Annotated in this window: 52 protein-coding genes, 1 tRNA gene and 1 riboswitch (1 of these 54 only partly in view); of the genes, 36 read left to right on the top strand and 17 right to left on the bottom strand. The window is 71.3% G+C overall.

All coding sequences use genetic code 11. From position 1 onward, the window contains the following. The 4 genes from ABUW04_RS28950 to ABUW04_RS28965 form a co-directional block, all read left to right on the top strand. The coding region (locus ABUW04_RS28950; RefSeq protein ID WP_380567344.1) for an SUKH-4 family immunity protein at positions 1-1278 on the top strand (1278 nt) is incomplete at its 5' end. A gap of 122 nt (positions 1279-1400) precedes the next feature. Beyond that, positions 1401-2459, top strand: a complete 1059-nt coding sequence (locus ABUW04_RS28955) for a hypothetical protein (RefSeq protein WP_380567346.1) — start codon at positions 1401-1403, stop codon at positions 2457-2459. A 109-nt stretch (positions 2460-2568) separates the two neighbouring features. Further along, positions 2569-6132 (top strand): transcription-repair coupling factor, encoded by a 3564-nt coding sequence (gene mfd / locus ABUW04_RS28960; RefSeq protein WP_380567348.1) that lies wholly within the window; start codon positions 2569-2571, stop codon positions 6130-6132. 71 nt (positions 6133-6203) lie between these two features. Continuing rightward, a complete protein-coding gene (locus tag ABUW04_RS28965) occupies positions 6204-7100 on the top strand; it encodes a hypothetical protein (RefSeq protein WP_380567350.1) in 897 nt (298 codons plus the stop codon). On the opposite strand, the gene ABUW04_RS28970 is transcribed toward ABUW04_RS28965, so the two are convergent. After that, on the bottom strand, positions 7093-7692 hold the full coding sequence (locus tag ABUW04_RS28970; RefSeq protein ID WP_380567351.1) for a DUF4352 domain-containing protein: 600 nt from the start codon (positions 7690-7692) through the stop codon (positions 7093-7095). The genes ABUW04_RS28965 and ABUW04_RS28970 overlap by 8 nt on opposite strands. 170 nt (positions 7693-7862) lie before the next feature. On the opposite strand from ABUW04_RS28970, the gene ABUW04_RS28975 reads away from it, so the two are divergent. The 7 genes from ABUW04_RS28975 to ABUW04_RS29005 all read left to right on the top strand — a co-directional run bounded on the left by ABUW04_RS28975 (position 7863) and on the right by ABUW04_RS29005 (position 15998). After that, the gene (locus ABUW04_RS28975; RefSeq protein ID WP_380567353.1) at positions 7863-9953 is read left to right on the top strand and encodes an N-6 DNA methylase; all 2091 of its coding nucleotides are present in this window, start codon (positions 7863-7865) and stop codon (positions 9951-9953) included. 100 nt (positions 9954-10053) lie between these two features. Continuing rightward, positions 10054-10617: a hypothetical protein gene (locus tag ABUW04_RS28980; protein WP_380567355.1), complete on the top strand. Its 564-nt coding sequence runs from the start codon at positions 10054-10056 to the stop codon at positions 10615-10617. Then, the gene (locus ABUW04_RS28985; protein WP_380567357.1) at positions 10614-12227 is read left to right on the top strand and encodes a serine/threonine-protein kinase; all 1614 of its coding nucleotides are present in this window, start codon (positions 10614-10616) and stop codon (positions 12225-12227) included. Before ABUW04_RS28980 ends, ABUW04_RS28985 begins: the two co-directional genes overlap by 4 nt. Before the next feature lie 167 nt (positions 12228-12394). Beyond that, a complete protein-coding gene (locus ABUW04_RS28990) occupies positions 12395-13012 on the top strand; it encodes a SurA N-terminal domain-containing protein (protein WP_037594313.1) in 618 nt (205 codons plus the stop codon). A 176-nt stretch (positions 13013-13188) separates the two neighbouring features. Further along, positions 13189-14187 (top strand): MazG family protein, encoded by a 999-nt coding sequence (locus ABUW04_RS28995; protein ID WP_380567359.1) that lies wholly within the window; start codon positions 13189-13191, stop codon positions 14185-14187. Then, the gene (locus tag ABUW04_RS29000) at positions 14187-14897 is read left to right on the top strand and encodes an endonuclease V (protein WP_380567360.1); all 711 of its coding nucleotides are present in this window, start codon (positions 14187-14189) and stop codon (positions 14895-14897) included. Before ABUW04_RS28995 ends, ABUW04_RS29000 begins: the two co-directional genes overlap by 1 nt. Before the next feature lie 27 nt (positions 14898-14924). Continuing rightward, positions 14925-15998, top strand: a complete 1074-nt coding sequence (locus ABUW04_RS29005; RefSeq protein WP_380567361.1) for an LLM class F420-dependent oxidoreductase — start codon at positions 14925-14927, stop codon at positions 15996-15998. Here ABUW04_RS29005 and ABUW04_RS29010 read toward each other — a convergent pair. Continuing rightward, positions 15985-16806, bottom strand: a complete 822-nt coding sequence (locus ABUW04_RS29010) for an SDR family oxidoreductase (RefSeq protein WP_380567362.1) — start codon at positions 16804-16806, stop codon at positions 15985-15987. The genes ABUW04_RS29005 and ABUW04_RS29010 overlap by 14 nt on opposite strands. Before the next feature lie 158 nt (positions 16807-16964). Between ABUW04_RS29010 and ABUW04_RS29015 the strand changes: the two genes are divergently transcribed. From ABUW04_RS29015 to ABUW04_RS29025, 3 genes are read left to right on the top strand one after another with little or no spacing between them, the layout of a single operon-like run. Beyond that, positions 16965-18191, top strand: coding sequence for a cytochrome P450 family protein (locus ABUW04_RS29015; RefSeq protein ID WP_380567630.1), 1227 nt, complete (start codon positions 16965-16967; stop codon positions 18189-18191). 28 nt (positions 18192-18219) lie between these two features. Beyond that, entirely contained in the window at positions 18220-19077 is an 858-nt protein-coding gene (locus tag ABUW04_RS29020) for a GntR family transcriptional regulator (protein WP_380567364.1), read from the top strand. Further along, complete coding sequence (locus ABUW04_RS29025) at positions 19074-19751, top strand: HAD family hydrolase (protein ID WP_380567365.1); 678 nt, start codon at positions 19074-19076, stop codon at positions 19749-19751. Before ABUW04_RS29020 ends, ABUW04_RS29025 begins: the two co-directional genes overlap by 4 nt. A 77-nt stretch (positions 19752-19828) precedes the next feature. Here the strand turns inward: ABUW04_RS29025 and ABUW04_RS29030 are convergent, their stop codons facing one another. Continuing rightward, positions 19829-20047 carry a hypothetical protein gene (locus ABUW04_RS29030; protein ID WP_380567367.1) on the bottom strand — a complete coding sequence of 73 codons (219 nt, stop codon included), beginning with the start codon at positions 20045-20047 and terminating at the stop codon, positions 19829-19831. 180 nt (positions 20048-20227) lie between these two features. Here ABUW04_RS29030 and ABUW04_RS29035 point away from each other — a divergent pair, with 180 nt between their 5' ends. From ABUW04_RS29035 to ABUW04_RS29075, 9 genes are all read left to right on the top strand, one after another. Continuing rightward, positions 20228-21136 (top strand): GntR family transcriptional regulator, encoded by a 909-nt coding sequence (locus tag ABUW04_RS29035; RefSeq protein WP_380567369.1) that lies wholly within the window; start codon positions 20228-20230, stop codon positions 21134-21136. Between the two features lie 41 nt (positions 21137-21177). After that, positions 21178-21960 carry an HAD family hydrolase gene (locus tag ABUW04_RS29040; RefSeq protein ID WP_380567371.1) on the top strand — a complete coding sequence of 261 codons (783 nt, stop codon included), beginning with the start codon at positions 21178-21180 and terminating at the stop codon, positions 21958-21960. A gap of 90 nt (positions 21961-22050) precedes the next feature. Then, on the top strand, positions 22051-23121 hold the full coding sequence (locus ABUW04_RS29045) for a phosphotransferase family protein (protein ID WP_380567373.1): 1071 nt from the start codon (positions 22051-22053) through the stop codon (positions 23119-23121). A 109-nt stretch (positions 23122-23230) separates the two neighbouring features. Next, a riboswitch (cyclic di-AMP (ydaO/yuaA leader) is annotated at positions 23231-23391 on the top strand. Positions 23392-23394: 3 nt separating this feature from the next. Continuing rightward, positions 23395-24171 carry a LysM peptidoglycan-binding domain-containing protein gene (locus tag ABUW04_RS29050; protein ID WP_380567374.1) on the top strand — a complete coding sequence of 259 codons (777 nt, stop codon included), beginning with the start codon at positions 23395-23397 and terminating at the stop codon, positions 24169-24171. Between the two features lie 181 nt (positions 24172-24352). After that, entirely contained in the window at positions 24353-25648 is a 1296-nt protein-coding gene (gene eno / locus ABUW04_RS29055; protein ID WP_198037282.1) for a phosphopyruvate hydratase, read from the top strand. Positions 25649-25770: 122 nt separating this feature from the next. Beyond that, positions 25771-26208: an FtsB family cell division protein gene (locus tag ABUW04_RS29060; protein ID WP_051724885.1), complete on the top strand. Its 438-nt coding sequence runs from the start codon at positions 25771-25773 to the stop codon at positions 26206-26208. A 22-nt stretch (positions 26209-26230) separates the two neighbouring features. Then, the gene (locus ABUW04_RS29065; RefSeq protein ID WP_380567376.1) at positions 26231-26809 is read left to right on the top strand and encodes a DUF501 domain-containing protein; all 579 of its coding nucleotides are present in this window, start codon (positions 26231-26233) and stop codon (positions 26807-26809) included. Beyond that, positions 26806-27753: a Ppx/GppA phosphatase family protein gene (locus ABUW04_RS29070; protein ID WP_030249944.1), complete on the top strand. Its 948-nt coding sequence runs from the start codon at positions 26806-26808 to the stop codon at positions 27751-27753. The genes ABUW04_RS29065 and ABUW04_RS29070 overlap by 4 nt, the downstream gene beginning before the upstream one ends. A 294-nt stretch (positions 27754-28047) precedes the next feature. Then, on the top strand, positions 28048-29421 hold the full coding sequence (locus tag ABUW04_RS29075) for an NAD(P)/FAD-dependent oxidoreductase (RefSeq protein ID WP_030249946.1): 1374 nt from the start codon (positions 28048-28050) through the stop codon (positions 29419-29421). Between the two features lie 286 nt (positions 29422-29707). Here the strand turns inward: ABUW04_RS29075 and ABUW04_RS29080 are convergent, their stop codons facing one another. Both ABUW04_RS29080 and ABUW04_RS29085 read right to left on the bottom strand, forming a co-directional pair. Then, entirely contained in the window at positions 29708-32260 is a 2553-nt protein-coding gene (locus ABUW04_RS29080; protein WP_380567378.1) for an ABC transporter permease, read from the bottom strand. Positions 32261-32273: 13 nt separating this feature from the next. After that, positions 32274-33068 carry an ABC transporter ATP-binding protein gene (locus ABUW04_RS29085; protein ID WP_380567379.1) on the bottom strand — a complete coding sequence of 265 codons (795 nt, stop codon included), beginning with the start codon at positions 33066-33068 and terminating at the stop codon, positions 32274-32276. Between the two features lie 242 nt (positions 33069-33310). On the opposite strand from ABUW04_RS29085, the gene ABUW04_RS29090 reads away from it, so the two are divergent. Further along, positions 33311-33392: transfer RNA gene (locus tag ABUW04_RS29090), tRNA-Leu, on the top strand. 12 nt (positions 33393-33404) lie between these two features. On the opposite strand, the gene ABUW04_RS29095 is transcribed toward ABUW04_RS29090, so the two are convergent. Beyond that, positions 33405-33629 (bottom strand): DUF4287 domain-containing protein, encoded by a 225-nt coding sequence (locus ABUW04_RS29095; RefSeq protein ID WP_370134298.1) that lies wholly within the window; start codon positions 33627-33629, stop codon positions 33405-33407. Positions 33630-33756: 127 nt separating this feature from the next. On the opposite strand from ABUW04_RS29095, the gene ABUW04_RS29100 reads away from it, so the two are divergent. Then, positions 33757-34095: a hypothetical protein gene (locus ABUW04_RS29100; protein WP_380567380.1), complete on the top strand. Its 339-nt coding sequence runs from the start codon at positions 33757-33759 to the stop codon at positions 34093-34095. Here ABUW04_RS29100 and ABUW04_RS29105 read toward each other — a convergent pair. The 3 genes from ABUW04_RS29105 to ABUW04_RS29115 all read right to left on the bottom strand — a co-directional run bounded on the left by ABUW04_RS29105 (position 34059) and on the right by ABUW04_RS29115 (position 37513). Then, the gene (locus ABUW04_RS29105; protein ID WP_380567381.1) at positions 34059-34886 is read right to left on the bottom strand and encodes a hypothetical protein; all 828 of its coding nucleotides are present in this window, start codon (positions 34884-34886) and stop codon (positions 34059-34061) included. The genes ABUW04_RS29100 and ABUW04_RS29105 overlap by 37 nt on opposite strands. 270 nt (positions 34887-35156) lie before the next feature. Further along, positions 35157-36380 (bottom strand): acetyl-CoA C-acetyltransferase, encoded by a 1224-nt coding sequence (locus tag ABUW04_RS29110; protein ID WP_380567383.1) that lies wholly within the window; start codon positions 36378-36380, stop codon positions 35157-35159. Positions 36381-36424: 44 nt separating this feature from the next. Then, entirely contained in the window at positions 36425-37513 is a 1089-nt protein-coding gene (locus tag ABUW04_RS29115) for an SGNH/GDSL hydrolase family protein (protein ID WP_084713531.1), read from the bottom strand. A gap of 115 nt (positions 37514-37628) precedes the next feature. On the opposite strand from ABUW04_RS29115, the gene ABUW04_RS29120 reads away from it, so the two are divergent. Beyond that, positions 37629-39065: a cystathionine beta-synthase gene (locus ABUW04_RS29120; RefSeq protein ID WP_030249969.1), complete on the top strand. Its 1437-nt coding sequence runs from the start codon at positions 37629-37631 to the stop codon at positions 39063-39065. A 388-nt stretch (positions 39066-39453) separates the two neighbouring features. On the opposite strand, the gene ABUW04_RS29125 is transcribed toward ABUW04_RS29120, so the two are convergent. Next, complete coding sequence (locus tag ABUW04_RS29125) at positions 39454-39723, bottom strand: LPXTG cell wall anchor domain-containing protein (RefSeq protein WP_030249971.1); 270 nt, start codon at positions 39721-39723, stop codon at positions 39454-39456. 73 nt (positions 39724-39796) lie between these two features. Between ABUW04_RS29125 and ABUW04_RS29130 the strand changes: the two genes are divergently transcribed. The 3 genes from ABUW04_RS29130 (at position 39797) to ABUW04_RS29140 (ending at position 42241) form a co-directional block, all read left to right on the top strand. Next, positions 39797-40126, top strand: a complete 330-nt coding sequence (locus ABUW04_RS29130) for a hypothetical protein (RefSeq protein ID WP_030249974.1) — start codon at positions 39797-39799, stop codon at positions 40124-40126. A 246-nt stretch (positions 40127-40372) separates the two neighbouring features. Next, positions 40373-41617: a L,D-transpeptidase gene (locus ABUW04_RS29135; RefSeq protein WP_030249976.1), complete on the top strand. Its 1245-nt coding sequence runs from the start codon at positions 40373-40375 to the stop codon at positions 41615-41617. A gap of 66 nt (positions 41618-41683) precedes the next feature. Next, positions 41684-42241 carry an FHA domain-containing protein gene (locus tag ABUW04_RS29140; RefSeq protein WP_380567385.1) on the top strand — a complete coding sequence of 186 codons (558 nt, stop codon included), beginning with the start codon at positions 41684-41686 and terminating at the stop codon, positions 42239-42241. 15 nt (positions 42242-42256) lie between these two features. Here ABUW04_RS29140 and ABUW04_RS29145 read toward each other — a convergent pair whose 3' ends face one another. Together ABUW04_RS29145 and ABUW04_RS29150 are read right to left on the bottom strand one after the other, a co-directional pair. After that, positions 42257-43732, bottom strand: coding sequence for a M48 family metallopeptidase (locus ABUW04_RS29145; RefSeq protein ID WP_380567386.1), 1476 nt, complete (start codon positions 43730-43732; stop codon positions 42257-42259). 108 nt (positions 43733-43840) lie between these two features. Then, entirely contained in the window at positions 43841-44653 is an 813-nt protein-coding gene (locus tag ABUW04_RS29150; RefSeq protein ID WP_380567387.1) for an aminoglycoside N(3)-acetyltransferase, read from the bottom strand. Between the two features lie 114 nt (positions 44654-44767). Between ABUW04_RS29150 and ABUW04_RS29155 the strand changes: the two genes are divergently transcribed. After that, the gene (locus tag ABUW04_RS29155) at positions 44768-45931 is read left to right on the top strand and encodes a cystathionine gamma-synthase (RefSeq protein ID WP_030249984.1); all 1164 of its coding nucleotides are present in this window, start codon (positions 44768-44770) and stop codon (positions 45929-45931) included. Between the two features lie 19 nt (positions 45932-45950). On the opposite strand, the gene ABUW04_RS29160 is transcribed toward ABUW04_RS29155, so the two are convergent. Continuing rightward, complete coding sequence (locus tag ABUW04_RS29160; protein WP_380567389.1) at positions 45951-46484, bottom strand: MarR family winged helix-turn-helix transcriptional regulator; 534 nt, start codon at positions 46482-46484, stop codon at positions 45951-45953. A gap of 81 nt (positions 46485-46565) precedes the next feature. Between ABUW04_RS29160 and ilvA the strand changes: the two genes are divergently transcribed. From ilvA to ABUW04_RS29175, 3 genes are all read left to right on the top strand, one after another. After that, the gene (gene ilvA, locus ABUW04_RS29165; protein WP_030249988.1) at positions 46566-47783 is read left to right on the top strand and encodes a threonine ammonia-lyase; all 1218 of its coding nucleotides are present in this window, start codon (positions 46566-46568) and stop codon (positions 47781-47783) included. A gap of 99 nt (positions 47784-47882) precedes the next feature. Further along, the gene (locus ABUW04_RS29170; RefSeq protein WP_380567391.1) at positions 47883-48920 is read left to right on the top strand and encodes an ATP-binding cassette domain-containing protein; all 1038 of its coding nucleotides are present in this window, start codon (positions 47883-47885) and stop codon (positions 48918-48920) included. Continuing rightward, positions 48920-49792 carry an ABC transporter permease gene (locus ABUW04_RS29175; RefSeq protein WP_030249994.1) on the top strand — a complete coding sequence of 291 codons (873 nt, stop codon included), beginning with the start codon at positions 48920-48922 and terminating at the stop codon, positions 49790-49792. The genes ABUW04_RS29170 and ABUW04_RS29175 overlap by 1 nt, the downstream gene beginning before the upstream one ends. Positions 49793-49861: 69 nt before the next feature. On the opposite strand, the gene greA is transcribed toward ABUW04_RS29175, so the two are convergent. The 3 genes from greA to ABUW04_RS29190 all read right to left on the bottom strand — a co-directional run bounded on the left by greA (position 49862) and on the right by ABUW04_RS29190 (position 52469). Then, complete coding sequence (gene greA, locus ABUW04_RS29180; RefSeq protein ID WP_030249995.1) at positions 49862-50359, bottom strand: transcription elongation factor GreA; 498 nt, start codon at positions 50357-50359, stop codon at positions 49862-49864. A 174-nt stretch (positions 50360-50533) separates the two neighbouring features. Continuing rightward, positions 50534-50941: a DUF4307 domain-containing protein gene (locus tag ABUW04_RS29185; RefSeq protein WP_030249998.1), complete on the bottom strand. Its 408-nt coding sequence runs from the start codon at positions 50939-50941 to the stop codon at positions 50534-50536. A 64-nt stretch (positions 50942-51005) separates the two neighbouring features. Continuing rightward, positions 51006-52469, bottom strand: a complete 1464-nt coding sequence (locus ABUW04_RS29190; protein ID WP_380567394.1) for an RNA-guided endonuclease InsQ/TnpB family protein — start codon at positions 52467-52469, stop codon at positions 51006-51008. Positions 52470-52550: 81 nt separating this feature from the next. Here ABUW04_RS29190 and mca point away from each other — a divergent pair, with 81 nt between their 5' ends. The 3 genes from mca (at position 52551) to ABUW04_RS29205 (ending at position 54921) form a co-directional block, all read left to right on the top strand. Further along, a complete protein-coding gene (gene mca, locus ABUW04_RS29195; RefSeq protein ID WP_030250000.1) occupies positions 52551-53435 on the top strand; it encodes a mycothiol conjugate amidase Mca in 885 nt (294 codons plus the stop codon). Positions 53436-53495: 60 nt separating this feature from the next. Next, entirely contained in the window at positions 53496-53717 is a 222-nt protein-coding gene (locus ABUW04_RS29200; RefSeq protein WP_037594321.1) for a hypothetical protein, read from the top strand. 142 nt (positions 53718-53859) lie between these two features. Further along, on the top strand, positions 53860-54921 hold the full coding sequence (locus tag ABUW04_RS29205; RefSeq protein ID WP_380567632.1) for a HoxN/HupN/NixA family nickel/cobalt transporter: 1062 nt from the start codon (positions 53860-53862) through the stop codon (positions 54919-54921). A gap of 213 nt (positions 54922-55134) precedes the next feature. Here the strand turns inward: ABUW04_RS29205 and ABUW04_RS29210 are convergent, their stop codons facing one another. After that, a protein-coding gene (locus ABUW04_RS29210; protein ID WP_380567395.1) for a S53 family peptidase crosses the window boundary here: on the bottom strand, positions 55135-56187 show its 3' portion. The gene runs 594 nt beyond the window's last position; the window shows 1053 of its 1647 coding nt (coding positions 595-1647); its start codon lies off the right edge, out of view — the gene reads right to left on this strand; it ends in the stop codon at positions 55135-55137.

Raw genomic sequence — 56187 nt, forward strand, 5'->3', positions numbered from 1 at the left:
GGCACGCCCGCGCCGCCGTCGGGCCCGCCCGCCGGCGGTCCCGGGATGCCTCCGCCCCCGCCCCCGGCGGGGCTGTACGGCGGCACTCCGCCCGGTGGCGTGCCGGCGCCGCCGGCCGGGGGTGGGGACAGCTACGTCCCGACCCAGCTCGCCCCGTCGCTGAACCTCCCGCCCCGGGGCCCCGGCGCCCCGGGCGGGCCCGCCGTGCCCCCGCCGCCGCCCGCACCCCAGCCGCAGGCCCCGCACCCGCAGCAGGTCCCGCCGCAGGCCGCCGCGCCCGGCGTGCCCACGGTCGGCCCCGGCTACATGGCCGTGCTCCGCTACCGCGGCCCGGACGGCTCGGAGCAGCAGATCATCCAGCGCTCCACGCTGGGCCTGCCGCACCCGGAGTGGCAGATCCTGCAGGAGGTCCGGCGCCTGAACGTGCCGCCGGAGCAGGTGCTGGAGCTGCACACCGAGCTGGAGAGCTGCGACCTGCCCGGCGGCTACTGCCAGCGGATGGTCAAGGAGGCCTGGCCCAACGTCAGGGTGAGCAGCATCGCCCCGTACGGCCGGGACCACGCGGCCCGGCAGCGCGGCGTCCAGCACCTGTTCGAGCACCACGGCGAGCTGCACACCCATGCCGCCGGACCGGCCCCGCAGCGCCCGTTCCGGGTGCCGCTGCCGGCCCCCGGCTCGGTGCAGCCCGCGCCGCCGGTGCCGCCGCAGGCGCTGGCGGACGAGCTGCAGCAGGCCTTCGGCCCGCAGAACGTGTTCCGCTACGAGCCGCAGGCGGTGTCCAGGCAGGGCATTCCCGAGGCCGTCTCGGCCTCGCTGACCTGGGCCGGGCTGCCGGTCGAGTTCGGTCCCTTCTTCTGGGCGCAGGCCCAGCCGGGCCGTCCGATGCCGACGCTGGCCGAGCTGGCCGCCGAGCGCGGTATCGCGGCCCAGCCGGATGCGGGGACCTACCTGGTGCTGGGCAACGACTACGGCCGCCAGCTGTGCGTGCAGTACGGGACGGCGGCGATCGTGGCCGTCGACCTGGGCACGGCCACGCAGCCGGCCGGGGTCGAGGCCCAGCAGCCGCGCTTCGTCAACAGCGGCCTGCCCGAGTTCCTGCGCTGCATGGCGCTGCTGGGCCGGATGTGGCGGTTCCGGTACGGGCTGACCCCGGAGCAGGCGGGCCACTGGACCACCGACTTCCAGGCCCAGCTGGCCGCACTGGACCCGCCGGCGCTGGGCTCGCCGGAGACCTGGTGGGCGGTGCTGCTCGAACAGCTGTGGGACGGACTGCTCTGACACGAAGGCGGCGTCGCCGGGTGTCGGTGTCTCCGTCCGGGTAGGGGACGTGTGCAAAATGGATCGAAATCTGATCATTTTGCTTGCATGGCATTCCACTATCCGGATGAGAGGACCAGCCGATGAGCGACGCCGTCTCTCCGCAGCACGGTTTCACCATGACCAGGCGCGGCTACGACCCGGACCAGGTCGAACGGGCGCTGGCCGAGCTCACCGAGGGCCGTGACCAGGCCTGGGAGCGGCTGTCCGGCCTCGGCAACCGGATGCGCGCGCTGGAGCAGCAGCTGATCGACGCCGCCAAGGCCGCCGAGGAGGCCGAGCCGCCGTCCTTCGCCCACCTCAGCGAACGGGCCGGGCGGCTGCTGGTGATCGCCGAGGAGGAGGCCTCGGCGATCCGGGCCGAGGCGGAGGACTGGATCGACGCCCTCGACGCCGGGGCCCGCGCCGACGGCCAGCAGCTCCGGGCCGAGGCCGACGACCAGGCGGTACGGCTGCGCGCCGCCGCCGACGAGGGCCACCGGCGCGAGCTGGAGCGGGCCCGCTCCCGGGCCGAGGCCGAGCGGGCCGACGCCGACCGTGAGGCCCGCACCCTGCGCGAGGAGGCGGCAGGCTACGCGGGCGGCGTGCGGGACCGGGCTCAGGAGATCGCCGAGACCACCCGCGTCCGGCTGGCGGCGCTGCAGCACCGGGCGGACCAGGAGCTGGCCGCCGCGGAGGCCGCCGCGGTGGCGCAGGAGGAGCAGCTGACCTCCGGCGCCGAGCGCAAGCAGGGCGAGGCCGAACGGCACCGCAAGGCCATGCAGGCCCTGGCCGAGGAGATCGAGGCGGAGGCCGCCACCAGGGTCGAGCGCATCGTCGAGGCCGCCCAGCGCGAGGCCGAGCGGATCGCCGCCGCGGCCCAGCGCGACCAGGCGGCCTTCGCCGAGCGCCGCGACGAGCTGCAGGCCCATCTCGACCACATCCGCACCACCCTGACCGCCCTCACCGGGGCGGTGGACGCCCCGGCCGACCCCGACGGCAGCGAGGGCGCGACCGCCGAGGTTCCGCTCCCGGCAGCGGTCGAGGCAGCTGACGGGGCAGCGGCCGAGGCGGAGGCAGAGACGGCGGTGCTGGAGGCGGTCCAGGTCGAGACGGCGGAGCTGCCGACCGAGGAACTCAGGGCCGCGGCGGACGAGAGCTGAGCGTGCTCCGGCCGGTGTCCGTCCGGGGGCGTACCCTGGGTACCCCCGGTGCGCAACGCGTTCCGGGTGCTTCGCGTTGCCCACGGCTGAGACCCGCTGAGAGAAGTCCATGAGCCTGACCGGCCTGCTTGACGTCGTCGTCGCCGACCCCGCCCTCGCGGAGGCGGCACGGTCCGCCCTCGCCGGGGACCGCCGCCACCTGGACCTGGTCGGTCCGCCCGCCGCCCGCCCGTTCGCGGTCGCGGCGCTCGCGCGCGCCCTGGCCGAGGAGGCCAGGGGCAGCCGAGGGCGGCCCGTCCTCGCCGTCACCGCCACCGGCCGGGAGGCCGAGGACCTGGCCGCGGCGCTGGGCTCGCTGCTGCCCCCGGACAGCGTCGCCGAGTTCCCGGCCTGGGAGACGCTGCCGCACGAGCGGCTCTCGCCGCGCTCGGACACCGTCGGCCGCCGGCTCGCGGTGCTGCGCCGGATCGTCCACCCCAGCGCCGACGACCCGTCCGCCGGACCGCTGCAGGTGATCGTCGCCCCGATCCGCAGCGTGCTGCAGCCGCAGGTCAAGGGGTTGGCCGAGCTGGAGCCGGTGAGCCTGAGGGTCCGTCAGGAGGTGGACCTGGAGGACCTCACCCGGCGGCTGGCCGCGGCCGCCTACCAGCGCGTCGAACTGGTGGAGAAGCGCGGCGAGTTCGCGGTCCGCGGCGGCATCCTGGACGTCTTCCCGCCCACCGAGGAGCACCCGCTGCGGGTGGAGTTCTGGGGCGACGAGGTCGAGGAGATTCGTTACTTCAAGGTCGCCGACCAGCGCTCGCTGGAGGTGGCCCAGCACGGCCTGTGGGCCCCGCCCTGCCGCGAGCTGCTGCTCACCGAGCCGGTCCGGGCCCGCGCCGCCGAGCTCGCCGCCGACCACCCGGAGCTGGCCGACATCCTGGACCGGATCGCCCAGGGCATCGCCGTGGAGGGCATGGAGTCGCTGGCCCCGGTGCTGGTCGACGACATGGAACTGCTGGTGGACGTGTTGCCGCAGGGCAGCGTCGCGGTGGTCTGCGACCCCGAGCGGGTCCGCACCAGGGCCGCCGACCTGGTCGCCACCAGCGAGGAGTTCCTGCACGCCTCCTGGGTGGCCGCCGCCTCCGGCGGGGACCGCCCGCTGGACGTGGGCGCCGCCTCGCTGTGGTCCATCGCCGACATCCGCGAGCACGCCGCCGAGATCGGGCTGCCCTGGTGGTCGGTCAGCCCCTTCGCCGCCGACGACGAGGTGCTGACCGGCCCCGACGTGCTGCACCTGGACCTGCACCCGGCCGAGGCCTACCGCGGCGACACCGCCCGCGCCATCGCCGACGCCAAGGGCCGGCTGGCCGACGGCTGGCGGGTGGTGCTGGTCACCGAGGGCAAGGGCCCGGCCTCCCGGATCGCCGAGATGCTGGCCGGCGAGGGCATCGGCGCCCGGCTCACCCCCGACCTGGTCGGTCTCCCTGACCCGGACGTGGTGCACGTGGCCTGCGGCTCGATCGAGTACGGCCTGTACTCCGAGGGCCTCAGACTGCACCTGGTCACCGAGACCGACCTGGCCGGGCAGAAGTCCTCCACCAAGGACATGCGCCGGATGCCCTCGGCCCGCCGCAACGGCATCGACCCGCTGGCCCTGCAGGCCGGCGACTACGTGGTGCACGAGGCCCACGGCGTCGGCCGCTACGTCGAGATGGTGCAGCGCACCGTCCAGGGCGCCACCCGCGAGTACCTGGTGCTGGAGTACGCCCCGGCCAAGAAGGGCCAGCCCGGCGACCGGCTGTTCGTCCCCACCGACCAGCTGGAGCAGGTCACCAAGTACGTCGGCGGCGAGGCCCCCTCGCTGCACCGGCTCGGCGGCGCCGACTGGACCAAGACCAAGTCCCGGGCCAAGAAGGCGGTCAAGGAGATCGCCGGTGACCTGATCCGGCTCTACTCGGCGCGGATGGCCGCCCCCGGGCACGCCTTCGGCCCGGACACCCCCTGGCAGCGCGAGCTGGAGGACGCCTTCCCCTACGCGGAGACCCCGGACCAGCTGAGCACCATCGCCGAGGTCAAGTCCGACATGGAGAAGACCGTCCCGATGGACCGTCTGATCTGCGGCGACGTCGGCTACGGCAAGACCGAGATCGCGGTCAGGGCCGCCTTCAAGGCGGTCCAGGACGGCAAGCAGGTCGCCGTCCTGGTGCCGACCACGCTGCTGGTGCAGCAGCACTTCTCCACCTTCTCCGAGCGCTACGCCAACTTCCCGGTGGTGGTGAAGGCCCTCTCCCGGTTCCAGAGCGACAGCGAGGCCAAGGCCGTGCTGGAGGGCCTGCGCGAGGGCAGCGTGGACATCGTCATCGGCACCCACCGGCTGTTCTCGGCCGAGACCAGGTTCAAGGACCTGGGCCTGGTCATCGTGGACGAGGAGCAGCGCTTCGGCGTCGAGCACAAGGAGCAGCTGAAGAAGCTGCGGGCCAACGTCGACGTGCTGACCATGTCGGCCACCCCGATCCCGCGCACCCTGGAGATGGCGGTCACCGGCATCCGCGAGATGTCCACCATCACCACCCCGCCCGAGGAGCGGCACCCGGTGCTGACCTTCGTCGGCGCCTACGACGAGAAGCAGATCTCCGCCGCGATCCGGCGCGAGCTGCTGCGCGAGGGCCAGGTCTTCTACATCCACAACCGGGTCGAGTCCATCGACAAGGCCGCGGCCAAGCTCAAGGAGCTGGTCCCGGAGGCCCGGATCGCCACCGCGCACGGGCAGATGGGGGAGACCGCGCTGGAGCAGGTGGTGGTCGACTTCTGGGAGAAGGAGTTCGACGTCCTGGTCTCCACCACCATCGTGGAGTCCGGTATCGACATCTCCAACGCCAACACCCTGATCGTGGAGCGCGGCGACACCTTCGGCCTGTCCCAGCTGCACCAGCTGCGCGGCCGGGTCGGCCGGGGCCGCGAGCGCGGCTACGCCTACATGCTCTACCCGCCGGAGAAGCCGCTCACCGAGACCGCGCACGAGCGGCTGGCCACCATCGCCCAGCACACCGAGATGGGCGCGGGCATGTACGTCGCGATGAAGGACCTGGAGATCCGCGGCGCGGGCAACCTGCTCGGCGGCGAGCAGTCCGGCCACATCGCCGGCGTCGGCTTCGACCTCTACATCCGCATGGTCGGCGAGGCCGTCGCCGAGTACCGCGAGAACGTGGACGGGTCGGGGGAGCCGGAGGAGGAGCCGCTGGACGTCAAGATCGAGCTCCCGGTCGACGCCCACGTCCCGCACGACTACGCCCCGGGAGAGCGGCTGCGGTTGCAGGCCTACCGGTCCATCGCCTCGGTCAACTCCGAGGACGACATCGCCGCGGTCCGCGCCGAACTCGTCGACCGCTACGGCAAGCTCCCCGAACCGGTGGAGAACCTGCTGCTGGTCGCCGGCCTGCGGCTGTTCGCCCGCCGCTGCGGGATCTCCGACATCACCCTGCAGGGCCAGAACATCCGCTTCGGCCCGGTCGAACTGCGCGAGTCGCAGGAGCTCAGGCTCCAGCGGATCTACCCGCGCAGCCAGGTCAAGGCCTCCACCAAGCTCCTCCTCGTCCCCCGCCCCAGCACCGGCAAGATCGGCGGCAAACCGGTCGTCGGCCGAGAACTCCTCACCTGGTGCACCGAATTCCTGACCACGGTGCTGCAGTAGGTTTTTAGGGGCGCGGGGAACTGCGCAAACCCCAGCCACCGCCGAGCCGCACCAACCCAAGGACCCGCACCATGCTCCTAGGCCTGATCATGGCCCTCACCGCCGCCGCCTGTTTCGGCGTGGCCATGGTGCTGCAAGCCCTCGGCGCCCAACGCCACCAGTCCACTCCGGGCGAGGGCCTCCTCGGCACGGCCAAGGCCATGCTCAACCTCCCCTTCGCCGCAGGCCTCCTGCTGGACTGCTTCGGCTTCGTCGCCCAGCTGATCGCGCTGCGCTCGCTCCCCCTGTACGTCGTGCAGGCGGCCCTCGCCGGAGCCCTCGCGGTCACCGCAGTGCTGGGTGCGGCGATGCTCAAGATCCGACTGGGCCGGGCCGAGTGGGCCGGTGTCGCCGGCGTCTGCGTCGGCCTCGCCGTTCTGGGTGCGACGGCTGGCGCCGAGGGGCACCGGCAGCCGTCCGAGGCCTTCCACTGGGCCCTCCTCGCCGCTGTGGCCGCCCTCGCGGCCGTCGGCGGACTCGCCTGGAAGCTGCGCGAGCCGCGCCGCGCCGCCGTCATGGGCACCCTCTGCGGGCTGGGCTTCGGCGTGGTCGGCCTGGCGGTCCGGGTCCTCCCCTCGGTGCACGGCCTGGACCTGGTCCCGCTGCTCAAGGAGCCGGCGACCTACGCCCTGCTGGCCGGCGGCGCCGTCTCCTTCGCCTACATGACCGAAGGCGTCCGTGGCGGCCGGGTCACCACCGCCACCGCGGCGATGGTGCTCGGCGAGACCGCACTGCCCGCCGTCCTCGGCGTGGTGCTGCTGGGCGACGGCACCCGGCACGGGCTGATGCCGCTCGCCGTCGCCGGGTTCGCCGTCGCCGTCGCCGGCGCCCTGGCGCTGGCCCGCTTCGGCGAGGTCGCCCCGGTGGAGGGGGCCGCCGATCCGGCGCACGCGGAGCAGCCCGCGGACCGGGCGACCCCGGTCAGCTGACGTTCCACTGGCCGGTCTGGTCGGCCATCCCGCTGTCCAGGCCGAACTGGATCTGGGTGATCTTCGCGCCGGTCGGCACCTGGAAGGTGATGAAGCCGAGGCCGCTGCTGCCGGAGGCGATGTTCACGGCGCTGGGGAAGCTCGCGCCGGCCTTGGTGTCGCTGAAGTCCGCCTCGTACGACTGGCCCGCGCTGTCCACCAGCTTGGCGCCGTTGGATGGGGAGTCGCTGTAGGCCTTGCTGCCGGTGTCCTTGATCCGGAACTGCACGGCGTAGAAGCGCTTGCCGCTCTCTGGAGCGGTGAACTCGTCGGCGCCCTTGGGGCGGTCGACCACCTTGACCACGGTGACGTCGGCCTTCTCCCCCTCGAAGCCGCTGAGCGCGATGGTGTCGCCGACCTTCGCGGCCGCCTTCGCCGCCGCCTTGGCGGTGGCGCCGCCGCCCGTGCTGCCGGTCGAGCCGGATCCGGTGGACTTCGCCGAGGTGGCGACGGTGCTGCTCGGCATCGAGCAGGCGGTGCCGGTGGCCAGGATCAGCCCGCCTGTGAACACGGCAATGGCCGTCCTGCGCTGCTTGCTGCTCTGAACTCGCATGGTGAACCCCCTGGTTGACGGTCCAGACCGGCACCCGCCGGGCTGTTGGCACAACTAAAGCAGGCGCTGTGTACGTCGTCAACCACTCATCTCGAAATGGCATTGTTCACAGCTCCGACCGGGGTTCGTTATGCTCACGTTCACAGCAGCAGGGGAAGCAGGAGGCACGGATGCCGGACCAGGAGCACCGCGCTCAGGTGAGCGCGGTGGAGATCGCCCGGCTGGCCGGCGTCGGACGCGCCGCCGTGAGCAACTGGCGCCGGCGCCACGCCGACTTCCCGCGCCCCGTCGGCGGCACCGAGAGCAGCCCGGCGTTCTCCCTGGCCGAGGTCGAGGGCTGGCTCCGCTCCCAGGGCAAGATCGTCGAACTCCCGCTGCGGGAACGTGTGCGCGGGCGCATCGAGCTGCTGCGCGACCCGGCCGGCTCGCCCGCGGCGCCGCTGGTCCCGGCCCTGGCCCTGCTGCTCCTGCTGCAGCGCGACCCGGCCGCCCGGCAGCTGCCGGCCCCCGGCGACGACCTCCGCGTCGCCGCCGAACTGCCTGCCGCACTGCAGGAACAGGCGGTGCGGACGCTGGGGACCGAGGGCGCGCGGCTGCTGCGGCTCCCCGCCCTGCTCGGCAGCACCCAGGTGGAGCTGTGCCGGCTGCTGGCCGAGCTCGCCGAGGAGCGCGGCATCGCGCACACCGCGTCCGAGCTGGTCGGCGCCCTGGGCGAGACCGCGGGCCGCCAGGGTGCCAACGTCCCCGCGCCGCTGGCCGGGTTGCTCGCCGAACTGGCCCGCGCGGCCGGCGGCGGGACCGGCGCCTACCTCGATCCGGCCTGCGGCAACGGAGCACTGCTGCTGGAGGCCGCACGGCGCGGTGCCACCGCGCTGCACGGGCAGGAGGCGGACCAGGACCTGGCGGCCGTGGCCCTGCTCCGGCTGGCGCTGGACGCACCCGCCGACCGGCCGGTCCCGCTGCCGTTCACCGTCGCGGCCGGCGACGCGCTGCGCGCCGACGCCGGTCCCGAACTGCGCGCGGACGCCGTGCTGAGCAGGCCGCCGTTCAACGAACGCAACTGGGGTGCGGAGGAGCTCGGCTACGACCCGCGCTGGGAGTACGGCCTCCCTGCCCGCGCCGAGTCCGAACTCGCCTGGGTGCAGCATGCGTTGGCCCGGGTCAGGGCGGGCGGCCCGGCCGTGCTGCTGCTCCCGGGGGCCGTCGCGGCCCGGCGTTCGGGCCGCAGGATCCGGGCCGAACTGCTGCGCAGGGGAGCGCTCAGGGCCGTCGCCGCGCTTCCGGTCGGCATCGCCGCACCGTATGCGGCCGCCCTGCACATCTGGGTGCTGCGCCGTCCGGTCCCGGGCGAGCCCCCGCCGGTCCGGGTGCTGCTGGTCGACGCCGGGGGCGGCTCCGCGAGCGGCTCCGGGGCCCTCGACGGGGTGCTGGAGGCCTGGACGGCCTTCGACGGCGCGGCCGACGCGGATCCCGTCGAACAGCCGGGGCGCTACCGGGCCGTCCCGATCGTCGACCTGCTGGACGACGAGACCGACCTGACCCCGGCCCGGCACCTCCCGCAGCGACCGGCCGACGCCCACCGCACCCTGACGGAGGCTCAGCAGCAACTCGACGGTCTGCTGGACGCGCTGACGCCGCTGCGGGGGAGTCTGCCCGGGCACCGCCCCGGCGCCGACGACGGCTCGCACCGCGCCGCGCCCACGATCGCCGAGCTGATCCGCGCGGGCGCGGTGGAACTGCCGCCCGAGGGCGAGCCGCCGCAGCCCGGGGACGTGGTCGTGCTGCTCGGGGCGGGGGGCCGGGTCGACGTCCAGGAGGAGCCGGTGGGGGAGTCGGCCGGGGGCCGGGCCATTGCGGAGGCCACCGCGCCGGCGCTGCTGCTGCGTCCGGACCCGACCGTGCTGGACCCGTGGTTCCTGGCCGGCTTCGTCGAGGCGACGGTCCGCTCCGAACGGGCCGGGGGCGGTACGGCCGTCTCCTCCTCGTTCACGGCCGGCGCCGGGTCGACGACCTCGTCCGCCGCGCTGCCGGCGGGCAGCTCCAGCACCCTCTCCGCCGCCGCCTCGGCCGCCACCCGCAGGGACGTCCGCAGGACCCGGGTGCCCCGGCTGCCGCTGGCCGAACAGGCAAGCTACGCCCGGCCGTTCCGGCAGCTGGCGGTGTTCCGGCGGAACCTGCTGGAGGCCGCTGACCTCGGCGACCGGCTGACCCTGGGCATCCTCTCCGGCCTGGTGGACGGGAGCCTGGCGCCGGAACAGTGACCACCCCGCGGTGACCAGGAACCGAGGAACCGGGCGGGCCGTCCGCCGTCGGCGGTAGCGTGTGCTCAGCATCGCCCACCCGCGGCATCCGGAGCACTACATGGCAGCGATACCTCCTGGTCAGGCACCACGCTGGCATGCCGGGACGGTGCTGCTCGCGCTGGTGCCCGTGGTCAGCTGCGGACTGCTGGCCTTCGCCCCGGCGGCCTACCTCGCGGTGCTGCGGCGCAATGCGGCCAGCTGGGTGGCGCTGGGAGTCATCGCGGCCATGAGCGGCTTCGAGATGTACCTGAGCGAGACCGCGCCCAAGAACGGTCCCAGCGCGGCCGCGGGGGCGTTCTTCCTGCTGACCATGACCGCCCCGGTCGGGCACTTCGTGCTCAGCCTGCGCCACTGGCAGCGGCAGACCGCCTGGGACGCCGCCGCGGTGGCACAGCCAGCGGCGTACCCGCCGGTCCCGCCGTCCTACGGCCCCAACCCGTACCAGCAGCAGCCGCAGCCCTACCAGCAGCCCTATCAGGTAGCCCAGCCCTACCAGGTGCAGCCGCCGGTTCCGGTGCAGCCGAACCCGCTGTCGTACGACCGTCCCGCGCCGGCCACCGAGGACGTCGGCGCCGAACTGCGCAAGCTCAGCGAGCGGCTCCGCGGGGAGCCCGGGCAGTGACCCCGGCGCAGCGCGTCGTCGCCGAGCGCTACCGGCTGGACAGCCTGATCGGCAAGGGCGGCATGGGCCAGGTCTGGGCCGGCACCGACCTGCGCCTGGGCCGCCGGGTCGCGGTCAAGCTGCTCCGCGACGACCTGGTCTCCTCCACCACCGGCGCCGCCGTGACCAGTTCGCTGGACCTGGCGGACCAGCAGGCCAGGTTCACCCGGGAGTGCCGGATCACCGCACGGCTCGACCACCCGGGCCTGGTCACGGTGTTCGACGCGGGCAGCGACGGCAGGCACCACTTCCTGGTGATGCAACTGCTGGACGGGATGACGCTGGCCGATCTGATCGCCGAGAACGACGACCTGCCCTACTCCTGGGCCGTCTCGGTGGCGGCCCAGCTCTGCGCGGCCCTGGCCACGGTCCACGCCGTGCCCGCGGTCCACCGCGACCTCAAGCCCGGCAATGTGATGGTCCGTCCGGACGGCCGGGTGGTGCTGCTGGACCTGGGCATCGCCTCCGCCTTCGAACCGGAGCTGAGCACCCTGACCCGGACCGGGCATCCGGTGGGGACGCCCAGCTACATGGCGCCGGAGCAGGCCCTCAGCGGACGGGCCGAGCCGCGCAGCGACCTGTACGCGCTCGGCTGCACCCTCTACGCCATGCTCACCGGGGACGCGCCGTTCCAGGGGCGCACCCCGCTGGCGGTGATGACCCAGCACGTGTCGCAGCCGCCCAGGCCGGTCCGCGAGCTGCGCCCGGACCTCCCCGACGCGCTGGAGCAGCTGGTCACCCGGCTGCTGGCCAAGGACCCCGCCGACCGGCCGGCCTCCGCCCAGGAGGTCTACCGGCTGCTGCTGCCGCTGCTCCCACGTTCCAGCACCGACTCCGCCGCCGCGCTGCGGGCCGGCGTCCAGCCGGATCCGTCCCGTCCGTTCCGGCACCCGGCGGCGCCCCCGCCGGGGCCGGGCGCGGGCCCGGGGGCGGGTTCGGCGCCGGAGGGTCCCGCACCGGCTGAGGCGGCCCGGCTGGCCTCCGGCCTCTACGAGGCGCGCCGCTACGGCGAGGCGGCCGCGCTGCTCGCCTCGGCCGTGCCCAGGGCCGCGGCCGAGCACGGCAGCACCGCCGCCCCGGTGCGCGACCTGCGCCGACTGCACGCCCGGGTGCTGATGGACGATCAGCAGTACCGCCGGGCCCACGAGGAGTACGACCTGCTGGCCCGGGCCTACGCGGCCGAGCGCGGCCCGGACGCGGTCGAGGCGCTGGAGTGCGCGGCGAGTGCGGCGGAGTGCCTGGCGCACTCCGGCAACGCGGTGGGCGCGCTCGCCGAGTGCCGCGCGGTGCTGGCCGGCTACGAGCGGCGCCGGATGCAGGGGCTCGCGGTCGAGCCGGAGCGGGTGTTCAGGATCCGGCAGCGGATCGGCGAACTGCTGCTCGCGGCCGATGATCCCGAGGCGGCGCAGGCCGCGCTGCTGCCGCTCTGGCACGAGCTGGAACGCTGCTACGGACCGCACCACGCCAGGGTGGCCGAGGTCGGCGGGCTGCTCGGCGCGGCCCGCTCGGCCGCCGAGGGGCGGGCCGCACGGATGCCCACCGGCTTCGGGCCGCCCCCACCGGCGTGGTGACGCCGCACGGCCGCGACATGCCCACGCCGACCCGGTGACGCCGACCTGGTGACATCGGCCTGGCGCGCTGCCTATCCTCGGTGCTCGGAGCAGTAGCAGACGTATCGTCAGACCCGTACGTGACATGCAGTCGCAGCGCGCCGTAGGCGCCACCGCCGGGAGGCCCCGTGAACCGCCGTCGCACCGCCGCCGCCGTCCTCGCCCTGTGCGCCGCCGGTGCCCTCACGGCCTGCTCCTCGGGGCCGGCCCACCCCGGGGCGGCGGCCGTGGTCGGGAACGACCGGATCACCGTCGCCACCCTGCAGTCGCACGTCTCCGCCTTCCAGAGCGCGGCCGTCGGCGACAGCGCCGCCCAGCAGCAGGCCGGGGTCTCCCAGAAGACGCTGGCCCTGCTGGTGTCGGAGCAGCTGGTGGACCAGGCGCTGGCCAAGGAGGGCAAGTCCGTCACCGAGGGGCAGGTGCAGCAGGTCGAGGCGGCCTACCTGCAGCAGGCCGGCAGCGCGCAGGCGCTGCGGCAGGCAGTGGTGGACAACCTGTTCCTGGCCCCCGCCGACCTGGAGATCTACGCCCACCTCCAGGCCGGGCAGGTGCTGCTGCTGCAGGCGGCCGGGGTGGACCCGAGCTCCAGCACCGCCGACAGCGCGCTGCAGCAGATCGTCGCCAAGGCGAGCGGCGAGATCGGGGTGACCGTCAACCCCCGCTACGGCAGCTGGGACGCCAAGGCCCTCACCCTGGCGGCGGCGGACCAGCCGTGGCTCAAGAAGACGGCGTCCACGACGGCGTAACAGGGTTTTCGGCTGCGGCGTCTGCCTGGCTTGTCGCGCAGTTCCCCGCGCCCCTGGCCAACTGCAACTGAACCACCGTGGGTGAGTTGCAGCCCCGTCAGGGGCGCGGGGAACTGCGCGCCCAGCCAGGCAGACGCCGCAGCCAACAAGAAACGCCCAACCGGTAAGTTCAGGTCGTGGCAGAAAGAGACTTCACCCCCGCCGGACGGCTCGTCCTCCTTTCCAGCACCCACCGCGTCGCCCCCGGCCTGCTCTCCTGGCCCGCCTGGGACACCCTGCGCAGCGCCGACCGGGTCCTGGTCGGCGACCCGGCGCACCCCCAGCTGCCCCCGGTGCGCGCCGCAGGCGTCGCCGTCGAGGTGCTGGACGTACCCGCGTACGCGCTGGCCCGGACCCTGACGGAGGCGGCCTCCGGCCGCACCGCGGTGTGGATCGGCGGTGTGGACGGCGACCCCGGGCTGACCGACGCGCTCGCGCGGATCGCCGTCGAGGGCGGCGGCCCGGCCGCCGGCACCGTCCCGGAGATCGAGCTGCTGCCCGGCTCCTACGACCTGCCCGGGGCCCGGCTGCTCGACCTGGTCGCGGTGATGGACCGGCTGCGGTCGCCCGGCGGCTGCCCCTGGGACGCCGAGCAGACCTCCGAGTCGCTGGTGAAGTACCTGGTGGAGGAGGCGTTCGAGCTGGTCGAGGCGATCGAGGAGGGCGACCGCGAGATGCTCCGCGAGGAGCTCGGGGACGTCCTGCTCCAGGTGATGTTCCACGCCAGGATCGCCGAGGAGGATCCGGAGCAGCCCTTCGGTATCGACGAGGTCGCCGGCGGCATCGTCGACAAGCTGATGTATCGCCATCCCCATGTGTTCGCGGACGTGCACGCCCCCACGGCCGAGCACGTCGAGGCCAACTGGGAGCAGTTGAAGGCCGCCGAGAAGCAGCGCGACTCCGTGGTGGACGGCGTGCCGCTGGCGCAGCCCGCACTCGCGCTGGCCGCCAAGCTGCACTCCCGCGCGGCCAAGGCCGGGCTGGAGCCCGCACGCGCCACGGGCCCGGACATCGGCGACCGGCTGCTCGACCTGGCCGTCCAGGCCCAGCAGCAGGGCCTGGACCCCGAGGCCGAACTGCGCGCCGCGGCCCGCCGCTACCGCGAGGCCATCCGGCAGGCGGAGCAGGGCAGCTGATGCGGCTTCAGCTCACCCCTGACTGGCCGTCGGACCAGGACGGGGCGCACCGGGTGCAGGAGCGGCTGCGTCCGCTGGTCCGCAACCGCCCGCTGCCTGCTCCGCCGCGCACCCTGGCCGGGCTGGACGTCGCCTACGAGGGCGGCCACGGCAGCGCGGAGGACCGGGTGGCGGCGGCCGTGGTCGTCCTGGACGCCCGGACGCTGGAGGTCGTGGACCGGGCCACCGCCGTCGGCACGGCCGGCTTCCCCTACGTCCCCGGGCTCTTCGCCTTCCGCGAGCTGCCGGTGCTGGTCGCCGCGCTGGAGCAGCTGGCGACCACCCCTGACCTGCTGCTCTGCGACGGACAGGGCCTCGCGCATCCGCGCCGCTTCGGCCTGGCCTGCCACCTCGGCGTGCTCACCGGCCTGCCCACCCTCGGCGTCGCCAAGACCCCGCTGCTCGGGAGCTGGGACGAGCCGGGCCCGTCCCGAGGCGACAGCGCCGAGGTCCGGGACGGCGGCGAGGTGGTGGCCCGGATGCTGCGCACCCAGGACGGCGTCAAACCGGTCACCGTCTCCACCGGCCACCTGATCACCCTGGACGACGCCTGCGCCCAGGTCCTGGCAGCAGCCCCCCGCTACCGCCTCCCGGAGACCACCCGCCTCGCCGACCGGCTCTGCCGCGACGCGCTGGCCGCCGCCGACCGGAGTGGTGTCCCCTTGTCTTGAGCAGCGGGCCGTGGTGGCATCGAGCCCATGACCACCCCCTCCGCCGCCACCCCCTCCGCCGGCACCAGCTCTGCTTCCGCCACCGACACCGCGCCGGCCGGCCCCCGCTGGGGCCTGACCTTCCCGCTCGACGGCATCCCGCTGGCCGACCAGCGCCGTCTGGTCGAGGCCCTGCCCGACCTGGGCTTCACCGACCTCTGGTCGATGGAGACGGCCGGCGCCGACGCCTTCACCCCGCTCGCGCTGGCCTCGGTCTGGGCGCCGCAGCTCAACCTGGGCACTGCCATCGTCCCGGTGCACACCCGCGGCCCGGCGCTGCTGGCCATGCAGGCCGCCGCCCTGGCCGAGGCCGCCCCGGGCCGGTTCACCCTCGGCCTCGGCGCCTCCTCGCCGGTCATCGTCCAGGACTGGAACGCTGTCCCGTTCGAGCAGCCGTTCCAGCGCAGCCGTGACATGGTCCGCTTCCTGAAGTCCGCGCTGGCCGGGGAGAAGGTCGACGCCGCCTACGAGACCTTCGCCGTACGCCGCTTCAAGCTGGAGCGGGTCCCCGCGCAGACCCCGCCGGTGCTGCTCGCCGCGCTGCGCCCGGGCATGCTGCGGCTGGCCGCGCAGGAGGCCGACGGCACCATCCTCAACTGGCTCTCCGCCGAGGACGTGACCACCGCCGTCCATGAGTTCGACCAGGCCGGAGGGGCCGGCAAGACCGTCGCGGCCAGGATCTTCACCTGCCCGACCACCGACGCCGACCACGCCAGGGCGCTGGGCCGGCGGCTGATCGCGGGCTACCTCACCGTCCCCGCCTATGCGGCGTTCCACCGCTGGCTCGGCCGCGAGGAGGCGCTCAAGCCGATGTGGGACGCCTGGGCGGCGGGCGACCGCAAGGGCGCCGCCGCGTCCGTGCCCGACGAGGTGGTGGACGCCCTGATCGTCCACGGCGCCCCCGAGCAGGTGCGCGAGCAGTTGCGCCGCTACGCCGCCAACGGCGTGACCGTGCCGGTACCGGCGATCCTGCCGACGCCGGAGATGCTCGACGGCACCGCCACGGCGCGCGACCGCCGCCAGGCGGTCGCGGCAGCGGTCCTCGCCGTCAGCCCAGGCTGAGGCTGCCGGTTCCCGGGTCCACCGCGGAGCCGAGCTTGCCGACCGCGTGGCGCAGGCCGTCCAGCCAGCCGTCGCGGTCGGCGGCCCGGCCCTGCTCGTACTCGGCCACCTCGGGGTGCGGCAGGATCAGGAAGCGCTCGTCGGCCAGGCCCTCGATCACCGCGTCGGCGACCTGCTCCGGCGTCAGCATCCGGCCGAAGGCGCCCAGCACCGCGGCCACCGCCGGGTCCTCGGTCATCGCGGTGCGCACCCCCTGCGGGCACAGCGCGCTGACCTTGATGCCCTGCCCGCCGTAGGCCACCGCGAGCGACTCGGCGAGGGCCACCGCCGCGTGCTTGGTCGCCGTGTAGGCGGCGTCGCCCGGCATCTGCAGCAGCCCGGCGGCGGAGGCGGTGTGCAGCAGGTAGCCCCTGCCCCGCTTCAGCATCCCGGGCAGCACCGCGCGCGCCGCGTAGACGTGCGCCATGACGTTGATCTCCCAGCAGGCCTGCCACAGCTCGTTGGGCGCCTCGATGCCGGCGCCCGAGCCGATGCCGGCGTTGCTGCAGAACAGGTCCACCGGGCCCAGGTGCTTCTCGGCCGTCTCCACCAGGGCCTGGACGTCGCTCTCCCGGGAGACGTCGCTGCCGACGCCCACGGTGTGACAACCCTCACGGTCCAGCGCCAGCGCCAGGTCCTCGACCCGGCCCGCGTCCAGGTCGGCGAGCAGCAGCCCGCGCGCGCCCTCGGCAGCGAAGCGCCGCGCCAGCGCGGACCCTATTCCTCCGGCCGCACCGGTCACCACCACGACGGCTCCGCGTACCTGCATGTCTGCTGCCTTCCTCCCACCGGTCCCCGCACGGACCCGCATACGTTGCCGGTGATCGTAGGCATCCGGCCCGCCACCGCAACAGTGCCCGTCCACGATGCAACCCAACCGCCAGCTAACGTCAAGGAGTGCACAAGCCGCTACCGCCCCCCACCGCCATGCCGGAACTCTTCACCTGGGAGTTCGCCACGAACCCCTATCCGGCGTACGCCTGGCTGCGCGCCCATGCGCCGGTGCACCGCACCACCCTGCCCAGCGGCGTCGAGGCCTGGCTGGTCACCCGCTACGCCGACGCCCGGCAGGCCCTGGCCGACGCGAGGCTCAGCAAGAACCCGGTCAACCACGGCGCCGGCAGCGGCCGCACCGGGATCCCCGGGGAACGCAGCGCCGACCTGATGACCCACCTGCTGAACATCGACCCGCCGGACCACACCCGGCTGCGCCGCCTGGTCTCCAAGGCCTTCACCCCGCGCCGCGTCGCGCTGTTCGAACCGAGGGTCCGCGAGATCACCGACCGCCTGATCGACGGCTTCGCGGGGAAGGGGGAGGCCGACCTGATCCACGACTTCGCCTTCCCGCTCCCCATCTACGCCATCTGCGACCTGCTGGGCGTGCCGGCGGAGGACCAGGACGACTTCCGCGACTGGGCCGGCATGATGATCCGTCACGGCGGCGGCCCGCGGGGTGGCGTCGCCCGGTCGGTCAAGAAGATGCGCAGCTACCTGTCGGAACTGATCCACCGCAAACGCGCCGACCTCGCCGACGACCTGATCTCCGACCTGATCCGCGCCAGCGACCACGGCGAGCACCTCACCGAGAACGAGGCCGCCGCGATGGCCTTCATCCTGCTCTTCGCCGGCTTCGAAACTACAGTGAATTTGATCGGTAATGGGCTATATGCACTACTTGTCCTCCCTCACCAACGGGCCCAACTCCAGTCCTCCATCGCCCTCGGCGAGACCGCCCTCCTGGCCACGGCTGTCGAGGAACTCCTGCGCTACGACGGCCCGGTGGAGCTCGCCACCTGGCGCTACGCCACCACCTCGATCACCCTCGGCGGCCAGTCCGTCGCCGCTGGGGACCCGGTCCTGGTCGTTCTCGCCGCCGCCGACCGCGACCCCGACCGCTTCGACCAGCCCGACCTGCTCGACCTGGCCCGCCGCGACAACCCCCACCTGGGCTTCGGCCACGGCATCCACTACTGCATCGGCGCCCCGCTGGCCCGCCTGGAAGCCCAGTACGCCCTCTCCGCCCTGCTCCAACGCCTCCCCGACCTCACCCTCGCCGCGGACCCGGACGACCTCCGCTGGCGCGGCGGCCTGATCATGCGAGGGCTCCGCCAACTCCCAGTCAACTTCAGTCAGGAGGGCGGAGCGCAGCTGTAACGTCGAACTCTGAGCTCTGGAGGCCGACATGAATGGTTCCCCGAAGACCGCCGTCCAGCGTGTCGCCGACGCGGTGCGCTACTGGTCCGAGCGGCTGGGCGGAGGAGCGCCCCTCCCGTCCCAGGAGGAACTCGCGGAACAGTTCAGCGTCTCCCGCGACACGGTCCAGAGGGCCCTGAAGCTCCTCTCGGAGGAGGGCCTCATCGACTCCATCCGCGGAAGCGGAACCTTTGTCGCCGGGCGCCCGGCGGATGTCGATGCGGACGAGGAGGAACTGGAGCCGGCCATCGTGGTCCTGGGCCCCTACCTGGACGAAGCGCTCCAGGCGCCCCGTGTCACCATCGACTTCTTCGGCTTCACGGCCGAGACTCTCGCCAAGGAACTGACACCGAAGCTGGTCCGTCTGTGGCTCGCAGGATCAACTCCTCCGGAAAGCCTGCACCTCAGGCTCCTGCTTCCCGATCCAGAGCACCTGGCAGTACCACGTGTTGTCGACAATCCCGAGGATCCTCGCCCGCTGGATCGGCTGCGAAGCATCGCAGCACGCTCCATCGACGCTCTGACGCAGTCGGTTGAGGAACTTCGCTCCCGGCAACGCGTGCTTGATGCCAGCCTGGAGATTCGGACGGTGGCGGCCACGACCCCGCAGGTCAAGCTGTACATCATCAACCAGAAGCTGGCCCTGCGCGGCTGGTACAAGGTTCGTCAGGCGCCGGTTCTGTTGCCGGCGCAGGACGGCTCGGGCATGGAGGAGACGGAGATGTACGACTTCATGGGCCTGGAAGCCGTCCTGCTCCGGCAGCGCCCCCACGCCGCCGCCGAGTCCCAGGAGTGGTTCGACTCCCTCTGGTCCACCATCGCGGTGGACTACAAACTGAGCGAGTGACTCTCGAGCATCCACCCCCGCTCTCCGGCTCCGAAGAAGTCGTACGTTGCATCCTGTTCGACTTCGACGGGCCGCTCGTGAGGCTCTTCACCGGCCACTCTGCGGCGCGCGTCGCGAAGGAGGTCCGCACGGATCTGCGCCGCCGATGGGACATCAGATACCGGCCTGTGCGGGGACGGAGCAACTGTCACGGCGCCATCGCGGCATTCCCTGACCTGACCAGGAACCGACAGGACAAGGATGCGATAGAGGCATCTCCGCTCGCACTGATTGCCACGGCCGAACGTCGTGCGGTTCGGGATGCCGCTCCCACGTTCGGAGCCGAGGAACTGGTCCTGCAGTTGCACAAGGACGGCTGGGAGATGGCAATCACCAGCAACAACGCTGACGAGGCCATTCACGACTACCTGGACCAGGACCGCTCGGCGCGCATCAGGCCGGTCTTCGACGGCATGGTGTTCGGGCGCGGGCGGATAGCCGCCATTAAACCGGAGCCCGACTGCGTCAACGAAGCTCTCAAGGCGCTCGGCATAGATGCCAGAAACCACCGTGTGGTTCTCCTGGGGGACTCGGTCTCCGACTACCAGGCCGCCGTCGCTGCCGAGATCGACTTCGTCGGCTACTCCAGGCGCCGCCCCAAGCGCCGCCAGCTGCGCCGCGCCGGTGCGGAGTAGGTGTTCGGGAGCCTGGCCGAGCTCCGAGCGGCACTTGATGCGTAGTCGACGCAGTGCCGCTGGGCACCCGCTCAGGTTCAGAAGTGCAGGTGGATGCTGTGTGCGACGCAGCACACGGCCACTACGGTCAGGAGGCTCTTCAGGCTGACCTCCCCGCCGCTCCCCATCTCGCTGCACAGCAGGATGTTGGGGGCTGCGAACAGCCACCACAGTTCGCTGTTGTGCTGCTGAAGCCGGTAGTTGAGCAGCATCAGCAGCGCCACGTACACCATTTGCCAGCCTGACCTCAGTTTCACCTGGACCACCTCCGGAATCACCCGGCCCCCGTGCCAACTTGTCCAAGATCTCTGCAAGTTGACCGACCAAGTGATGTTCTTATACCGACCTGGTCGGTCAACTAAACTGATGATAGGTCAAGGGCTGAAAGTGGCACCCCACTTGAACCATGTTGTTGTGGGTGGCGGTAGGGTTGTCCCATGTCTCCAGACGAGAGCCCTCCGGAGCCCCGGGGTCCGCTTTTCAAAGTCATCGTTGACTATCTCCAGGGCGAGATCACCAGCGGCGGCCTTGCTCGGGGCGAGAAGGCCCCGTCTCAGCACGAGTTGATGGCGCAGTTCGGTGTTGTGCGTTCTACCGTCCAGCGGGCGATGGAGGAGTTGAAGCGCGAGGGATGGCTGGATGCGGTGCAGGGGAGTGGCACCTTCGTGAAAGGGATCCCTTCCGCTGACGGGAGCGCCGGTGCGCGCATGCCGACCAGTGCCGTGCTGAGTGATTGGCTCAAGCAGGCTTTCCGGGAGAGTCGTGTGGAGCTGGACGTTCTCTCGTTTACCTCGGAGAGTTTCCATCTGGCCCTGGCTGAGGCGCTGATGCCCATCCGCGTCAACCGGAGCGGTCCGAAGTCCATCCGGGTGCGCATGCTGCTCCCGGCCGACGGTCCGACGCTGGCCTACCCGCGCAGGGTGGACGGTCTGCCGGATGAGCGGCTGCGACTGCGCTCGGCCCGGCTCATCGAGCGGCAGGCCGGAAATGTCGACGAGGCCCTTGTGAATCTCCATGCCTGGGGATACGTGGACGAGGTGGATGTCGACATCCGGCGCGTGCCGGTGATGCCTCTACAGAAGATCTACCTGCTCAACCGGACCGAATCGCTGCGTGGCAACTACGAGATCGCCAAGCGTCGCCTCCGGCTGGACACGGGAGAGTTTCTGGAGGTCTACGACGTCCTGGGTCTGGGGGCACAGCTCGACCTCTTCACCAGCGGATCAGGGCGGGTGAGCGCGGAGAGCTCCGAAGTGCCTGAGGAAGCAGGTACCCGCATCGTCCGCCAGGACCAACGACTGTTTGACTCCCTCTGGGAGAGCGCTGACGGGATAGCCGAGGGCTAAGAGGAAGCAATGCCACAGCCTGCCGAGAGAGACGATTCCAAGTGACGCGAAGCAGTACTACCGAACTCGACACCGCAACCGGGCAGGTGTCGAGACATCTGCAGTTGGTCGAGTGGTTGCGCTCGACCCGCGCTGTCGCCTTTGACTTCGACGGTCCGGTCTGCAGACTCTTTGCCGGCTATTCGGCTCCGGGCATTGCCGCGGAGCTGGCCGACATGTTGCCGCGTGAGGAGTTGCCAGGTCTCTTCAAGGACCCGGGCCCCGATCCGCACGCTTTGCTCGTAGCGGTCGATCAGGCGATCGACCGGCTGGGGAGTGGGGACCTGCAGCCACTTGTCGTTGAGCTCGAGGAGCGGCTCAGCAAGCTGGAGGTGGAGGCGACAGTCTCGGCTGCGCCCACGGCTGGGCTACCCGAACTGGTCGGGCTGCTACGGGCGCAGGGCGCTGTACTTGCCATTGCCTCCAACAACAGCGCTGCGGCCGTCACGGCCTACCTGGACCGAACGGGGTTGACCGAGTGCTTCTTCGGTCCAGTGCTCGGTCGCGACCGTGACCCACGCAGGATGAAGCCGTCGCCCTTCGTACTTGAGCGGGTAGTGTCGGAGTCAGGAGTAGCACTTGAGGAGTGGGTCTTCATCGGCGACTCTCTCGCGGATCTGCGCGCGGCTCGGTACGCGGGGATGCGCTTCGTCGGATTCGCCCCACGTGCGAGTCGGAGAGAAGAGCTGCTCCTCGAAGGCGCGGTGCAGGTTATCGGTGGGTATGCGGAGTTGTTGTCGGACCTGAACGACTCGGTTGCGTCGCCGATGGGTTCGCGATGGTGAGGCACATTCGTAACGCCCGCAGGTTGGGAGGTTCCAGTGGCCCATGGTTCACGGTCCGCCTCGGCATTGAGGGGGAGGCGCAGGACCGAGTTGTCGCTCAGCCAGTTCACTGACGCCATGGCGCACTTGGCTCACAAGGGCCGTCCGGTCGGCAGCGGATACCACCATCTCAATCTCAGCCTGAGAATACCCTGCCGGGGCTATCGGACGCTTCGGTACGACACTGTGAAGGTTCGCCGTCGGGTTCCTGCGATCGACCTGGTCGAACGCGTCTGGGAGAACGAAGGGCAGCTGCTCCAGCTGTTGCGCTCCTGGCCCGGAGGACTCCCGGTGGGCGTGCCGCTGCTGCTCCACCACTCCCATGACGGTGTGTCAGTGCACAGCTATGTGCCCGGGACATCGCTGGCAGATCGCTATCCGGAGGGTTCGCGTCTGCCGACCCGGGTGGTGGATCAGATTCTGCAGCTGTTTGCCGTGCTTACCGCTGTGGTGCCGACGAGGTTGCCGAAGCCTTCGGGGGGTCGAACGTTCGCTGTGGATTCCTCTGCCTTTCTCAGGGCGCGGGTGGTGTTCGCCCAGCGGACTCTGGCCGACCAGAATTCGGAGAGGTTCGGGGGCCTGTTCGCATCGCTGGGGGTTGACCCATGGGCCATGGAATCCTTTGGAGCGCGGCTTCCGGAACTCACTGACCGTCCCTTTGCGCTCTTGCACACGGATCTGCACCGGGGCAACGTGATCGAGGGCCGGAGTGCCAGGATCACTGTGCTGGACTGGGAGCATGCCTGTTACGGAGATCCGCTGTACGAGCTGGCAACGCACCTCTGCCGGACCCGCTACCCGAAACAGCAGGAGTCAGAGGTGATCCGACGCTGGGAGGAAGCGGTCGGTCAGAGATCGCCCGCCGGCGTCGAGGGGCTCGCGGAGGACCTCAGGCACTTTATCGACTACGAGCGAGCCCAGTCGTTCTATCCGAACACGATCAGGGCTGCGCTGGCCTACTCCGCGGATCCGACCCCGCGCACGCTTGCCGCCGGCGGGCGTTGGCTGCACCGGACGCTCAGGGAGGCGGCGGATCCGCTCCGCCTCAAGCGCGTGAGTTCCGAGGAGGAGTGCCGGGCCGAACTCCTGCGCTGGTACGAGGGTGACGGGCGGGCGGGTTAGTGCCGCTGGGACGTTACGGGCTTGTGATTATGTAGCTCATATGTCTAGCCTTCCGGGAACGCCCGCATGCGTGGGCACCGCTCCTCGGGACGCCGAGTCCTGTCCAGCCGGGGGGTGGAATCCGAACTTCAGGATTGGGCAGGAGCGGGGGACCCAGGTAAGTCGCCGCAGTTCGCAAGGCTGCGGCTTGGGGTGAAGGCGCGTCAGCGCCCGGGCTACCTCACAGCCCGAACCCGACAGCTCACCTCGCAGGCGTCGGAGAGGGTACCTGCCATGCCTTTCACTACGCCCGGACGCCATCGCAAGCCGCGCACCAGCCAGACCAAGCGCCTGGTCGCGACCGCGAGCCTCGGCACCGCCGGCATCGCCCTGCCGCTGATCGGCGCGACCAGCGCCTCCGCCGCCTCGGTGTCCACCTGGGACAAGGTCGCCAGCTGCGAGAGCGGTGGTGACTGGTCGATCAACACCGGCAACGGGTACTACGGCGGGCTGCAGTTCTCCGCCTCCACCTGGAGCGCCTACGGCGGCGGCCAGTACGCCTCCACCGCGGACCACGCCACCAAGGGCCAGCAGATAGCGATAGCCGAGAAGGTCCTGGCCTCGCAGGGACCCGGCGCCTGGCCGGTCTGCGGGCCGAAGGCCGGGCTCACCCAGGGGGGCGCCGCCGCCTCGGTGAGCACCTCGGGTTCGTCCTCTTCCTCCAGCTCGAGCTCTTCCAGCTCTTCGAGTTCGTCCTCTTCGTCGAGCTCCGACTCGACCAAGAGCAGCACCGAGCAGACCAGCACCAGCATCGGCAAGCACCGGTCGACCGCCGCCACGGACTCCGCCTCGAAGGTCACCAAGCCGGCAGCCAAGACGACGACCACGAGCACGGCCGCGCCCAAGGTCGGTCACGGCAACTACACCGTGAAGTCGGGCGACACCCTCTCCGGCATCGCCGCCGCCGCGCACCTCAGCGGCGGTTGGACCGAGCTGTACAAGGACAACAAGTCCACCGTCGGCGGGAACCCGGATCTGATCTTCCCGGGCCAGAAGCTCGTCGTGGTCTGACACGGCTGTCGACTGACCCCCGTTCGGCTCGCAGCCATCGGGGCGCGGAGCCCCTGCTCGCCAGGTGAACTACTGGTGAGTAGGGGCTCCGTCCGGTGAGACAGGCCGAAGGTCCGGGTGGCCACGCCCCCGGCTGCGGCTAGGCTCTTGTCGTAAGCACCCCTGTATTCCCCCCTAGGAGATGCCTGTGCCGTCCATCGACGTCGTCGTAGCCCGGGAGATCCTCGACTCACGAGGCAACCCCACGGTCGAGGTCGAGGTCGGCCTCGACGACGGCAGCACCGGTCGTGCCGCCGTTCCGTCCGGCGCCTCCACCGGCGCGTTCGAGGCCCTGGAGCTGCGTGACGGTGACCTGTCGCGCTACTTCGGCAAGGGCGTGGAGAAGGCCGTGCTCGCGGTCATCGAGCAGATCGGCCCGGAGCTGATCGGCTACGACGCCACCGAGCAGCGCCTGATCGACCAGGCCATGCTCGACCTGGACGCCACCCCGGACAAGTCCTCCCTCGGTGCCAACGCCATCCTGGGCGTCTCCCTCGCTGTGGCGCACGCCGCCTCCGAGGCCAGCGACCTGCCGCTGTTCCGCTACCTGGGCGGCCCCAACGCCCACGTGCTGCCGGTCCCGATGATGAACATCCTCAACGGCGGCTCGCACGCGGACTCCAATGTCGACATCCAGGAGTTCATGATCGCTCCGATCGGCGCGGAGTCCTTCTCCGAAGCCGTCCGCTGGGGCGTCGAGGTCTACCACACCCTCAAGAGCGTGCTGAAGAAGCGCGGCCTCTCCACCGGCCTGGGCGACGAGGGCGGCTTCGCCCCGAACCTGGACAGCAACCGCGAGGCGCTTGACCTCATCGTCGAGGCGATCCAGCTGGCCGGCTACACCCCCGGCAAGGACGTCGCGCTGGCCCTGGACTGCGCCGCCTCCGAGTTCTACAAGGACGGCAAGTACGAGTTCGAGGGCAAGTCCCGCTCGGCCGCCGAGATGACCGAGTACTACGAGGAGCTCGTCGCCGCGTACCCGCTGGTCTCCATCGAGGACCCGCTGTTCGAGGACGACTGGGCCGGCTGGACCGTGCTGACCGGCAAGATCGGCGACAAGGTGCAGATCGTCGGTGACGACCTGTTCGTCACCAACCCGACCCGGCTGGCCCGCGGCATCAAGGAGGGCGCGGCCAACTCCCTCCTGGTGAAGGTCAACCAGATCGGCTCGCTGACCGAGACCCTCGACGCCGTCGAGCTGGCCCAGCGCAACGGCTTCCGCTGCATGATGTCGCACCGCTCCGGCGAGACCGAGGACGTCACCATCGCCGACCTCGCCGTGGCCACCAACTGCGGCCAGATCAAGACCGGCGCGCCGGCCCGCTCCGAGCGCGTCGCCAAGTACAACCAGCTGCTGCGCATCGAGGAGATCCTCGACGACGCCGCCGAGTACGCCGGCCGCGGCGCGTTCCCGCGGTTCCAGCACAGCGAGGCCTGACCCGCAGGCGCAGCGCGCCTGACCGGTGCCCCGCCGCGTTCACCCTCTAGGGTGGGTGGCGGGGCACCGGCACATCACAGCCGGCACAGCGTCAGCCGGATCGGGCCAGGGAGGGCGAGTACGTGAGCGGCAGCACAGCCAGGGGCAGCGCCCCCCGCAGGCCGCGGCTGACCGGCCGGGCCGCCGTCCTGGCCCTGGTGCTGTGCTCGCTGGTCGCCGCGCTGGCCTATCCGACCCGGCAGTTCATCGCCCAGCGCTCGCAGATCGCCCAGCAGCGCGCGGCGGCGGCCCAGGCCCAGGCCCAGGTGGACGAGCTGCGCCGGGAGAAGGCCCGCTGGCAGGACCCGGCGTACGTGGCGGCCCAGGCCAGGGAGCGGCTGCACTACGGCTATCCCGGCGAGACCCCGTTCGTCTCGGTCGCCCCCACCACCGGCGCGAGCGGTACCTCCGGGACGCCCGCCGCGGCCCAGGCGCAGCAGCCCTGGTACGACAGCCTGTTCCAGTCGCTGGAGACGTCCGACCGGACTGGCGCGGCGGGCGCGACCGCACCCCAGAACTAGAGCCATCCAAGAAAGCAAGGCAATGACGCAGACCCCTGACACCCCTGAGGGCGCCACCCGGGAAGGCGCGCCCCAGGACGCCGTCCCCGCCGTCGCCCCGGACGACGTGGCGGCGATCGCCGCCCAGCTCGGCCGGGTGCCGCGCGGGCTGCGCGCCGTCGCCCACCGCTGCGCCTGCGGCCTGCCGGACGTGGTGGAGACCGCACCGCGACTGGAGGACGGCAGTCCCTTCCCCACGCTGTTCTACCTGACCTGCCCCAGGGCCGCGTCAGCGATCGGCACGCTGGAGGCCGACGGGGTGATGAAGGAGCAGACCGCCCGGCTGGCCGAGGACCCGGAGCTGGCCGCCGCCTACCAGCGGGCCCACGAGGACTACATCGCCCGGCGCGACGCCATCGAGGTGCTGGAGGGCTTCCCCAGCGCCGGCGGGATGCCGGACCGGGTGAAGTGCCTGCACGTCCTGGTCGGCCACAGCCTGGCGGCCGGACCGGGCGTCAACCCGCTCGGCGACGATGCCCTGGCGATGCTGCCCGAGTGGTGGCGCAAGGGCCCCTGCGTCTGCGTGCCCACCGCCGACGGTGCCGAGGGGTGCGACAAGTGACGCTTCAGCGTGTGGCTGCGATCGACTGCGGGACCAACTCCATCCGCCTGCTGGTCGCCGACCTCGACCCGGACACCGGTGAGCTGCACGACCTGGACCGGCGGATGACCATCGTCCGGCTCGGCCAGGGCGTGGACCGCACCGGGCGGCTGGCCCCGGAGGCGCTGGAGCGCACCTTCGCCGCCTGCCGCGACTACGCGGCGGTCATCGCCGGGCACGGCGCCCAGCGGCTGCGCTTCGTGGCGACCAGCGCCTCGCGCGACGCCGAGAACCGCGACGAGTTCGTCAGCGGCGTCCGCGCGATCCTGGGCGTCGAGCCCGAGGTGATCAGCGGCGACGAGGAGGCCCAGCTCTCCTTCACCGGTGCGACCAGGGAGCTCAAGGGCGAGGACGGGCTGACGCCGCCCTACTTGGTGTTCGACCTCGGCGGCGGCTCCACCGAGTTCGTGCTGGGCTCCGACCGGGTCGAGGCGGCCCGCTCGGTCGACATCGGCTGCGTCCGGATGACGGAGCGTCACGGCGGCGACACCATCGCCATGCGGGCCGACATCAAGGCGGCGCTGGACCTGGCCGCCGCCACCGTCCCGCTGACCTCGGCGGCGACCCTGGTCGGCCTGGCCGGGACGGTCACCACGGTGGCCGGGATCGCGCTCGGCCTGCCTGCCTACGACTCCGCCGCGATCCACCACTCGCGCATCCCGCTGGCCAAGGTCCGCGAGGTCACCGCGATGCTGCTGGCGTCCACTCCGGAGGAGCGCGCGGCGATCCCGGTGATGCACCCCGGACGGGTGGACGTCATCGCCGCGGGGGCCCTCGTTCTGCTCGCCGTCATGGAGCGCAGCGGGGCTTCTGAGCTGGTCGTCAGCGAGCACGACATCCTCGACGGCATCGCCTGGAGCGCGGCCGGGGAGACGGCTCGCGAGGGCGCTCCAGAAACTTCGTGAATTTCTTCACATGGGGTTCCCGGCTTTGGGGTCACCCGAAGGGCCGGTTCGTCCGAATTGCGAGACCCAAGGCCCCTGGCGGGCGTCGGCCCGGGCATCCAAGGCCGGGGGCCTTTTTCGCACGCACAATCGCAATGAGTGCGACGAGCTGCGGCGATACCCGGCACCCCGGCAGCGGGCCGGTCGCAGGGCACCCAGTGGGAACCATGGGCCGCGTAGTGTAGCAGGTGGTGTCCAGAGGCATGTGAGGAGGGCCACAAGGGCTGCTCCGGACGGTGCTGGATACTTTCGGATATGAGCACCACGGAGCGTCCTCGCATTCTCATCGTCGGCGGTGGATACGTCGGCATGTATGCCGCGATGCGCATCCTCAAGAAGATGCGCTACGGAGAGGCGACCGTCACGGTCGTCGACCCGCGGTCCTACATGACGTACCTGCCCTTCCTTCCCGAGGCGGCGGCCGGCAATGTCGCGCCTCGCAACCTCGTCGCGCCGCTGCGCAGCACCCTCAAGGGTGCGGAGGTCCTCACCGGTCACGTGACCGCGGTGGACCAGGAGCGCAAGATCGCGACCATCTCCCCGGCCGCGGGCGACTCGTACGAGCTGCCGTTCGAGTACCTCGTCGTCGCGCTGGGCTCGGTCTCCCGCACCTTCCCGATCCCCGGCCTGGCCGAGAACGGCATCGGCATCAAGTCGGTCGAGGAGGCCATCAGCCTCCGCAACCACGTGATCGCCCAGCTGGACAAGGCCGAGTCCACCACGGACGAGGCGGTCCGCAAGCAGGCGCTGACCTTCGTGGTCATCGGCGGCGGCTTCGCGGGCATCGAGACCGTGGCCGAGCTGGAGGACATGGTCCGCGACGCGGCCAAGAACTACCGCAACGTGAAGCGTGAGGACATGCGCTTCATCGTGGTCGAGGCGGCCAACCGCATCCTCCCCGAGATGGGCCCGGACCTCGGTCTGTGGACCAAGGAGAAGCTCGAGGAGCGCGGGATCGAGATCTACATCGAGACCTCGATGGACTCCTGCGTCGACAAGCACGTGGTGCTGAAGAACGGCATCGAGGTCGACGCCTCCACCATCGTGTGGACGGCCGGCGTCAAGCCCAACCCGGCGCTCGCCAACTTCGGTCTTCCGCTGGGCCCGCGCGGCCACGTCGACACCGCCCCGACCCTCCAGGTCCAGGGCTTCGACAACGTCTGGGCCGCCGGCGACAACGCCCAGGTGCCGGACCTCGCCGTCGGCGAGGGCGCCTGGTGCCCGCCGAACGCGCAGCACGCGGTCCGCCAGGCCATCGTGCTCGGCGACAACGTGGTCTCCGGGATGCGGGGCTTCCCGCAGAAGGAGTACAAGCACAAGAACCTCGGCGCAGTTGCCGGCCTGGGCCTCCACAAGGGTGTGGCGATCCTCTTCGGCAAGTACAAGCTGAAGGGCCGTCCGGCCTGGTGGTTCCACCGCCTGTACCACGGCAGCCGGGTACCCACCATGAACCGCAAGGTCCGGGTGTTCGCCGACTGGACCCTGGCCATGTTCCTCAAGCGCGAGACCGTCTCCCTGGTGGAGATGGAGAAGCCGCGCGAGGTGTTCATCGAGGCGGCCTCGCCCGCCCCGAAGCCGAAGCCCGCGGTCGCGGCCGAGGCCGCGAAGACCGAGAAGGTCCCTGCCTGATCGTTCCACCGCACGCCCTCCTGCCCGGCAGCGTCGCCGGACCACACCCGTGGTGCTCATAACCGGCACCGCTGCCGTAAGTGCCCCGGCTCCTCCTCGATGGAGGGGCCGGGGCACTGGCGTTTCACTTGGGGCCTGCGGCCACCGTCGCGGCTTCTCGCAGGGGTACGGGGCGTCGCGCCCCGGGGGATCGCAGTATGACCGGCACCGCTGCCGTAAGTGCCCCGGCTCCTCCTCCACGGAGGGGCCGGGGCACTGGCGTGTGCAGGAGTGTTTGGACGGGCCGTCAGGAGGTCTTGATGGAGTCCAGGATGTCCAGGCGGGACGCCCTGCGGGCGGGCCACAGGGCGGCGCCCAGGCCCACCAGGGCGGCTGCCAGCACGTAGGCCGCCAGCTGTCCCGCAGGGAAGGCCGTGGTGAGGCCGGCCAGCGAGGACTTGAGCAGCTGTACCGCCGCCCAGGCCAGGAACTCGCCGATGGCCACCCCCAGCACCGCGCCGAAGAGCGCGATCGCCACCGACTCCAGCCGGACCATCCGCTTGATCCCGCGCCGGTCCAGGCCGATCGCCCGCAGCATCCCGATCTCGCGCTTGCGCTCGAAGACCGACATCGCCAGGGTGTTGACCACCCCCAGGACCGCGATCAGCACGGCCATCCCCAGCAGTCCGTACATCACGTTCAGCAGCAGGCTGATCTGCGAGCTGAACTCCTTCACCATCTGCTGCTGCGACTGCACCTGGACCAGCGGGTTGCGTCCGGTGGAGTCCTTCAGGGCCTGCTCCAGCGCCGGCGAGGCGCCCGCGGTGCCGGACACCAGCACCGCGCTGTAGTACGGCGCGGTGGTGTGCGGGGAGAGCACCGACTCGCTCATCATCACCGGCCCGAGCAGGCCGCTGTCCTGGTAGATGCCGCCGATCCGGACCGTGCCGGTGCTGCCGTTCGGGTAGGTGAACCGGGCGCTCCCGCCGACGCTCCAGTGGTGCGAGGCCGCGGTGGACTTGTCCACCAGCGCCGCGCCCTGGCCGATCGCGCCGGCCGATCCGTCCAGCATGGTCGGGGCGACCAGCCGGCTGAAGCTGTCGGCGTCGAAGCCGCTCACCGAGAGGTCCCGGCCGTCGGCCTTGACGTACTGGGAGTCGATGACGCTGGTGGCGCTGACGCCCGCGGTGGACTTGATGGCGGGCAGCGCGCTGGGCGAGACCGGCTCGCCGAGCATCACGCTGACCGCGTAGTCGGCCTTCATCCCCGAGGTGACCTGCTTGGTGACCGCGTCGGTGACCGAGGCGCCGATCACCGTCAGCGCGCTGATCAGGGTCAGCCCGATGGTGAGCGCGGACGCCGTGGCCGCGGTGCGGCGCGGGTTGCGCAGCGCGTTCTGCTTGGCCAGCTTGCCGGAGACCCCGTACAGCCGCGCGAACAGCGGCCCGACCAGGGCGATCAGCGGACGGGACAGCAGCGGGGTCAGCACGAACGCGCCGATCAGGATCAGCCCGGCGCCGGCGCCCACCGGCAGCCGACCGGAGCTGCCGCCCAGGTGCGCGCCGTAGAGCACGGCAGCCAGGCCGGTGCCGAAGAAGGCGGCGCCGATGGAGTTGCGGACCACCAGGGACTTCTGGGTGGCGGGCTGGTCGTTGCTGCTCATCGCGGCGACCGGGGGGACCCGGGAGGCGCGGATGCTGGGCAGCAGCGCGGCCACCACGGTGACCACGACCCCGGTGAGCAGCGTGGCCACCACGGTGGTGGGGGCGATCACCAGGCCGCCGGCGGGCAGGTTCCCGCCGGATCCGAGGAAGGCCTTGAGCCCGGCCCCGATCCCGATCCCGGCCAGCAGCCCGCCCAGTGAGGCGAAGACCCCCACGAACAGGGCCTCCAGCAGCACCGAGTTGGTGATCTGGCGGCGGCTGGCCCCGATGGCGCGCATCAGCGCGGTCTCCCGGGTGCGCTGGGCGATCAGCATGGTGAAGGTGTTGGAGATCAGGAAGATGCCGACGAACAGCGCGATCCCGGCGAAGGCCAGCAGCGCGGTGCGCATCCCCGAGGTGGCGGCCTGCACCGCGGCCGTCGAGTCGGCGCTGAGCTTCACCCCGGTCTTGGCGGTGATGTTCCCGCTGTGCGGGAGCACCGGCAGGACCTCGGAGAGCAGCTGCTGCTCGCTGGTGCCGGGCTTGGCGACGGCCTGGATGGTGGTGAACTGTCCGGCCTTGAGGTAGAGCTGCTGTGCGGTGGCGGTGTCGAAGAGCACCAGCGAGCCGCCGGCCTTCACCTGCGGGTCGACCGTGGTGAAGATGCCGGTGACGGTCATCTGCATGACCGGGCCGTTGACGGCGAGCCGGACCGTGTCGCCGACCTTGAAGCCGTTCTTCTCGGCGGTGCGCTGGTCCACCGCGATCTGACGGCTGTTCACCGGACCGGTGCCCTGGACCATCGGGTAGGTGCTGTCCCGGCCGTCGGCGCCGGGCACCCAGTTGGAGCCCTGGGTGTTGCCGCGCTCGCCGATCAGGTTGCCCTGCGGGTCGGAGAGCCCGGCGAAGCCGGTCACCGTGCCGCGGGCGGACTGCGCCCCCGGCAGTGCGGCGATCCTCTGGACGGTGGCGTCGGTGAGCGGCAGCGCCGAGCTGTTGTTGTCCGAGGCCTTGGCGTCGCTGCCGGCGGCGGAGTTGTGGACCTGGACCGAGATGTTGTCGAAGCTGGAGGACTGGCTGTCCTTGAAGGCCTGTCCGACCGAGTCGGAGAAGACCATGGTGCCGGCCACGAAGGCGGTGCCGAGCAGCACGGCCAGCATGGTCATCAGCAGCCGGCCCTTGCTGGCCAGCACATTGCGCAGTGCGGTGCGGTACATGACGGACCCCCTCTCAGCTGGTGCGGCCCTTGGCGTCGAAACGACGCATGCGGTCCAGGACGCTGTCGGCGGTGGGGCCGTACATCTCGTCGACGATCCTGCCGTCGGCGAGGAAGACCACCCGGTCCGCGTAGGAGGCGGCCACCGGGTCGTGGGTGACCATCACCACGGTCTGGCCGAGTTCGCGCACCGAGTTGCGGAGGAAGCCGAGGATCTCCGCGCCGGAGCGGGAGTCCAGGTTGCCGGTGGGCTCGTCGGCGAAGATGATCGCCGGACGGGACGCCAGGGCGCGGGCGCAGGCCACCCGCTGCTGCTGGCCGCCGGACAGCTGGGAGGGGCGGTGCCCGAGCCGGTCGGCCAGGCCGACGGTGGCCACCACCTGGTCCAGCCAGGCCTGGTCGGGCTTGCGGCCGGCTATGTCCATCGGCAGGGTGATGTTCTCCAGCGCGCTGAGCGTGGGCAGCAGGTTGAAGGACTGGAAGACGAAGCCGATCTGGTCCCGGCGGAGCTTGGTGAGCTGCTTGTCCTTCAGCCCGCCGAGCTCGGTGTCGCCGATGGTGGCGGAGCCGGCGGTGACCGAGTCCAGGCCGGCCATGCAGTGCATCAGCGTCGACTTGCCGGAACCCGAGGGGCCCATGATGGCGGTGAACTGACCCCGTACGAACTCGACGGAGACCTGGTCCAACGCGGTGACGCGGGTGTCTCCCTCGCCGTAGACCTTGCTGAGGCCGACGGCGCGAGCCGCGGCAGTGAGCAGGGTTGTCGTCACAGGACTACTCCAGTCAGAGAGGATGGGGTGTGGATCCATCCTCCCGGCCTGGTCACGCCGTGTAGTCGCCCGACCGGACGGTTGCGGGTACTGCCTGCCGTCGTAGGGGACGCAGCGCGCTCTCCTCCCCAGGTATGACAGCACCCCTGAGGGGGTCGACTGCGGTCCCGGGACGGTCGCTCTGCACCGACGATGCGTCAAGTAACGGTGAAATAAGACAACTTCCCCACAGGTGTGGGCATCTGAGGGGTCAGCTGCGGCTAGGCTCAGAGTGCGGAAGGGCCCGGATGGTGGAACGCAGACACGGCGAGCTTAAACCTCGCTGGCCGCCAGGCCGTGCCGGTTCGAATCCGGCTCCGGGCACCCGTCCCCTCGCTACATTGACATGCGCGCGGCGGCGCGGCGCAGACCGTACTCGTGCACCAGGGCCTTGGCGTAGCCGTAGGAGATGCCGTACTCGCGGCGGAGCCAGGCGATCTTCTCCTCGCAGCGGAGCAGGCTCGGTCCCTCGTCGACCGCCTTGAGCCAGTCGCCGAGCGGGCGGCCGGTGACGGCGGGAATGCGGGACAGCAGGTTCTGGTGGGTTTCCGTGGAGTACATGAGGGACACTGGGCGCCTCCAGAGGTGGGCCGGTGCTGGGTCGGCCCGATGTGGGTGTGGCCGACTCTTTCGACTCTGCCCGAGGGCAGACCCCTTGGCAACAGTCGCCGGAGGATACGCTGACGGCATGTCCGATCCGACCCCTCTCCTTTTCGCGGCTGACCGGCTGGCGGACCGTTTCCGCTCGATGCCGCAGCGCAGGCTCACCCAACTGGCTCCGGAGGGCCTGAGGTTGGCCCGGCGGCTGGCCCGGCAGGAGGAGGCGGTGGCCGGCGGTCCGGCCCGCTCCGAGCTCCCGGACGCGGGCATCTTCGCGGTCGGCGACCAGATCGCCCTGGCCGCGCACGACCTGGCCGAAGCGCTGCGCGAGGCCGACCGCGAGGAGGCGGAGACGGTGCTGGCGGAGGCGCTGGCCGCGGTGGAGGACGGCTACAGGCTGGCGACGACCCGGTCGGCGAGGATGTAGACGGTCTCGTCGGCGCTCTCGGCGGCGAGCTCGCCGCCGTCCGTGCTGTCGGTGCCCAGCGCGAAGGTCAGCGCGTGGCCGCCGGGGAGGCGGGAGTTGCCGAGCAGCCGGACCTGGGCGCCGGCGTCGACGGCGGCACGGAGCTTGGCACCGGCCGCCGGGTCGCCGGGGGCGATGCACAGCGTGGTCTCGTCCTCGAAGATGTAGACGTCCAGCGTGCCCATCGGGCCGGGGCGGACGTCGCGCAGCGTGATGCCGACCGCGACCAGCTCGTCCAGCCGCAGGTCGGTCCACTCGGGGGTGGGCGTGGGCCGCGGTACGAAGCCGGGGACGGAGGGGTGCGCGGGGCGGTCCGAGGGCAGCGGGCGTTCGGGGAGCTCGGCCCGGTCCGGACGGTCCCCGGCCGGTGTCACCGGGTGGCCCGCGGAGCCGCTGCTGGTCTCGGAGATCATCTCCTCCAGGGCGGAGCGCAGCGCGTCGGCGAACTCCGGGTCCATCTCGCCCTGCTCGTCCACGTAGCCGCGCGGCGCGGGCAGCATGACCACGCTCTCGCTGTCGAACAGCGGGCCGCCGCCGAGGTCGTCCTCGGCCATCCGGGCCTCCTGTTCGGCCCAGAACGAGCGCGCCTCCGCCATCTCCCGCTCCCGGTCGTCGGCGAGCGCGACGGCGACGGATTCGCGTACGGCCGAGTCGAAGCGCCGGTTGAGTGCGCGCAGCGCGAGCAGACAGGCGGTCGCGGTGGCTGCGGTGAAGACCAGCAGGGCGGTGAGGACGAAGACGAGGATGTTCACGGAAGCACCCCTAGTGAAGGGTTGAACTGGCGGTCAACCCCACAGTGCCCCACGGCGGCGGATTGCGGCAGTGCGTAATGTCCTTTTCATTTGTGACGTCCGACATCAACCGAATTGATCCGGCTGGAAAATTGCACGCAGAGCAATCGGACGAATACGTTGCGTCGACAATCCGTCGGTTTTTCGCAAAGAAAGCGGTCCAGGCCGCGCCGTAGCGTGACCTGGACCTTACCCATCTGATGTGGGGCCAAACGGGTCATTCTGAGAAATCTATGAGAGCCGCTCGATCACCATGGCCATGCCCTGTCCGCCGCCCACGCACATCGTTTCCAGACCGAACTGCCTGTCGTGCCACTGGAGCGAATTGATCAGCGTGCCGGTGATTCGCGCGCCGGTCATGCCGAAGGGGTGGCCGACGGCGATGGCGCCGCCGTTGACGTTCAGCCGGTCCAGGTCGACGCCCAGGTCCTGGTACGAGGGGATGACCTGGGCGGCGAAGGCCTCGTTGATCTCGACCAGGTCGATGTCGCCGATGGCCATCCCGGCCCGCTTCAGCGCCTGCTTGGACGCCTCGACCGGGCCGTAGCCCATGATCTCGGGGGAGAGGCCGGAGACGCCGGTGGAGACGATCCGGGCCAGCGGGGTCAGCCCGAGCTCGCGGGCCTTGGTGTCGGACATGATCACCAGCGCGGCGGCGCCGTCGTTCAGCGGGCAGCAGTTGCCCGCGTTGACCGTGCCGTCCGGGCGGAACACCGGCTTCAGGCCGGAGACCGCCTCCAGGGTGACCCCGGCCCGCGGGCCGTCGTCCTTGGTGACCACGGTGCCGTCCGGGGTGGTCACCGGGGTGATCTCACGCTCCCAGAAGCCGTCCGCGATGGCCTTCTCGGCGAGGTTCTGCGAGCGGACGCCGAACTCGTCCTGCTCGCGGCGGCTGATCCCCTTGAGGCCGGCCAGGTTCTCCGCGGTCTGGCCCATGGCGATGTAGACGTCGGGCACCAGCCCGCTCTGCCTGGGGTCCTCCCACGCCGGGGCGCCGGTGCTGGAGGCGGTGGCCACGGTGCGTGCCTCGGCGTCGGCGAACAGCGGGTTCTTGGTGTCCGGCAGGCCGTCCGAGGAGCCCTTGATGCTGCGGGAGACCATCTCCACGCCGGCCGAGATGAAGACGTCGCCCTCGCCGGCCTTGATCGCGTGCAGCGCCATCCGGCTGGTCTGCAGCGAGGAGGAGCAGTAGCGGGTGATGGTGCAGCCGGGCAGGTGGTCCATGCCCATCTGCACGGCGACCACCCGGCCCAGGTTGTAGCCCTGCTCGCCGCCGGGCAGGCCGCAGCCCAGCATCAGGTCGTCGATGTCGCGCGGGTCCAGCTCGGGGACCTTGGCCAGCGCGGCCTGGATGATCGTCGCGGTCAGGTCGTCCGGGCGGACGTCCTTCAGCGAGCCCTTGAACGCCCGGCCGATCGGCGAGCGGGCGGTGCTGACGATGACGGCTTCGGGCATGGGGACTCCAAGGGTGGGGAGGGCGCTCGGGGGACAAGTTACCCTCAGGTAGAACCCGCGTCAGCGCCGACGGCGTGTGAATTACCTGACCTTGCGTCATCGGCCGGAGCCGTTGCGGGCTCCGCCGATTCGGCCGGGTTCCCCTCCGGCAGGTGCCGCCTGCGGCGGTGCTTGAGCAGCGCCCAGCGGCCCCGCGGCCCGGACTCCGAGCCCAGCACGGCGGCGCCGGCCACCTCGGTGCCGCCGCGTCCGGCCGCCTCGGCGGCGGCCTGGGCCACCGGCAGCACGCCCTCGCCGCGGAAGGCGTCGGGGCGCTCCTCGGCGCCGCCGTCCGGCCACAGGTCCAGTGCGGCGCAGAGGGAGGGGAGCATGGCCATCGCCGCGGTGGCGTAGCCCTGGGCCGAGGGGTGGTAGCGGTCCGAGGCGAACATCTCCGGACGGCCGCTGAACTCGGGGCCGAGCAGGTCGCCGAGCGACACGCTGCGGGCGCCGGCCTCGACCACCGCGATGGTCTGGGCGGCGGCGAGCTGGCGGCTGGCGCGCCGGGCCAGCCAGCGCAGCGGCGGCCGTACCGGCTCGATGGTGCCGAGGTCGGGGCAGGTGCCGACGACCACCTGGGCCCCGGCCGAGCGCAGCCGGCGGATGGCGGCGCCGAGCATCCGCACCGAGGCGGTCAGCCTGACCCGCTGGGTGACGTCATTGGCGCCGATCATGATCAGCGCGATGTCCGGTTCGGCCCGCAGCGCCAGGTCGACCTGGCGCTCCAGGTCCTCCGAGGTGGCGCCGTTGGCCGCGGCGACGGACAGCCGTACCGGCCGCTCGGCGATGGAGGCGATGCCGCCGGCGAGCAGCGCGCCCGGGGTGTCCCGGCCGCGGGTCACCCCGAAGCCGGCCGCGGTGGAGTCGCCGAGCACCGCGAAGAGCAGCGGTTCGGCGTCCGCGTCGGCGGCGAAGGCGCGCCCGTAGACGCCGTCGGCCGGCGGCGGCTCTCCCTGCAGGGTGTTCAGCGTGTGCTCGGCGAGCTTGGCCTCGGTCAGCAGGACGCCGGCGAAGCCGACCCCGACCAGTCCGATCCCGCCGCCTCCGTAGGCCGCAGCGGCGGCGATCCGCCGTGCCACCCTCGCTCTCGACATGAGCGACCCCCAAGCTGTCTCTGCCTGTCCTTACCTTGGCAGTCTGCCCCACTAGTCTGATCCCAACAGGGCGACAAACCGTGCGTCCCTAACAAAAAACCGCGGAGGAGAACCCGTGCGGTACCACGAGTCGATCATCGATCTGGTCGGCAACACCCCCCTGGTCCGGCTGAACAAGGTCGCCGAGGGCATCAGCGCGACCGTGCTCGCCAAGGTCGAGTACTTCAACCCGGGCGGGTCGGTCAAGGACCGGATCGCGATGCGGATGATCGAGGCGGCGGAGAAGTCGGGCGCGCTCAAGCCCGGCGGCACCATCGTCGAGCCGACCTCGGGGAACACCGGGGTCGGGCTGGCCATCGTGGCGCAGCAGAAGGGCTACCGCTGCATCTTCGTCTGCCCGGACAAGGTCTCCACCGACAAGATCAACGTGCTCCGGGCCTACGGCGCCGACGTGGTGGTCTGCCCGACCGCGGTCGCGCCGGAGCACCCGGACTCCTACTACAACGTCAGCGACCGCCTGGTCCGGGAGACCCCCGGCGCCTGGAAGCCGGACCAGTACTCCAACCCGGAGAACCCGGCCAGCCACTACCACTCCACCGGCCCGGAGCTGTGGGAGCAGACCGGCGGCCGGATCACCCACTTCGTGGCGGGCGTGGGCACCGGCGGGACCATCTCCGGCACCGGCCGCTACCTCAAGGACGTCTCCGACGGCGCGGTCCAGGTGATCGGCGCGGACCCGGAGGGCTCGGTCTACTCCGGCGGCACCGGCCGCCCCTACCTGGTGGAGGGCGTGGGCGAGGACTTCTGGCCGACCGCCTACGACCGCTCGGTGGCCGACGAGATCGTCCCGGTCTCGGACAAGGACTCCTTCCAGATGACCCGCCGGCTGGCCAAGGAGGAGGGCCTGCTGGTCGGCGGCTCCTGCGGGATGGCGGTCGTGGCGGCGCTGCGGGTGGCCGAGCGGCTGGGCCCGGAGGACGTGGTGGTGGTGCTGCTGCCGGACTCCGGCCGCGGCTACCTCTCCAAGATCTTCAACGACGACTGGATGCAGGACTACGGCTTCCTGGACGAGGGCGGTCCGGAGGCGGTGGCCGGCGACGTCCTCGCCAGGAAGGACGGCCTGGAGCACGACGGGATTCCGCAGTTCGTGCACATTCACCCGAACGAGTCGGTGGGTGAGGCCGTGCACATTCTGCGTGAGTACGGCGTGTCGCAGATGCCGGTGGTCTCCCCGGGGGCCGGGCACCCGGATGTGATGGCCGGTGAGGTGATCGGCTCGGTGGTGGAGCGGGACCTCCTTGACGGTCTGTTTGCGAAGCGGTTCGAGCTGGGCGACCTGATCGGCCCTCATATGTCGCCCCCGCTCCCGGTGGTGGGCTCCGGCGAGTCGGTGACCCGGCTGATGGGAGTGCTGGAGAAGGCCGACGCCGCGGTCGTCCTGGTGGACGGGAAGCCCCAGGGCATCGTCACCCGGCAGGACCTGCTGGCGTTCCTGAGCGCCCACGGGGGTGCGCTCGGTGGGGCGCACGGGACCGGTGTCGGCGTTCACTGAACCGCCTTCAACTGGTACACCTACGACACGTACCGGCAGCACGCGCTTAACAACACCCGGGCAATGTTGTCACCACGGCAAGAAGCCGAGCGTGGTGGCAGCGAAAGTCCGGAGCGGCTCCCGGACCCGCAGTCACCTCAGGACGCGTCGGACGGCCCTGACCCGGCCGGCCGCGTCCCCGCCCGCGGGGAACGCCGTCGTCCCGCCCCTGTCGGTCCCGACCGATCAACAGGGTGCGGCGATCCCCGCGGCACCAGGCTCCGCGTTCCCGGGTGGGGGAACTCAGCGGAGACAGTAGGGCCTGTCCTTCGAGGACCGGCCCTACTGGTGTGTCATGACGGATGTGCCCCGGGCGCCGGTTCGGCGCCGCGGGCAGGGCCGTGCGGGCTCAGCCCGCGAAGCGGCGGCTCACGAAGATCATGCCGACCCCGGCGACCAGGAAGCCCGCCCCGCCCAGCGCGTACGGCGTGGTGTCGACCCCGGTGTCGGCCAGCTGCTCGGTGCTGCCCCCGGTGCTGCTCTGCGCGGCGGCCTTCTGCACGTCGCGCTGGCTCGCCTGGGAGGTGGCGGCCGAGGCCATCGGGCCCAGTGCCAGCGCGGCGGCGGTGCCGAGGCCGGCGGCGACGGCCGTGATCGTGAGCGGGCGGCGGGTGGTCAATGTCGCTCCCAGCGGAGTGTCGTGGTCCGCACGATGCTAATGAGTCAGGGCGGCGTTGGATAGCCTCGGACCCATGACTAGTGACACCAGTGGGCTTGAGAACACCGATCGGCGCTACGTCCGGCTGCAGATCGAACTGATCGTTGAGATCGCGGACGAGAAGGCGCTCCAGGTGGCGGCGCTGGAGCAGGTACGGGCCGACGAGTTCCTGGAGGACGAGGAACGCGCCGAGGCGGTCGCCGCCATCGAGATCGACCCGGCCGGGGCGATCGCACACTTCGTCGACCCGGTGGCGATGCTGGAGGGCGTACCCGGGGTGGAGCTGGCCGAGGCCACCTGGGAGTCCCAGCCGGTCGACTACGACCCGGAGAACGAGGACTGGGACCTCTACGACGCGGAGTAACGACCCAGCGGGTCGATGTGCGGGGCAGGTGCAGTGCAGGCGGGCGGTTCCGGAGTCCCGGGGCCGCCCTTCGTCGTACCGTCCCTCCCCATGCTGTTGCCATGTCAGCATCTGTCGGCTTTGCTCCTGATTGGGATGTAACTGTTGTTTCGGTCTATGTTCATGTGACTATCAGATAACTTGGGTGAACTCTCCTGGGACCTGGGACAACGCCGACCGGTGCACCGCCGACACGAAGGAGCAGCAGTGGACGACACGACGACGTCAGGCAAGGGCAAGGGCGGCCCCTGGGCCAGGCGGACGATCGTGGCGGGACTGATAGCGACGCCGGTGGCGCTGGTCGCCGGATGCAGTTCCTCCGGCTCCTCGGGCTCCTCGGACAAGAGCGGCAGCGGCGGCAGCAGCGCCGCGCCGGTGTCCAAGGCCGCCATCACCACCACTCCGGCCAACGGCGCCAAGTCCGCGGTGTTCACCCAGCCGGTGAAGGTCGCCGTCAGCAACGGCACGCTCAGCTCGGTCACCCTCACCGGATCGGACGGCAAGCAGGTGGCCGGCGAGCTGGCCGCCGACAAGCTGAGCTGGACCAGCACCGGCAGGCTCAGTTCGGGCACCGGCTACACCCTTGCGGCCGTCGGCACGGACTCCGACCAGGTGCAGGCCACCAAGAGCGTCTCGTTCCGCACCGGCGCCCCGGAGAAGACCTTCATCGGCTACTTCACCCCCGACAACGGCACCACCGTGGGCGTGGGCATGCCGGTCTCGATCAACTTCAACAAGGCCGTCACCGACAAGGCCGCCGTGCAGAAGGCGATCACCGTCACCGCCTCGCCGGCGGTGGAGATCGTCGGCCACTGGTTCAGCAGCACCAGGCTGGACTTCCGGCCCGAGACCTACTGGGCCGCCGGCACCAAGGTCACCCTCACCCTCGCGCTCAAGGATGTCGAAGGCTCCAGCGGCGTCTACGGCACCCAGGCCAAGTCCATAAGCTTCACCGTCGGCCGCAGCCAGACCAGCGTCGCCGACCTCAGCGCCAAGACGCTCACGGTCACCAGGGACGGCAAGGTCACCCAGACGTACCCGATCACCGGCGGCAGTCCGGAGCACACCACCTGGGCCGGGAAGATGGTCATCTCGGAGAAGTTCCTGCAGACCCGGATGGACTCGACCACGGTCGGCCTCGGCGGCGAGTACGACATCAAGGACGTGCCGCACGCCCAGCGACTGACCACCTCGGGCACCTTCATCCACGGCAACTACTGGGCCAGCACCTCGGTCTTCGGCAGCGAGAACACCAGCCACGGCTGCGTCGCCATGCACGACACCAAGGGCGCCGGCGACTCCAGCACCCCGGCGGCGAAGTTCTACAACAGCTCCATCACCGGCGACGTGGTCGAGGTGGTGAACTCCGGCGACAAGACCGTGGACCCGGCCAACGGGCTGAACGGCTGGAACCTGGACTGGGCCAGCTGGAAGGCCGGCAGCGCGGTCTGACTCCCCGTCCGGCCCGCCACGAACCGGTATGGACGGAGCCCGGGGCCAGGCCGGACAATCACCATCATGACGACCCCGGAGTCCCTGACCCAGGTGGCTCGGATCTCGGACGCCGAACGCGACCGGGCGATCCGGCTGCTCCGCGAGCACTCGGTGCAGGGGCGGTTGTCGCCCGACACCTTCATCCGCAGGATCGAACTGGCGCTCACCGCCCAGCGCCGCGCCGACCTGGACGAACTCATCGCGGACCTGCCCGACCAGGGCCGGCTCACCCGGCTGGCGCTGCGCGCCGTCGCGTCGGTCTCCCGCTTCGGCGTACGGCTGCGCGGCGCCTGGCAGACGCCCAGACTGCAGCCCCTGGTGCTGCCGGGCCCGGAGACCCCGGTGCTGCGGATCGGCCGGCTGCCCGGGTCGGAGCTCAGGCTCACCCATGAGTCGGTCTCCCGCACCCACGCCGAGCTGCGCCGGATCGGCGACGAGTGGATGCTCCGCGACCTCGCCTCCACCAACGGGACCCTGGTGAACGGATGCCGCATCATCGGCCAGGTCGCGGTCCGCCCCGGCGACCGGGTCGCCTTCGGCCACACGGTCTTCCGCATCGAGAGCCGGAGAAAGCTCTCCTGACGCTGTCGGTGCCGCTCACCGGCGGACCAGGGAGCGGCAGGGGCCGGTGTCCGGCGGGGTGGCGACGAGGGCGTCCAGGGCGGCGTCGACCGCGGGTCCGGTGGTGGTGGGGTCGGCGAATTCGAGGTGGAGCACCTGGTCCCAGGACTGGGCGAAGCGGGCGTGGCCGGAGTCGACCAGGGCCAGCAGCAGGTGCGGGCGGAAGGCCTGGTGGGCGGCGGTGCGGGGGGCGGCGTCGGTCTGCGGGAGCCGGGCGGCGATGGCGTCCAGCCAGCCCGCGTCGATCGCGCCGAGCAGGTCGTCCAGGCCGGTGAGCGGGCGGCCCAGGGCGGCCTGGGCGGCGTCGGCGGCGACGGCGCAGTCGTTGACCAGGGCGGTGCGGCCGGCGCCGCGGGCCAGTTCGTCCCAGGGCACCGGACGCTTGTCGGCCGCCTCGGGGGAGAGCGCGGCCGCGGCCACCGCGGAGAGCAGCAGCTCGTGCTCGCGCAGCAGCGCCAGGGCGGGCCGCTCGGCCCCGGTGACGGTGCGTCCGTCCGGCGGCAGCGCCTCCAGCGCGGCGACCCGTTCGCTGATCGGCGGGTGCGAGTCGTAGGGGGTGGTCTCCTGGGCCGGCGGCTCCCGGCGCAGCTTCTCCAGCTCCTCCTGCCGACCCTCGGCGGCCAGCAGCGAGCGGAAGCCGCCGTAGAACTCCTCGGGCAGCGGCAGCAGCCCCGCCTCCCAGCCCACCGAGGCGTAGCGGTCCAGGTAGAAGTCGTAGGCCGCGTCCAGCATCGGGAGCCGGCGCAGCGCGTCGGCGGCGTGGTCGCGGCCGGCGATCCGGGCCGCGGCCAGGTCCGCGCTGAGCTCCTGGCGGCGGCCGACCGACTCGGAGACCCGGATGTAGAGCTTGGCGTAGCCGGCGAAGAGGTTCGCGGTGATCGCGCGCCCGCTCGACCTGGCGTGCTGGATCACGGTGATCAGGCTCTGCCGTCCGCGCACGGTGATCCCGGCGAGCCGGGTGTCCTTGTTGCTGTAGTGGCCCAGCTCGTGCGCCAGCACCGCGTCCAGCTGGGGTTCGGTCAGGCCGATCAGCAGCGGGACGCCGATCAGCATCCGGCGGTGTCCCGGGACCAGCCCGAGGAACCTGGGGTTCTCGCTGACGGCGGCGTTGACCGCCGGTATCAGCCGGATCTCGTCCGGGGCCCTGGTCCCGACCTGCCCGGCCAGGCCGCGCACCCGGGCCCACAGCTCGGGCTGCCGCTCCGCGGCGACGGTGACGCCGGGCGGTGCCTCGTCCCTGGGGCGGCGCACCAGGAACACCCCGCGCACCAGCGGGATCGCCACCACCACGCTGAGCAGCACCAGCTTGAGCGCCCCGGCGCTCGCGCCGGAGTCCAGATGGGTGAGGATCTCGACGTCCATCAGCACCAGCGCGGCGAGGAAGCCCAGCGCGATCACGTAGAAGCCGGCCAGCAGGGTGAGCGCCTGGACGGCGCGCACGGACGTACGCATGGAAGAACGGCCCCTCTCAGGAGATGCACATCTGTGCGACATCTCGAACAGCGAGGACCGGATCGTAGCGGGTGCCGTGACCGTGCGTCTCCGGCCGGGTGGTGCCGCTCAGCCGGGGGTCGGCTGCGGACGGTGCTCGGCCAGCCAGACCGCGGCGTAGGCGACGGCGTCGGCCAGCGGGAACAGCCGGACCTGGGCCGCCCCCACCGTGGCCCGCAGCACCGGGCGGTCCCGTTCGAAGGCCGCGCCCAGCTCGTCGAAGCGGTCCTCGTCGATCGAGGTGTCGCGCACGGTCTCCCAGCGCCGGCCCTGCGGGGTCGTCAGCGCGAAGGAGACATCGACCAGCGGGGCCGGGATCCGGTACTCGGCCAGGTGGAACGCGGTGCAGGAGCCGAAGCCGGCGCCCAGCAGCAGGATCCGCGCCCCGGCCTGCTCCAGCCTGGCCAGCGGGCTGCGCTCGCCGAGCCGGCAGTCCAGGGCATGGTCGTCCAGGATCTCCGCGGCGCGCGGACCGACGGCGGCGAAGGAGGTCTGCGGATGGGCGCTGCGGAGCGCGCCGGGCCAGGTCCGGACGGTCTCCGGCACCACACCGATGCCGTCGGTCGGCGTGGTCAGCGGGTCGTAGGCCGGCATCGAGGCACGGATGCCCGGCCACCAGCCCTCCGGCACCGGCGGATTGACCCAGATGGCCGGATCGGAGTTGTCGCCGGAATGGGCCGGCACCACCAGGGTCCCGTTGTCGCCGAGGACGTCGAGCAGCGCCTGGACGACGGCGACCGGGCCGCCGCAGACCCAGCCCAGCGAGCTGAGCGAGGAGTGCACCAGCAGGGTCTCGCCGGAACGCACCCCGGCCGCCCGCAGTTCGGAGGCGATCGAGTCGCGCGTGCACATCGGACCGGCCGGCGGCTGGGGCATCGTCATGGCACGTGAGTGTGCCCATCCACAGCCCGGTGCACCACTGAATTCCGCGGGCCGGCCGGGCCACCGGGGGCAGCGCTGCTTGAACGGCGCGGTTTCGGACTACGCTCGGATCCCATGAGCACCTCGCACCCTCACGAGCACAACCACGCCTTCGAGACCCTGGCCATCCATGCCGGGCAGGAGGCCGATCCGCAGACCGGGGCCGTGGTCACCCCCATCTACCAGGTCTCCACCTACAAGCAGGACGGCGTCGGCGGGCTGCGCGGCGGCTACGAGTACAGCCGCTCCGCCAACCCGACCCGTACCGCCCTCGAAACCAACCTCGCCGCGCTGGACGGCGGCCGCCGCGGGCTCGCCTTCGCGTCGGGGCTGGCCGCCGAGGACTGCCTGCTGCGGACGGTCACCAAGCCCGGTGACCACATCGTCATCCCCAACGACGCCTACGGCGGCACCTTCCGGCTGTTCGCCAAGGTGCTGTCGCGCTGGGGCGTGGAGTGGTCGGTGGCGGACACCCACCACCCCGAGGCGGTACGGGCGGCGGTGCGGCCCAACACCAAGGTGATCTGGGTGGAGACGCCGAGCAACCCGCTGCTGGGCATCACCGACGTGGCCGCGCTCGCGCACATCGCCCACGACGCCGGCGCGACGCTGGTGGTCGACAACACCTTCGCCAGCCCCTACCTCCAGCAGCCGCTGGCGCTGGGCGCGGACGTGGTCGTCTACTCCACCACCAAGTACATGGGCGGCCACTCGGACGTGGTCGGCGGCGCGCTGGTCACCGACGACGTCGCGCTGGGCGAGGAGCTGGCGTACCACCAGAACGCCATGGGCGCGGTGGCCGGCCCCTTCGACGCCTGGCTGGTCATGCGCGGCATCAAGACCCTGGGCATCCGGATGGACCGGCACAGCGAGAACGCCGCCCGGGTCGCCGACTTCCTGACCGGGCACCCCAAGGTGTCCCAGGTGCTGTACCCGGGGCTGCCCTCGCACCCGGGCCACGACGTCGCGGTCAAGCAGATGAAGGCCTTCGGCGGCATGGTGTCGTTCCGTCACAAGGACGGCGAGGAGGCCGCGGTCGAGGTCTGCAACCGGGCCAGGCTGTTCACCCTGGGGGAGTCGCTCGGGGGCGTGGAGTCCCTGATCGAGCACCCCGGACGGATGACGCACGCCTCGGCGGCCGGCTCCGCGCTGGAGGTGCCGGCCGACCTGGTCCGCCTCTCGGTGGGCATCGAGTCGGTGAACGACCTGCTGGCGGACCTGGGCGAGGCGCTGAAGTAGGTGCGTGGCGCCGAAGCGGTCACGGCCGGAAGACCTGCATCGACGCATTGAAGCGCGTGAGCAGCTCGCAGAACTGCTCACGCTCCTCCCCGGACCAGCCGTCCAGCAGCTGATGCATCATCAACTGCCGTGACTCGCGCACCTCCTGGAGCCGCTCCCGGCCGAGCGGGGACAGCTCCAGGAGGACCGCGCGCCCGTCGTCCGGATTGGGCACCCGCTCCACCAGGCCGCAGTCCACCAGCGGGGCGACCTGCCGGGTCACCGTGGACGAGTCGATCCCCATCGCCTGGGCCAGGGCCTTCACACCGACGGCCCCGGTCCAGTCCAGCCGGTTGAGCAGCAGGAACGCCGCCCGGTCCATGGAGTTGCGCTGATCGCCCACCCCGCCCATGCGCACCTGCTCCACCCGGCGCGCGAAGATCGCGACCTGGTACTGGAGCCGGTCGTAGAGCACGTCCTCGGCCGCCGCCGCCGAGGCGTCCGGGTGGCTCACGCCCACCGGCTGCGGTTCCGCGGGGGTGCGGGGGGTCGCTCCCCCATTGCTTGGAGTCATCGTCGTCACGATCTGTCGTTCCGCTGAGCTGCTCAGAGAGCCCTCCAGAGCGTAACGGTGCAACGCCCTACGCTGAAGCCTATGAACTCCTGGCCCATCACGATCGACGACATCCGCGGCGCCCACAAGATGTTGTCGGGGGTGGCCAGGGTCACCCCGATGGAGGGCAGCCGGCACCTCTCCCGGCTGTTCGGCGCCCCCGTGTTCCTGAAGTGCGAGAACCTGCAGCGCACCGGCTCGTTCAAGCTGCGCGGCGCCTACGTCAGGATCGCCGGGCTGAGCCCGGTCGAGCGGGCCGCCGGCGTGGTGGCCGCCAGCGCCGGCAACCACGCCCAGGGCGTGGCGCTGGCCGCGACCACCCTGGGAGTCCACTCGACCGTGTTCATGCCGGTCGCCGCCCCGCTGCCCAAGGTCGCCGCCACCCGCGAGTACGGGGCCGAAGTGCGGCTGGCCGGCGAGAACTTCGACGAGACGCTGGCCGCCGCGCTGGAGTACGCCGAGAGCACCGGCGCCGTGGTGATCCACCCCTTCGACCACCAGGACGTGGTCGCCGGGCAGGGCACCGTCGGCCTGGAGATCCTGGAGCAGCGCCCCGAGGTCCGCACCATCCTGGTCGGCGTGGGCGGCGGCGGGCTGCTGGCCGGGATCGCCACCGCGGTCAAGCAACTGCGGCCGGACGTCCAGGTGGTCGGTGTGCAGGCGGCCGGCGCGGCCGCCTACCCGCCCTCGCTGGCGGCCGGCCACCCGGTCAGCCTGGACGGCTTCTCCACCATGGCCGACGGCATCCAGGTGGGCCGTCCGGGTGACATCCCGTTCGAGATCGTGCAACGGCTGGCGGACGGGGTGCTGACGGTCACCGAGGACGCGCTCGCCCGGGCCCAGCTGATCTGCCTGGAGCGCTGCAAGCTGGTGGTCGAGCCGGCCGGCGCCAGCACCGTCGCCGCCCTGCTGGAGCACAGCGGCGAACTGGAGGGCCCGGTGGTGGCGGTGCTCTCCGGCGGCAACGTCGACCCGCTGCTGCTGCAGCGGGTGCTGCGGCACGGCATGGTCGCCGCGGGCCGCTACCTCTCGCTGCGGCTGCGGATCACCGACCGCCCCGGCGCGCTGGCCGCCCTGCTGGTAGCGCTGACCCGGGTGGACGCCAACGTCGTGGACATCGCCCATGTGCGCACCGACCCCAAGCTGGACCTGGGCGAGGCCGAAGTCGACCTTCATCTGGAAACCAAGGGCCCCGAGCACTGCGAGACCGTAGTGTCGGAGCTGCGGCGGTCGGGCTACCCGATCCTGCGGCAGAGCTGACGCCGGGTCGCGCACCGTCCGGATCCCGGCGAGGCTGGTCACCAGGCACGACACGGGACGACGACACAGGACGACACGGCACGACACGGGGAGTGAGCGATGGCGGCGGCCATTGAGGCAGAGGACCTGGTGAAGACCTTCGGGGACGTGCACGCCCTGGACGGGGTCAGTCTGGAGGTCCCGGAGGGCACCGTGCTCGGGCTGCTCGGCCCCAACGGTGCGGGCAAGACCACCATGGTCCGGGTGCTCACCACCCTGCTCAGGCCGGACTCCGGGCGCGCCGTGGTGGCCGGGGTGGACGTGCTCAAGCACCCCAACCAGGTGCGCGGACTGATCGGCCTGTCCGGCCAGTACGCCGCCGTGGACGAGTACCTGACCGGGCGTGAGAACCTGCAGATGGTCGGCGAGCTCTACCAGATGAGCCCGCGCGACTCCCGGGCCAGGGCGGTGGAGCTGCTGGAGTGGTTCAACCTCTCCGACGCCGCCAACCGCACCGCCAAGACCTACTCCGGCGGTATGCGCCGCCGGCTCGACCTGGCCGCGGCCCTGGTGGTCCGCCCCCCGGTGATGTTCCTGGACGAGCCCACCACCGGCCTGGACCCGCGCAACCGGATGGCGCTGTGGGAGGTGATCGAGACCCTGGTGGGGGAGGGCACCACGCTGCTGCTCACCACCCAGTACCTGGAGGAGGCGGACCGCCTGGCGCACGACATCGCCGTGGTCGACCACGGCAAGGTCATCGCCAGGGGCAGCGCCGACGAGCTGAAGGCGGAGATCGGCGGCGAGCGGGTGGAGATCGTGGTCGAGGACCCGGCCCACCTCGCCCAGGCCGTGGAGGCGCTGGCCCCGTACGCCAAGGGCGAGCCCGCGGTGGAGCGGCACACCCGCAGGATCACCGTCCCGGTCAGCGGCGGCGCCAGCGTCCTCGCCGACGTCATCAGGGAGCTGGACGCCCGGACCATCGTGATCCAGGACATCGGCCTGCGCCGCCCCACCCTGGACGACGTCTTCCTCTCGCTCACCGGGCACGCGACCTTCGGCGACGAGAGCGAGGGCGAGGGCGACAGCGACGAGGTGGGCGAGGCCGGGGACGCCGCGGCGACCGTGGGCGCTGCCGTTGAAGGGAAGGACTCCTGATGTCAGCCACCACCACGACCACCGGCGCGATCGGCCGCGCAACGCCCGTCCAGCGCGGCGGCGCGGTGCAGGCCCTGCGCGACTCCTGGGTCGTCGCCAAGCGGAATCTGCGCCGGATGACCCGGATCCCCGAGATCGTGGTCTTCGGGATGCTGCAGCCGGTGATGTTCGTGCTGCTCTTCACCTATGTGATGGGCGGCGCGATCACCATCCCGGGCGCGCCCAGCAACGCCGACACCTACAAGCAGTACCTGATGGCCGGCATCTTCGCGCAGACGGTGACCTTCGCGGTGGCCGGCGCGTCGGCCGGCATCGCCGAGGACATGAACAAGGGACTGGTCGACCGGTTCCGCTCGCTGCCGATGGCCCGCTCCGCGGTGCTGGTCGGGCGGACCATCGCCGACCTGGTGCAGAGCGCGCTGACGCTGGTGGTGCTGGGAGTGGTCGCCTTCATCATCGGCTGGCGGATCCACGACGGGGTGCTGAAGGCGCTGGGCGGTTTCGGGCTGCTGCTCCTGCTCGGCTACGCCTTCTCCTGGATCGGCGCGCTGATCGGGCTCTCGGTCCGCAGCCCCGAGGCGGCCACCTCGGCCGGGCTGGTCTGGCTGTTCCCGCTGACCTTCGTCTCCAACGCGTTCGTGCCGGTCAGCAGCATGCCCGGCTGGCTGCAGCCGGTGGCCTACTGGAACCCCTTCAGCGCCTCGGTCCAGGCGGCCCGCCAGCTCTTCGGCAATCTGCTGCCGCCGCCCGCACCGCAGGCCACGGTGTGGCCGATGGTGCACGCGGTCTGGGTGTCGATCGGCTGGTCGCTGCTGATCATGGCGCTGTTCTCGTGGCTCTCGGTACGCAAGTACCGCTCGGCGGTCGGCTGAGCCTGCGCAGTTCCCCGCGCCCCTTCAGGGGCGCGGGGAACCAGCTACGGTCCGCAGCCGGAAAGTACGTCAGCCCTGGTACGGCTTGGCGGACAGGATCTTCACGCTGGTCTTGCGCCCGTTGGGCAGCTCGTAGGTCGCGGTCTCGCCCACCTTGCGTCCGTCGATCGCGCGCCCCAGCGGGGACTGCGGCGAGTAGGTCTCCAGGTCGTCGGAGGACGCCTCCCGGGAGCCCAGCAGGAAGGTGGTGGTGTCGTCCTCGTCGCCGTCCCAGGCGATGACGACGACCATGCCGGGGCCGACCACGCCGTTGTCGGCCGGGGCCTCGCCGACCTGGGCGCGCTCCAGGAGCTGGTTGAGCTGGCGGATCCGCAGCTCCATCTTGCCCTGCTCCTCGCGGGCCGCGTGGTAGCCGGCGTTCTCCTTGAGATCGCCCTCCTCGCGGGCCGCCTCGATCTTCTGGGTGATCTCGGCGCGTGCAGGACCCGACAGGTGCTCCAGCTCGGCGCGCAGCTGGTCGTACGCATCCTGGGTGAGCCAGGTCACGTTCTCGCTGGTCTGGGTCACGGGTGCTCCTCGTAGGTACATGTGTGGTCCGGCTTGGATAACAGACAACGCCCACTTCCGGGTGGTGTGAGCACATCTACCCCGGAAGGGGCGAAACCAGAAGCCTAACAATTTCCGAAGCGGACCGGGAGGACTCCAACCCAACATGCCGCGGTCAATACGGTCCGGACCGGTTCAGGAGCAGCTGACCAGCTCGCCGGTGGTGCCCCGGCCCGAGGTCCGCAGCGTGACCACGGTGTCGTAGGTGCTGGTGCCAGAGGGGACGGACACGGTCACCCGGCCGACCTCGTTGCCGTTGACGTCGCGCGAGCGCACCGTGCAGCTGCCGGACGAGCCGCTCGGCTTGGACACCTCCAGGTGGATCTGCACCTGGGAGGCGGAGTCCACCTGGAAGGACACCACCTGGCCGCTGAACGAGTCCTTGCCCAGGTAGCTGTAGCCGACCAGCGCCACCACGGCGATCGCCAGCGCGACGCAGGCGTAGTAGACCCGCCGCATCCGCCGCTCGCGCTGCTCGGGATCGACGCCGTAGCGCCCGGCCGGAAGCGGGGTCCCGGCTACGACCTTGGTCGGAGTCTCCATCGGACTTTTGCCTCCATAGCGTGGCCCGGCCCGGAAACGCGGAATGTCCGCGGGTCCTGTTCCGTCACTTTGACATCCTCTCCGGCCTAGGCCAGGAGATTCCTTGGGCCTGCGGGTGCGAGTCCAAGGTGGTTGACGCTTCGTTGCCTGCCTGGTGGCTAGGGCTCCACGTCCTGGCACCCTCAATGTCCTGGGGCGCTCGTTGCTGGGTGAGGAATTGGATGTTGCATGCGGCGTTGGTGTCGGCGTTGCCGGACCATCCGCACAACGGATTCTTGCATGCGAAGCGCGCCTGGCTTTCTCGGCCCCCTGGTGTGGTGAGCCCGCAGACATGACACCGTCTGGAGGTGTTCATGGCGGGGACCTTGATCAGGTGTCCGCCGCGCTGCTCCAGTTTGTAGGTCAGGAATGCGGATGTCCGCGCCCAGGCTTCGGCCGTGATGGCGCGGTTCAGTCCGGCCTTCTGCCGGACCCTGTGGCCCGGGGCGTCCACAGCGCCCCTGGCAGACTTGATCATGTTGCTGATGGCCAGATCCTCCATCCCGATCACGCCGAACGTGTCGGCGAGTTCGGTGGTGGTCCGGTGTTGCCAGTCGGTGGTACGGCGCTTGGCTGTCGCGCGGTACCGGGCGATCTGGTCGTATGTCCGTGTCAGGCGTCGGCTTGCCGGTGCGCCGGGTTTCCGCGCCTGGCGTTGACGGGCGGCCTTGCGTTCCAGCCGGGTCATCCGCGCCCTCTCCCCGGGGGTCGCCCAGGAGGCGTGTTCGCGGAAGGTGCCGTCGGACAGGGCGAGGGGCTTGGCGATCCCCAGGTCGATCCCTACGCCGGGTCCCAGGTGTGGAAGAGGAGCTTCGGTCAGGACCTCGGTCCGGAAGACGATGTGCCACCCGTGGGTCTCCCTCACCAGCCGTGCACCGGTCACTCGGCCCGGTGGCGCCGACCTGGTCGTGCCGGGCAAATCCTTGGTCCAGCGGAATCGGACGAGTCCGACCTTGGGGATCCGCACCTGCCCCCACCTGCGGGTCAGGCGTTTGATGTGCAGGTCGCGAGCCTGAGGCACATCCACGGACATCCGGGAGCGGATGCGGGACTTGAAGGCCGGGGCTGCGGCGCGACCCTCCCAGCAGTTCTTCCATGCCTGAAAGTACGCTTGCAGTACTTGTTGAGCGGCCTGTGCCGGGAGATCGGCGAGCCATGGGAGTTCCCGGCGAGCCCGTCGGATGTGCTGATCGGCCAGCGTCGGCGAGGCTCGCCGCTGCGGGCAGGTCCCTGCCATGGTCCACCAGTCATGCAGCAGATTCCACATCGCCCGAGCGGCGTGGCCCTGCTGATCCAGGACGGTGACCTGCTCTGATGTCAGCTCCAGCACTGCCTTGTGTCCACGCCGGCGTTTCACTGCCACCTCCTTGTCGCGAGCTCTCACGCCCTCAGCCAGCATCGCCCCGCCGCTGCGAAGCTGAACCGTTTCTGCGGGGTGGCAGAGCATGGCAGAACATGGCATAGAGCCTGGAGAGCGGATGTCGGGCACGACAAGTGCGGTACTTGGAACAAGGACAGCGCCTCTAGCCTTGTCCAGGAGGACGCAATACCGACGAAGGGCTTTGGGGCGTTGACTGAGCAGCTGCGACTGATGGCGGTACACGCGCACCCGGACGACGAGTCCAGCAAGGGTGCGGCCACCATGGCCTCGTACGTGGCGCGGGGCGTCGACGTACTGGTGGCGACCTGTACCGGGGGTGAGCGCGGGTCGATCCTCAACCCCAAGCTCCAGGGCGACCCCTGGATCGAGGAGAACATCCACGAGGTGCGGGCCAAGGAGATGGACGCGGCCCGCGAGATCCTCGGGGTCAAGCAGGCCTGGCTGGGCTTCGTCGACTCGGGGCTGCCGGAGGGCGACCCGCTGCCGCCGCTGCCCGAGGGCTGCTTCGCGCTGCAGCCGCTGGAGGTGGCGACCGAGCCGCTGGTGCGGCTGATCCGCTCGTTCCGGCCGCACGTGGTGACCACGTACGACGAGAACGGCGGGTATCCGCACCCGGACCACATCATGACCCACAGGATCTCCATGGCGGCCTTCGAGGCGGCCGGCGACCCGGACGCCTTCCCCGACGCCGGGGAGCCGTGGCAGCCGCTGAAGCTCTACTACAACCAGGGCATCTCGCTGAACCGGATCAAGGCGCTGGACGCGGCGATGAAGGAGCGCGGCCTGGAGTCGCCCTACGCGGAGTGGATCGCGCGCTGGGACGAGAGCGACCGCAAGCCCCGGGAGATCACCACCAGGGTGCCCTGCGGCGAGTACTTCGAGGTGCGGGACCGGGCGCTGCTGGCGCACGCGACCCAGATCGACCCGGACGGGCCGTGGTTCCGGATCCCGCTGGAGATCCAGCGGGAGGTCTGGCCGACCGAGGACTACGAGCTGGCGCGCTCGCTGGTGGACACCTCGCTGCCGGAGGACGACCTGTTCGCCGGGATCACCGCCGACGTGGTCCAGGTCTGACGACCCGCACGACCCGACCCCGGTCCCCCCGCGCGAACGCCGTGGGGGGACCATAGGGGCATGAGTTCCCTCGCAGCGGCGCACGGCGCCGCCACCACCCTGCTCGCCCTGGACGACAACAAGGTCACCCCGGGCATCCTGGGCTTCGTCGTGTTCGCCGTGCTGGGCATCGGCACCTGGTGGATCCTCAAGGCGATGAACCGCTCCCTCGGGCGGGTCGACTTCGTCGAGGAGCCGGAGCCGCAGCCCAAGGCGGCCCCCAAGCCCACCGTCGAGCCGTAGTCGCAGCTCTCTCGCTATTGCACATTAGTTGCAACTACACATCCACAGCCCCTAACGTGGTCGAGTCGTCACCGACCAGGAGGGGTGTGCCGTGGCTGGTACAGATGTGCGCGCTGGAACGCTGGCGCGGATCCGCGGATCGCTGACCCCGCGGGAGTGGGCCCGGATGGGCGGGATGGCCGCCTTCGTCGTCGGCCTGCACGTCATCGGCTGGTTCACGCTGCTGGCGGTCGTGGCGCCGGCCCACTACACCGTCGGCACCCAGCTCTTCGGCGCCGGGATGGGCGTCACCGCCTACACCCTGGGCATGCGGCACGCCTTCGACGCGGACCACATCGCCGCGATCGACAACACCACCCGCAAGCTGATGGCCGACGGGCAGCGGCCGCTCTCGGTCGGGTTCTGGTTCTCGCTGGGCCACTCGTCGGTGGTCTTCGGACTGTGCGCGCTGCTGTCGCTGGGGGTCAGGGCGCTGGCCGGCCAGGTGGAGAACAGCTCCAGCGGGCTGCAGCACTGGACCAGCCTGATCGGCACCACCGTCTCCGGCACCTTCCTGATGATCATCGCGGTGCTGAACGCGGTGGTGCTGTGGGGGATCATCAAGGTCTTCCGGCAGATGCGCACCGGCGCCTACAGCGAGGTCGAGCTGGAGGAGCACCTGGCCAAGCGCGGCCTGATGAACCGCATCCTGGCCCCGATCATGCGGACCGTCACCAAGCCCTGGCAGATGTACCTGGTCGGGCTGCTGTTCGGGCTCGGCTTCGACACCGCGACCGAGGTCTCACTGCTGGTGCTGGCCGGCGGCGCGTCGGCGTTCGCACTGCCCTGGTACGCGATCCTGGTGCTGCCGGTCCTCTTCGCCGCCGGGATGTCGCTGCTGGACACCATCGACGGCTCGTTCATGAACTTCGCCTACGACTGGGCCTTCTCCAAGCCGGTCCGCAAGGTCTACTACAACATCACCATCACCGGCCTGAGCGTGGTGGTGGCCGTGATCATCGGCGGTATCGAGATCACCTCGCTGGTCGCCGAGGAGCTTGATGTCAGCGGGGGGCCGATCGGGTGGGTGGCCGGGTTGGACCTCAACAACGTGGGGTTCGTCATCGTGGGTCTGTTCGTGGCCACGTGGGTCGCTGCGCTGTTGATCTGGCGGTACGGGCGGGTCGAGGAGAAGTGGTCCGAAGGGTTGCGCGACGCGGCGTAGTGGTTTCTGGCGGGACTTCGGGTGCGGCGTGTGCCCTGGTTTGTCGCGCAGTTCCCCGCGCCCCTAGCTGGTTGCAACTGGGCCAGTTGCAGACCCCCAGGGGCGCGGGGCTCTGCTTGCTGAAAAGCGTGCGCGACAAACCATCTACGGTCCGCACCAAAGCAACGGCGGGACCCGGAAGACCGGGCCCCGCCGTCGCGTCCCCCTAGGGCGTCAGCCCAGGCCCGCGGTGAGGAAGCCCGCGCCGTTGTAGCTGCCCCAGCCGGTCACCTTGTCGTAGCCGGTGCCGGCGCTGTACGCGCCGTTGCTGCCGGTCTTGGCGTCGTGGAAGGCGGTGCTGTAGCTGGACGAGGCCAGCGCGTAGATCGAGGAGTTGGCGTAGCCCAGCGCCGACTTGGACTTGGCCGCCGCCTCGCTGTCGTAGATCGCGGTGAACGCGGCCCAGTTGGGCGCGGCCGCGCTGGTGCCGCCGAACTCGTACCAGGCGCCCTCGGTGTAGATCGCCCAGCCGCTGCTCGGGTTGGCGTCGGCCGCCACGTCCGGGACGTCGCGGTAGGTGCCGGTGTTGACCGAGCTCTGGAAGGACGGCGTCTTGAAGTACGAGGAGATGCCGCCGCCGCTGCCGGACCAGGCGGTCTCCTTGCTCCAGGCGCCGGCCGAGGTGAGCGTCAGGGTGGTGCCGCCGGTACCGGTGACGTAGGTGTCGGAGGCCGGGAAGTCGACGGAGGTGCCGCCGTTGCCGGCGTCGTCGGAGCCGCTGTCGCCGGAGGCGGAGTAGACCGACTGCCCCTGGGCGGCGGCCTCCTGGAAGTCGGTGTCCAGCGCGACCCGGTTGCTGGCGGTCTCGTCGGCCTCGTCGATGCCCCAGCTGATGGAGACCACCGGGACGTCGTCGCTGACCAGGGCCGCGTACACGGCGACCTCGCCGGCGTCGCTGTTGGGCGCCTCGTAGACCTTGATCGCGGCCTTCGGGGCCAGCGCCTGGACCACCTCGATGTCCAGCTCGACCTCGTCCTCACCGGACAGGTCGGTGGTGCCGCCGCCCGCGCTGCGGACCACCGGGGTGGACGGGCTCAGCGAGAAGTAGCTGTCGTAGGTGGTGATGTTGGACTGCTTGAAGCCGGAGAACTCCAGCAGGCCCACGGTCACCCCGGAGCCGGTGTAGCCGGCGCTGATGGCGGAGGTGACGTTGTAGCCCGAACGGGCCTTGGTCGGGGTGAGCCCGGTGACCGCCTTGGCGGTGGCCTGCGGGACCACCTTCTTGGT

Origin of the sequence: Streptacidiphilus jeojiensis (assembly GCF_042510965.1) — a bacterium.
Lineage (GTDB): Bacteria > Actinomycetota > Actinomycetes > Streptomycetales > Streptomycetaceae > Streptacidiphilus > Streptacidiphilus jeojiensis.

What these genes read in the sequence shown, in the direction of transcription:
- ABUW04_RS28980 (WP_380567355.1), top strand. Translation starts at nt 10,054, where the DNA reads ATGGCAGCGATACCTCCTGGTCAGGCACCACGCTGGCATGCCGGGACG.
- ABUW04_RS29185 (WP_030249998.1), bottom strand. Translation starts at nt 50,941, where the DNA reads ATGGAGACTCCGACCAAGGTCGTAGCCGGGACCCCGCTTCCGGCCGGG.
- ABUW04_RS28965 (WP_380567350.1), top strand. Translation starts at nt 6,204, where the DNA reads ATGCTCCTAGGCCTGATCATGGCCCTCACCGCCGCCGCCTGTTTCGGC.
- ABUW04_RS29035 (WP_380567369.1), top strand. Translation starts at nt 20,228, where the DNA reads ATGTCTCCAGACGAGAGCCCTCCGGAGCCCCGGGGTCCGCTTTTCAAA.
- ABUW04_RS29155 (WP_030249984.1), top strand. Translation starts at nt 44,768, where the DNA reads ATGAGCACCTCGCACCCTCACGAGCACAACCACGCCTTCGAGACCCTG.
- ABUW04_RS29170 (WP_380567391.1), top strand. Translation starts at nt 47,883, where the DNA reads ATGGCGGCGGCCATTGAGGCAGAGGACCTGGTGAAGACCTTCGGGGAC.
- ABUW04_RS29110 (WP_380567383.1), bottom strand. Translation starts at nt 36,380, where the DNA reads ATGCCCGAAGCCGTCATCGTCAGCACCGCCCGCTCGCCGATCGGCCGG.
- ABUW04_RS29020 (WP_380567364.1), top strand. Translation starts at nt 18,220, where the DNA reads ATGAATGGTTCCCCGAAGACCGCCGTCCAGCGTGTCGCCGACGCGGTG.
- ABUW04_RS29065 (WP_380567376.1), top strand. Translation starts at nt 26,231, where the DNA reads ATGACGCAGACCCCTGACACCCCTGAGGGCGCCACCCGGGAAGGCGCG.
- ABUW04_RS29130 (WP_030249974.1), top strand. Translation starts at nt 39,797, where the DNA reads ATGACTAGTGACACCAGTGGGCTTGAGAACACCGATCGGCGCTACGTC.
- ABUW04_RS29200 (WP_037594321.1), top strand. Translation starts at nt 53,496, where the DNA reads ATGAGTTCCCTCGCAGCGGCGCACGGCGCCGCCACCACCCTGCTCGCC.
- ABUW04_RS29160 (WP_380567389.1), bottom strand. Translation starts at nt 46,484, where the DNA reads ATGACTCCAAGCAATGGGGGAGCGACCCCCCGCACCCCCGCGGAACCG.
- ABUW04_RS29015 (WP_380567630.1), top strand. Translation starts at nt 16,965, where the DNA reads ATGCCGGAACTCTTCACCTGGGAGTTCGCCACGAACCCCTATCCGGCG.
- ABUW04_RS29145 (WP_380567386.1), bottom strand. Translation starts at nt 43,732, where the DNA reads ATGCGTACGTCCGTGCGCGCCGTCCAGGCGCTCACCCTGCTGGCCGGC.
- ABUW04_RS29005 (WP_380567361.1), top strand. Translation starts at nt 14,925, where the DNA reads ATGACCACCCCCTCCGCCGCCACCCCCTCCGCCGGCACCAGCTCTGCT.
- ABUW04_RS29140 (WP_380567385.1), top strand. Translation starts at nt 41,684, where the DNA reads ATGACGACCCCGGAGTCCCTGACCCAGGTGGCTCGGATCTCGGACGCC.
- ABUW04_RS29075 (WP_030249946.1), top strand. Translation starts at nt 28,048, where the DNA reads ATGAGCACCACGGAGCGTCCTCGCATTCTCATCGTCGGCGGTGGATAC.
- ABUW04_RS29095 (WP_370134298.1), bottom strand. Translation starts at nt 33,629, where the DNA reads ATGTACTCCACGGAAACCCACCAGAACCTGCTGTCCCGCATTCCCGCC.
- ABUW04_RS29150 (WP_380567387.1), bottom strand. Translation starts at nt 44,653, where the DNA reads ATGACGATGCCCCAGCCGCCGGCCGGTCCGATGTGCACGCGCGACTCG.
- ABUW04_RS29050 (WP_380567374.1), top strand. Translation starts at nt 23,395, where the DNA reads ATGCCTTTCACTACGCCCGGACGCCATCGCAAGCCGCGCACCAGCCAG.
- ABUW04_RS28975 (WP_380567353.1), top strand. Translation starts at nt 7,863, where the DNA reads ATGCCGGACCAGGAGCACCGCGCTCAGGTGAGCGCGGTGGAGATCGCC.
- ABUW04_RS28955 (WP_380567346.1), top strand. Translation starts at nt 1,401, where the DNA reads ATGAGCGACGCCGTCTCTCCGCAGCACGGTTTCACCATGACCAGGCGC.
- ABUW04_RS28970 (WP_380567351.1), bottom strand. Translation starts at nt 7,692, where the DNA reads ATGCGAGTTCAGAGCAGCAAGCAGCGCAGGACGGCCATTGCCGTGTTC.
- ABUW04_RS29000 (WP_380567360.1), top strand. Translation starts at nt 14,187, where the DNA reads ATGCGGCTTCAGCTCACCCCTGACTGGCCGTCGGACCAGGACGGGGCG.
- eno (WP_198037282.1), top strand. Translation starts at nt 24,353, where the DNA reads ATGCCTGTGCCGTCCATCGACGTCGTCGTAGCCCGGGAGATCCTCGAC.
- ABUW04_RS29085 (WP_380567379.1), bottom strand. Translation starts at nt 33,068, where the DNA reads ATGGATCCACACCCCATCCTCTCTGACTGGAGTAGTCCTGTGACGACA.
- ABUW04_RS29080 (WP_380567378.1), bottom strand. Translation starts at nt 32,260, where the DNA reads ATGTACCGCACCGCACTGCGCAATGTGCTGGCCAGCAAGGGCCGGCTG.
- ABUW04_RS29010 (WP_380567362.1), bottom strand. Translation starts at nt 16,806, where the DNA reads ATGCAGGTACGCGGAGCCGTCGTGGTGGTGACCGGTGCGGCCGGAGGA.
- mfd (WP_380567348.1), top strand. Translation starts at nt 2,569, where the DNA reads ATGAGCCTGACCGGCCTGCTTGACGTCGTCGTCGCCGACCCCGCCCTC.
- ilvA (WP_030249988.1), top strand. Translation starts at nt 46,566, where the DNA reads ATGAACTCCTGGCCCATCACGATCGACGACATCCGCGGCGCCCACAAG.
- ABUW04_RS29115 (WP_084713531.1), bottom strand. Translation starts at nt 37,513, where the DNA reads ATGTCGAGAGCGAGGGTGGCACGGCGGATCGCCGCCGCTGCGGCCTAC.
- ABUW04_RS29175 (WP_030249994.1), top strand. Translation starts at nt 48,920, where the DNA reads ATGTCAGCCACCACCACGACCACCGGCGCGATCGGCCGCGCAACGCCC.
- ABUW04_RS29100 (WP_380567380.1), top strand. Translation starts at nt 33,757, where the DNA reads ATGTCCGATCCGACCCCTCTCCTTTTCGCGGCTGACCGGCTGGCGGAC.